General features: G+C 65.8%; 49 protein-coding genes (2 of these 49 only partly in view). 24 read left to right on the top strand and 25 right to left on the bottom strand.

Annotated features, from left to right (window positions below):
- A protein-coding gene (locus EST26_RS04610; RefSeq protein ID WP_291065707.1) for an indolepyruvate ferredoxin oxidoreductase family protein crosses the window boundary here: on the bottom strand, window positions 1-1833 show its 5' portion. 1749 nt of this gene lie to the left of the window's left edge; 1833 of the gene's 3582 nt are visible here — the first part of the coding sequence; its start codon is at window positions 1831-1833; its stop codon lies off the left edge, out of view.
- Window positions 1834-2249: 416 nt separating this feature from the next.
- Between EST26_RS04610 and EST26_RS04605 the strand changes: the two genes are divergently transcribed.
- The 6 genes from EST26_RS04605 (at window position 2250) to EST26_RS04580 (ending at window position 7821) form a co-directional block, all read left to right on the top strand.
- Window positions 2250-2855 carry a hypothetical protein gene (locus EST26_RS04605; RefSeq protein ID WP_291065706.1) on the top strand — a complete coding sequence of 202 codons (606 nt, stop codon included), beginning with the start codon at window positions 2250-2252 and terminating at the stop codon, window positions 2853-2855.
- A gap of 177 nt (window positions 2856-3032) precedes the next feature.
- Window positions 3033-3674: a hypothetical protein gene (locus EST26_RS04600; protein ID WP_291065705.1), complete on the top strand. Its 642-nt coding sequence runs from the start codon at window positions 3033-3035 to the stop codon at window positions 3672-3674.
- Entirely contained in the window at window positions 3671-4159 is a 489-nt protein-coding gene (locus EST26_RS04595) for a hypothetical protein (protein ID WP_291065704.1), read from the top strand. Before EST26_RS04600 ends, EST26_RS04595 begins: the two co-directional genes overlap by 4 nt.
- A 10-nt stretch (window positions 4160-4169) precedes the next feature.
- Window positions 4170-5000: a hypothetical protein gene (locus EST26_RS04590; protein WP_291065703.1), complete on the top strand. Its 831-nt coding sequence runs from the start codon at window positions 4170-4172 to the stop codon at window positions 4998-5000.
- Complete coding sequence (locus EST26_RS04585) at window positions 4997-7003, top strand: hypothetical protein (protein WP_291065702.1); 2007 nt, start codon at window positions 4997-4999, stop codon at window positions 7001-7003. The genes EST26_RS04590 and EST26_RS04585 overlap by 4 nt, the downstream gene beginning before the upstream one ends.
- A 335-nt stretch (window positions 7004-7338) precedes the next feature.
- On the top strand, window positions 7339-7821 hold the full coding sequence (locus EST26_RS04580) for a hypothetical protein (RefSeq protein WP_291065701.1): 483 nt from the start codon (window positions 7339-7341) through the stop codon (window positions 7819-7821).
- Window positions 7822-7845: 24 nt separating this feature from the next.
- On the opposite strand, the gene EST26_RS04575 is transcribed toward EST26_RS04580, so the two are convergent.
- From EST26_RS04575 to EST26_RS04560, 4 genes are all read right to left on the bottom strand, one after another.
- A complete protein-coding gene (locus tag EST26_RS04575; protein ID WP_291065700.1) occupies window positions 7846-9099 on the bottom strand; it encodes an MltA domain-containing protein in 1254 nt (417 codons plus the stop codon).
- Window positions 9096-9449 carry a hypothetical protein gene (locus tag EST26_RS04570; RefSeq protein ID WP_291065764.1) on the bottom strand — a complete coding sequence of 118 codons (354 nt, stop codon included), beginning with the start codon at window positions 9447-9449 and terminating at the stop codon, window positions 9096-9098. The genes EST26_RS04575 and EST26_RS04570 overlap by 4 nt, the downstream gene beginning before the upstream one ends.
- A 61-nt stretch (window positions 9450-9510) precedes the next feature.
- Window positions 9511-10317 (bottom strand): carbon-nitrogen hydrolase family protein, encoded by an 807-nt coding sequence (locus EST26_RS04565; protein ID WP_291065699.1) that lies wholly within the window; start codon window positions 10315-10317, stop codon window positions 9511-9513.
- Between the two features lie 26 nt (window positions 10318-10343).
- Window positions 10344-14501, bottom strand: coding sequence for a YhdP family protein (locus EST26_RS04560; RefSeq protein ID WP_291065698.1), 4158 nt, complete (start codon window positions 14499-14501; stop codon window positions 10344-10346).
- Window positions 14502-14710: 209 nt separating this feature from the next.
- Here EST26_RS04560 and glnE point away from each other — a divergent pair, with 209 nt between their 5' ends.
- Window positions 14711-17506, top strand: coding sequence for a bifunctional [glutamate--ammonia ligase]-adenylyl-L-tyrosine phosphorylase/[glutamate--ammonia-ligase] adenylyltransferase (gene glnE / locus EST26_RS04555; protein WP_291065697.1), 2796 nt, complete (start codon window positions 14711-14713; stop codon window positions 17504-17506).
- A complete protein-coding gene (locus EST26_RS04550; protein WP_291065696.1) occupies window positions 17503-18114 on the top strand; it encodes a rhomboid family intramembrane serine protease in 612 nt (203 codons plus the stop codon). The genes glnE and EST26_RS04550 overlap by 4 nt, the downstream gene beginning before the upstream one ends.
- A gap of 221 nt (window positions 18115-18335) precedes the next feature.
- Here the strand turns inward: EST26_RS04550 and EST26_RS04545 are convergent, their stop codons facing one another.
- Window positions 18336-18950, bottom strand: coding sequence for a glutathione S-transferase N-terminal domain-containing protein (locus tag EST26_RS04545; RefSeq protein ID WP_291065695.1), 615 nt, complete (start codon window positions 18948-18950; stop codon window positions 18336-18338).
- A gap of 158 nt (window positions 18951-19108) precedes the next feature.
- Here EST26_RS04545 and purB point away from each other — a divergent pair, with 158 nt between their 5' ends.
- Window positions 19109-20491, top strand: coding sequence for an adenylosuccinate lyase (gene purB, locus EST26_RS04540; RefSeq protein WP_291065694.1), 1383 nt, complete (start codon window positions 19109-19111; stop codon window positions 20489-20491).
- A gap of 243 nt (window positions 20492-20734) precedes the next feature.
- Complete coding sequence (locus EST26_RS04535) at window positions 20735-21502, top strand: MBL fold metallo-hydrolase (RefSeq protein WP_291065693.1); 768 nt, start codon at window positions 20735-20737, stop codon at window positions 21500-21502.
- A 30-nt stretch (window positions 21503-21532) separates the two neighbouring features.
- Here the strand turns inward: EST26_RS04535 and EST26_RS04530 are convergent, their stop codons facing one another.
- The 3 genes from EST26_RS04530 to EST26_RS04520 form a co-directional block, all read right to left on the bottom strand.
- Entirely contained in the window at window positions 21533-23752 is a 2220-nt protein-coding gene (locus tag EST26_RS04530; protein ID WP_291065692.1) for a malate synthase G, read from the bottom strand.
- Window positions 23753-23948: 196 nt separating this feature from the next.
- Window positions 23949-25367: a flagellar filament capping protein FliD gene (gene fliD, locus EST26_RS04525; RefSeq protein ID WP_291065691.1), complete on the bottom strand. Its 1419-nt coding sequence runs from the start codon at window positions 25365-25367 to the stop codon at window positions 23949-23951.
- Between the two features lie 52 nt (window positions 25368-25419).
- On the bottom strand, window positions 25420-26292 hold the full coding sequence (locus EST26_RS04520; protein ID WP_291065690.1) for a flagellin: 873 nt from the start codon (window positions 26290-26292) through the stop codon (window positions 25420-25422).
- Between the two features lie 471 nt (window positions 26293-26763).
- Here EST26_RS04520 and flhD point away from each other — a divergent pair, with 471 nt between their 5' ends.
- From flhD to EST26_RS04490, 6 genes are all read left to right on the top strand, one after another.
- Complete coding sequence (gene flhD, locus EST26_RS04515; RefSeq protein ID WP_291065689.1) at window positions 26764-27102, top strand: flagellar transcriptional regulator FlhD; 339 nt, start codon at window positions 26764-26766, stop codon at window positions 27100-27102.
- A gap of 99 nt (window positions 27103-27201) precedes the next feature.
- Window positions 27202-27741: a flagellar transcriptional regulator FlhC gene (flhC, locus tag EST26_RS04510; RefSeq protein WP_291065688.1), complete on the top strand. Its 540-nt coding sequence runs from the start codon at window positions 27202-27204 to the stop codon at window positions 27739-27741.
- A gap of 153 nt (window positions 27742-27894) precedes the next feature.
- Window positions 27895-28755 carry a flagellar motor stator protein MotA gene (gene motA, locus EST26_RS04505; RefSeq protein ID WP_291065687.1) on the top strand — a complete coding sequence of 287 codons (861 nt, stop codon included), beginning with the start codon at window positions 27895-27897 and terminating at the stop codon, window positions 28753-28755.
- A gap of 28 nt (window positions 28756-28783) precedes the next feature.
- Entirely contained in the window at window positions 28784-29764 is a 981-nt protein-coding gene (gene motB, locus EST26_RS04500; protein WP_291065686.1) for a flagellar motor protein MotB, read from the top strand.
- A gap of 42 nt (window positions 29765-29806) precedes the next feature.
- The gene (gene cheY, locus EST26_RS04495; protein WP_291065685.1) at window positions 29807-30193 is read left to right on the top strand and encodes a chemotaxis response regulator CheY; all 387 of its coding nucleotides are present in this window, start codon (window positions 29807-29809) and stop codon (window positions 30191-30193) included.
- A gap of 13 nt (window positions 30194-30206) precedes the next feature.
- Window positions 30207-30788: a protein phosphatase CheZ gene (locus EST26_RS04490; RefSeq protein ID WP_291065684.1), complete on the top strand. Its 582-nt coding sequence runs from the start codon at window positions 30207-30209 to the stop codon at window positions 30786-30788.
- 6 nt (window positions 30789-30794) lie between these two features.
- On the opposite strand, the gene EST26_RS04485 is transcribed toward EST26_RS04490, so the two are convergent.
- Complete coding sequence (locus tag EST26_RS04485) at window positions 30795-31706, bottom strand: hypothetical protein (RefSeq protein WP_291065683.1); 912 nt, start codon at window positions 31704-31706, stop codon at window positions 30795-30797.
- A 137-nt stretch (window positions 31707-31843) separates the two neighbouring features.
- On the opposite strand from EST26_RS04485, the gene EST26_RS04480 reads away from it, so the two are divergent.
- The 6 genes from EST26_RS04480 to EST26_RS04455 all read left to right on the top strand — a co-directional run bounded on the left by EST26_RS04480 (window position 31844) and on the right by EST26_RS04455 (window position 38829).
- Window positions 31844-33001 (top strand): flagellar type III secretion system protein FlhB, encoded by a 1158-nt coding sequence (locus tag EST26_RS04480; RefSeq protein ID WP_291065682.1) that lies wholly within the window; start codon window positions 31844-31846, stop codon window positions 32999-33001.
- Window positions 32998-35064 carry a flagellar biosynthesis protein FlhA gene (gene flhA / locus EST26_RS04475; protein WP_291065681.1) on the top strand — a complete coding sequence of 689 codons (2067 nt, stop codon included), beginning with the start codon at window positions 32998-33000 and terminating at the stop codon, window positions 35062-35064. The genes EST26_RS04480 and flhA overlap by 4 nt, the downstream gene beginning before the upstream one ends.
- Complete coding sequence (flhF, locus tag EST26_RS04470; RefSeq protein WP_291065680.1) at window positions 35061-36518, top strand: flagellar biosynthesis protein FlhF; 1458 nt, start codon at window positions 35061-35063, stop codon at window positions 36516-36518. The genes flhA and flhF overlap by 4 nt, the downstream gene beginning before the upstream one ends.
- Window positions 36511-37329 carry a hypothetical protein gene (locus EST26_RS04465; RefSeq protein ID WP_291065679.1) on the top strand — a complete coding sequence of 273 codons (819 nt, stop codon included), beginning with the start codon at window positions 36511-36513 and terminating at the stop codon, window positions 37327-37329. The genes flhF and EST26_RS04465 overlap by 8 nt, the downstream gene beginning before the upstream one ends.
- 5 nt (window positions 37330-37334) lie before the next feature.
- On the top strand, window positions 37335-38051 hold the full coding sequence (locus tag EST26_RS04460) for an RNA polymerase sigma factor FliA (RefSeq protein WP_291065678.1): 717 nt from the start codon (window positions 37335-37337) through the stop codon (window positions 38049-38051).
- A 442-nt stretch (window positions 38052-38493) separates the two neighbouring features.
- Window positions 38494-38829 (top strand): hypothetical protein, encoded by a 336-nt coding sequence (locus tag EST26_RS04455; protein ID WP_291065677.1) that lies wholly within the window; start codon window positions 38494-38496, stop codon window positions 38827-38829.
- 144 nt (window positions 38830-38973) lie between these two features.
- Here the strand turns inward: EST26_RS04455 and EST26_RS04450 are convergent, their stop codons facing one another.
- The 7 genes from EST26_RS04450 to ccsA form a co-directional block, all read right to left on the bottom strand.
- Window positions 38974-40008, bottom strand: a complete 1035-nt coding sequence (locus tag EST26_RS04450) for a ribonucleotide-diphosphate reductase subunit beta (RefSeq protein ID WP_291065759.1) — start codon at window positions 40006-40008, stop codon at window positions 38974-38976.
- Between the two features lie 198 nt (window positions 40009-40206).
- Window positions 40207-43059, bottom strand: a complete 2853-nt coding sequence (locus tag EST26_RS04445; protein WP_291065676.1) for a ribonucleoside-diphosphate reductase subunit alpha — start codon at window positions 43057-43059, stop codon at window positions 40207-40209.
- 264 nt (window positions 43060-43323) lie between these two features.
- On the bottom strand, window positions 43324-43941 hold the full coding sequence (gene ampD, locus EST26_RS04440) for a 1,6-anhydro-N-acetylmuramyl-L-alanine amidase AmpD (RefSeq protein ID WP_291065675.1): 618 nt from the start codon (window positions 43939-43941) through the stop codon (window positions 43324-43326).
- Entirely contained in the window at window positions 43925-45382 is a 1458-nt protein-coding gene (locus tag EST26_RS04435) for a sigma-54 dependent transcriptional regulator (RefSeq protein WP_291065674.1), read from the bottom strand. Before EST26_RS04435 ends, ampD begins: the two co-directional genes overlap by 17 nt.
- 8 nt (window positions 45383-45390) lie before the next feature.
- Window positions 45391-47103 (bottom strand): HAMP domain-containing sensor histidine kinase, encoded by a 1713-nt coding sequence (locus EST26_RS04430; protein ID WP_291065673.1) that lies wholly within the window; start codon window positions 47101-47103, stop codon window positions 45391-45393.
- The gene (locus EST26_RS04425; RefSeq protein ID WP_291065672.1) at window positions 47100-47354 is read right to left on the bottom strand and encodes a PP0621 family protein; all 255 of its coding nucleotides are present in this window, start codon (window positions 47352-47354) and stop codon (window positions 47100-47102) included. The genes EST26_RS04430 and EST26_RS04425 overlap by 4 nt, the downstream gene beginning before the upstream one ends.
- A gap of 12 nt (window positions 47355-47366) precedes the next feature.
- The gene (ccsA, locus tag EST26_RS04420) at window positions 47367-48164 is read right to left on the bottom strand and encodes a cytochrome c biogenesis protein CcsA (protein WP_291065671.1); all 798 of its coding nucleotides are present in this window, start codon (window positions 48162-48164) and stop codon (window positions 47367-47369) included.
- Between the two features lie 134 nt (window positions 48165-48298).
- Here ccsA and ffh point away from each other — a divergent pair, with 134 nt between their 5' ends.
- Window positions 48299-49675, top strand: a complete 1377-nt coding sequence (gene ffh, locus EST26_RS04415; protein ID WP_291065670.1) for a signal recognition particle protein — start codon at window positions 48299-48301, stop codon at window positions 49673-49675.
- Window positions 49676-49685: 10 nt separating this feature from the next.
- Window positions 49686-50315, top strand: a complete 630-nt coding sequence (locus EST26_RS04410) for a hypothetical protein (RefSeq protein ID WP_291065669.1) — start codon at window positions 49686-49688, stop codon at window positions 50313-50315.
- Between the two features lie 7 nt (window positions 50316-50322).
- On the opposite strand, the gene miaB is transcribed toward EST26_RS04410, so the two are convergent.
- The 8 genes from miaB to EST26_RS04370 all read right to left on the bottom strand — a co-directional run.
- Window positions 50323-51663: a tRNA (N6-isopentenyl adenosine(37)-C2)-methylthiotransferase MiaB gene (gene miaB / locus EST26_RS04405; RefSeq protein ID WP_291065668.1), complete on the bottom strand. Its 1341-nt coding sequence runs from the start codon at window positions 51661-51663 to the stop codon at window positions 50323-50325.
- A gap of 62 nt (window positions 51664-51725) precedes the next feature.
- Window positions 51726-52085: a hypothetical protein gene (locus tag EST26_RS04400; protein ID WP_291065667.1), complete on the bottom strand. Its 360-nt coding sequence runs from the start codon at window positions 52083-52085 to the stop codon at window positions 51726-51728.
- 91 nt (window positions 52086-52176) lie between these two features.
- Window positions 52177-53742 (bottom strand): ubiquinone biosynthesis regulatory protein kinase UbiB, encoded by a 1566-nt coding sequence (gene ubiB / locus EST26_RS04395; protein WP_291065666.1) that lies wholly within the window; start codon window positions 53740-53742, stop codon window positions 52177-52179.
- A gap of 2 nt (window positions 53743-53744) precedes the next feature.
- The gene (locus EST26_RS04390) at window positions 53745-54311 is read right to left on the bottom strand and encodes a hypothetical protein (RefSeq protein WP_291065665.1); all 567 of its coding nucleotides are present in this window, start codon (window positions 54309-54311) and stop codon (window positions 53745-53747) included.
- Between the two features lie 184 nt (window positions 54312-54495).
- Complete coding sequence (locus EST26_RS04385) at window positions 54496-55095, bottom strand: Tim44-like domain-containing protein (protein ID WP_291065664.1); 600 nt, start codon at window positions 55093-55095, stop codon at window positions 54496-54498.
- A gap of 46 nt (window positions 55096-55141) precedes the next feature.
- Window positions 55142-55873, bottom strand: coding sequence for a bifunctional demethylmenaquinone methyltransferase/2-methoxy-6-polyprenyl-1,4-benzoquinol methylase UbiE (gene ubiE, locus EST26_RS04380; RefSeq protein WP_291065663.1), 732 nt, complete (start codon window positions 55871-55873; stop codon window positions 55142-55144).
- Window positions 55874-55891: 18 nt separating this feature from the next.
- Window positions 55892-56305 carry a DUF971 domain-containing protein gene (locus tag EST26_RS04375; RefSeq protein WP_291065662.1) on the bottom strand — a complete coding sequence of 138 codons (414 nt, stop codon included), beginning with the start codon at window positions 56303-56305 and terminating at the stop codon, window positions 55892-55894.
- 27 nt (window positions 56306-56332) lie between these two features.
- On the bottom strand, window positions 56333-56673 hold the end of the coding sequence (locus EST26_RS04370; RefSeq protein ID WP_291065661.1) for an FAD/FMN-binding oxidoreductase. 3553 nt of this gene lie beyond the right edge of the window; only the last 341 of its 3894 coding nucleotides appear in the window; the start codon falls outside the window, past its right edge; the stop codon is at window positions 56333-56335.

Here is a 56673-nt window from a genome sequence, read left to right as displayed (position 1 = left end):
CGGCAGGCCGCTGGCGCCGGCGTACTTGTCCGGCTCGTCGGTGACGATGGTGATTTTCGCCGCCCCTTCGGCGCGCAGGCTGTGCGCGATTTGCTGCACACTGTGGCCTTCGGGTCGTTCGCCGAGCTGCTGGCCGCCGGTCATGGCGACCGCGTCGTTGTACAAAATCTTGTAGGTGATGTTGACGCCGGCGACGATGCTCTGGCGCAGCGCCAGCAAACCGCTGTGAAAGTAGGTGCCGTCGCCCAGGTTGGCGAACATGTGCTGTTCGCGGCTGAACGGCTGCTGCCCGACCCAGGGCACGCCCTCGCCGCCCATCTGGGTAAAGCCCACGGTGGCGCGGTCCATCCAGATCGCCATGTAATGGCAGCCGATGCCGGCCATGGCGCGCGAGCCCTCGGGCACGCGGGTGCTGGTGTTGTGCGGGCAGCCGGAGCAAAACCAGGGCTGGCGCTCGGCACCGGCGGCGCGCTCGCTCAGCAAGGTCTGCATCGAGCGCTCCTGCGCATCCAGAATGGCAAGCTGCGCGTCGATGCGCGCCTGCACATCGGCCGGCAGGCCCGCCTTGCGCAAGCGGCTGGCGATGGCACGCGCGATGAGGGCGGGCGAGAGGTCGGCGTTGGCGCGCAGCAAGGTGCGGGCGCTGGGGTTGGGCACGCTCCACTCGCCGCCGCTGCAGTCGCCTTCCATCTCGTCGAACTTGCCCAGCACGTTGGGCCGCACGTCGGCGCGCCAGTTGTACAGCTCCTCTTTCAACTGATATTCGATCACCTGGCGCTTTTCCTCCACCACCAGGATTTCACGCAAGCCGGTGGCGAACGCGCGCGTGGTCTGCGCCTCCAGCGGCCAGACCACCGCCACCTTGTGCAGGCGCAGCCCAATGCGGCCACAGGTGGCGTCGTCCAGCCCGAGGTCGAGCAAGGCCTGGCGCGTGTCGTTGAACGCCTTGCCGCTGGCGATGATGCCGAAGCGGTCTTGCGGCCCGGCGATGACGTTGTGGTTGAGCCGGTTGGCGCGCACATAGGCCAGCGCGGCGTACCACTTGAAATCAAACAGCCGCGCCTCTTGCTCGAGCGCGGCGTCGGGCCAGCGAATGTGCAGGCCGCCGGCAGGCAACTCGAAGTCGGGGCTGACGATCTGCACCCGCTGCGGATCGATCAGCACGCTGGCGCTGGATTCGACGATCTCCTGAATCGTTTTCATGCCGGCCCAGACGCCGCAAAAGCGGCTCATGGCGATGGCGTGTGCGCCCAGGTCCAGAATGTCTTGCACCGAGGCCGGAAAAAACACCGGCAGGCCGCAGGCCTTGAAGATGTGATCGCTTTGATGCGCCGCGGTCGAGCTCTTGGCCACGTGGTCGTCGCCCGCGACCGCGATCACGCCGCCCCAGGCGGTGGTGCCGGCCATATTGGCGTGCTTGAAGACGTCGGCGCAACGGTCCACGCCCGGCCCCTTGCCGTACCAGATGCCAAAGACGCCGTCAAACTTGTTGCTGCCCGGCGGCGCAAAGCCCAGTTGCTGGGTGCCCCAGAGCGCGGTGGCGGCCAATTCTTCGTTGACACCGGGCTGAAAAACGATGTTTTGCGCCTGCAAGAAAGGCGCGGCCTGTTGCAAGGCCAGGTCATAGCCGCCCAGCGGCGAACCGCGGTAACCGCTGATGAAACCGGCGGTGTTCTTGCCCTGCAGGGCGTCGCGCTGGCGCTGCAGCATCGGCAAGCGAACCAGCGCCTGCACGCCGCTCATGAAGGCGCGGCCGTGCTCGAGCCGGTATTTATCGTCCAGCGTGACCGCTTCCAGGGCGCGTCGGACGTGTTGCGGCAACGGGGCGTTCATTGTTTGTCTCCATGTGTGTTCATCCGCCTCGTGAGCGGTGCGCAATGGCGGCGTGGCCGGGTGGGCCACTGCCGATGCCAGTGTGCCACAGCGGCTCCGACTTGCATCTGCGCCGGCTTGGTGACCCTCGATCGCCGTCGGCACCGGCTGCAGGCCGACCCTGCTGCGCTGACCCGGTCGGATGAACGAAGCGGCAAAACCGGCCGAAACTTGAGGTCAACCCGCAACCTCCTGTCGCCCAGTCGATACCGCTCGGAAGACAAAGCGCTCAAATCGTACGAATTTGTCAATTTGCACCCACATCCGACTTGCCAGCCGAACGGGTTTTCCCTAGCATGGGGCCCTATCAAGGCGGCGCTCGTGTTTTGGATGGGCGTCGGCTGCGTTCGTTTTTCGGCCTCACTCCAAAGATCATCATGAAAAAATCGCTCATTCTCAAGTCGACCCTGATCGCCGCACTCGCGGCTCCGATGCTGGTCAGCGCCGAGTCGCAGTTGGTGGTCGGCGCCGGCAGCGCCACGGCCAGGCTCGACTTTCGCATCATCATTCCGCGCGTGCTGTTCCTGGGCGTGGGCACCGGCGCTGCAACGCTAGGCAACAACGCCACCATCGACATGGTGACCTTCGACTACAGCACCAACCCGGCGGCGCTGGGAACCGGCGCGGCTGCGGCCGTCATCACCGGCAACGTGGTGCCGGTGCGGGTGCTGGGCAACAACGGCCAAATCACGCTGAGCGCCTCTACCACCGGCGCCCTGGTCAACGTCGACACGCCGGCCTACACCATTCCCTGGTCTGAGATCAGCGCCACCAGCAGCCTGGCGCAGTTGCCCAGTCCGGTCATTCCGCTGACCGGGCCGGGCGCCGCCAGCAACGTCGTTCTGTCGTCGGGCACCAGAATCACCGACCGCAGCGCCAACTGGACCTTTGCTTTTGCCAACACGGCCCTGCTCCCGCCTGGCATCTACGGCGCGACCGCGGCCAACAACGGCCGCATCACCTACACCGCCGCCATGCCCTGAACCCGGTTGGGTGCCGAACGCTTGATGCTTCACCGGGCCCAGGCCACAGGATGCACCTGCTTCGACGCCGCTGGCTGGGCGAGCCGGACCGTCAAAGCGCGCCCCTCCCCCCGCGGCGGCGCGAAAGTCGCTCCAGCGCCAGCCGCCCGGCGCCCAACCCTCGTGCACCGCAACACCATGCGCGCTCCCAACCGCGTAAAGGCCCCTCGGCGCTTGTTGCCAACGCGCAGCGTCGCCGTGCTGCTGTTGTGCGGCGCGCAGCTCGGCGCCGCCTGGGCCTGGTCGATCGAGGTAAGCCCCGCGCCGCGCCGCGTTTTTCTGCACGTGGGCAACGGCAGCGCCTGGGCCAACAACCCCAGCATCAACCTGGTGCAGGTGAGCGTGAGCGCTGCGCAACTGCTCAGCGGCGCGGCCCTGCCCATGACCGGCAACAGCACGCAGGCCACCAGCTTGCTCGACAACTGGCTCACTTGCCCGACGCCAGCCAGCCAGGTGTTGATCGGCGCCTCGTACCGGCGCAGCAACCGCGGCGATGGACCGGCCAGCGCCACGCTGAGCGTGAACTCGCCGGCCTACCTGAGCACCCCGGGCGGCGACACGATACCGTTCTCGCAAATCAGTTGGACCGTTGCAGCGCCCGGCAGCCCGCGTCCCGACGTGATTCGGGCCGGGACCTTCAGCGGCGCCAGCCAGACCCTGGCCACGGTGCCGGCCAACCGGTATATTGAAAACTGCCACAGCTTTTTCTTTGCCAACAGCGCGCTGCGCGCCGCCGGCACTTATGGCGGCCGGGTCACCTACACCTTGAGCAGTCCATGAGTGCCGCTCAACCCGTGGGCACGGGCTGGCAGTTAAGGCAGGCGGGCTGCGGGCTCGCTTTGCTGCTGAGCGCCGCCCTGGCCCTGGCCAACCCGCACCGGCTCGACGACTCGCTCACCCACACCGTGCCGCCCCAGGTGCAGATGCAGTGGCGCAGCGCGGCCCACGGCGCGCCGCAAGCCGGCATGGAAGCCTGGCTGCACGTGAACGTGCACATCGACACGCGCGACTGGATCGGGCGCAGCGCTCGCATCTACCTGGTGCTGGCGCGTGACCAGCCCCTCTCCAGCATGGAGGCGGTCTGGACCACGCAGGGTCGTCTGCTGGCCGGGCGGCTGGTGGCGGGCGAACGCGCCCTGGTGTTTGCCGGCCCCATCACCAGCGCCGCGCTGCAAGACCAGTTGCAGTTGCGCCTGCGCTCCGAGGCCGATTGGCAAAGCCCGTCGCGGCGGCTGGATTTTCACTTTGAACTCGACGCCGATTAAAGCCCCGTCCATGGTCACTTTGAGCTTTCGCCGCACGTCCGCAGTGGCATCCGGCTGCATGGTTTGCCTGGGCCTGCTGCTGACGACTGGGTTCGCCGCGCTGGCACAGGCGCAGGGTTTTGGCGCCTTCATCACCCCGCCGCGCTTCGAGCTCGTGCTCAACGCCGGTCAGACCTCGCGCCAGGTGATGGAAATTCAGCACGTAGGCGCGCAAAGCGGACGTTTTCGCATCTACAGCAACGACTGGCGCTTCAATGACGACGAGTCGATCCATTTTCAGGACGAACTCGCCGCCGACAGTTGCCGCCCCTGGGTGGCGCTGGAGCGACGCGAGCTCAGCATCGCGCCCGGCGAGCGCTTTCGCTTTCGCTTCGAGATCACGGTGCCGCCTGGCACGCCGGCGCGTGAATGCCGCTTTGCCCTGATGGTCGAAGGCATGGAGCCGGTGCAGGTGCAGGGCGCGATCAGCTTTCCAGTGGGCGGACGCATCGCCGTCATCGTCTACGCGGCCATTGGCGGCGCCGAACCCAAGCTGAGCCTCAGCGCCAGCCGGGTGCAACTGGTCAACGGCCAGCCCGGCGCCGTGCTGGAGGTGCACAACAGCGGCAACGCACACGGCCGACTGGCCGGCTTCGTCAACGGCACCGACGCAAGCGGAGCCCGTTTTGAACTGGCCCCGGCCGACGCCCCGATTCTGCCCGGCCAAACGCGCCACATTGCCCTGCTGCCGTTGACGCAGGAAGGCCAGCCGACGGCCGAAATCCGGTTTCCACTGACGGTCAAAGGCCACCTGGAATGGGGCCGCCAGCGCCTGCCGCTCGACCTGACTTTCACGCCGTGAGGGCGCCGCGCCGCGGGTCGGGCGGCCTGCCGCTGCTCGCCCTCGCCCTCACGCTCGTTCAAGCGCCTGGCGTCTGGGCCCAGGCCGCCGCCGTGGCTGCCGATGCGGCGCCAGGCAGCGCCGCTGCAGCCTTCGAAGACCGCCTGATCGAAGGTTTGCCGCCCGAACCCGATCCGCAACTCGGGCCGGCGTTCGACCGCAGCGGCATGCCGCGCTTTTTGCGGCTGGAAACCCGGCTCGGCACGCAGCCGTTTGAACAGCGTCCGCGCGCCGGCGTCAGTTACGCCGTCTACGGCCTGCTGGAGACGCCCAACCACGGCAGCCTGTCGATCGATGGCCGCTACGCGCCGGACTTGCGCGACGGCACCCTCACGCTGCGCCAGCTCGGTCTGCCGCTGGCCGGCGGCTGGCGGGCGGACCATGCCATCGGCATCGTCCACCCGCCCAGCCCCGGCATCACGCGCCTGCCGACGCGCGTGCAACTGCCGACGACGGTCTTGCAAGGGCTCAGCGGCGAATGGGAAAACCTTGCCAGCGGCTGGCAATTGCAAGCCAGCAGCGGGCAGCCCGGGCGGCTCGAAGGCAGCCACGCCAGCGGCTGGCGGGCTGGGGCGGGCCGGCGCAGCGCGCTGGCGCTGCAGTGGCAACTGGGGCGCAGCACGGCCGCCGTTGCAGGCCCAGAACATCGGGGCTGGACGCTGGCGCTCAAGCACGAGGCCGCGCGCGGCGTAGCGGCGCTGGAGCAACCCGCGCTCGCGCGTGATCTCATCGACGCGGACTCGACCCTGATCGCCTTGCGGCACGAAACCCAGGACCAGCGCGTGCAGGGCCAGTTCGTGCGTACCCGAGCCGGCGACGTCGACGCCACACGCAGCGGCTTTTGGATCGACGCCGAATGGGACGCCGGAGCACGCCGGCACGGCCTGGGCCTGTACCGCCTGCAGCCGCAACTGAGCTGGGCCCAGAACCCCATGGTCAGCAATGTGATGGGCGCCTACGCGAGAACCCGCTGGCGCAGCCGCCAATGGTCGGCCGAAGCGTCGCTGGACTGGTTTCGCAGCCTGGACGCCCGCGCCAGCGCCGGCCTCTACGCCAGCACCCAGGCACGCTGGCGCCTGGACCGCCACAGCAGCCTGGGCGCCGGTTTTGCCCTGCGCCACTCCGAGCGCGACGCCTGGACCGGTTTTGGCGACTGGCGCTGGCGCAACGCCTGGGGCAACAGCGGCCTGCGACTCGAACTTACAGGCGGCGCGCAGCAGCGGGCCTCCCAGTTGCTGAGCTACGACCAGGAATGGCAGTTGCCCCAGGGCTTTGCACTTTCCAGCAGTCTGGGCCTGGGCCGCTACGAGGCATCCCGCGCCAGCGGCGAGCCGGCGCAGCATCTGTGGTCACTGGCGCTGTCGTTTACCGCCCCGCTCACCAGCCGCTCCGATTTGCGCGGCCACCTCAACACCGAGCACGACAACACCGGCAAGCGCCGCCACGGTCTGAACCTGGGGGCCAACTGGCGCATCGCTTCGCGCTGGAGCCTGGAAGGCACCCTCAACCACAGCAGCGGACGCAGCCGCGTGCGCACCCCGCTCGACCCGCTGGCACCCCCGCTGCCCGAACTCCCCCGCATTGCCGAGCGTTCGTTTCAAGTCATGCTGCGCTACCAGTTCCAGGCCGGCAGCCGCAGCGCCCCGCTGGGCGGCTTGCCGCTGGACGGTGGCGGCCGCATTCTGGGAACGGTGTATTTCGATGCCAACCGCAGCGGCACCCAGGAAGCCGGCGAAGCCGGCGTGCCCGACGTGCTGGTGTTGTTGGACAATCGCTTCACGGTTCGCACCGACGCCCAGGGCCGGTTCGAGTTTCCCTTCGTCGCCGCCGGACCCCGCCGCCTGACGGTGCGCAACGACACCCTGCCGCTGCCCTGGAACGTGGCAGACGATGGGCAGGCGCAGGTCGAGGTTTGGCTGCGTGGCACCAGCCAGATCAGCTTTGCGGTGCAGCGCAGCGACTGAGAATACAGACCCTGCCGATGCCAGAGCTGAAGAAGGTCTGCGCCATCTCGGGCTCACAGGCCTGAGCTTGTCGAAGGGCCTGCACTTGCGCTTCCTCCCCAGGCCACCGCTGTGTGAACCCTTCGACAAGCTCAGGGTGAACGGCTGGGTGGGCTCGCCACGCCAGAAACCACCACGCCAGAGACTGTCGCGCCAGAAAACGCCACACCAGAAGCCGTTCGCCCTGAGCTTGTCGAAGGGCCTGAAATGAAAAGCCCACAGCCTCTGGGCCGCTGGCCACAACCGCCGGTCAGCAAGCGGCTCAAGTGGCGCTGGGCCACACCGATGAAGCCGGTATGCCCAGGCGCCTGCGTTCCTCGCTTTGTTTGCTGGCCGCCTTGTGCCTGCTGCTGAACCCGGCCAGCGGGATCGGCGACAGCCGACTGGCGGCGCCGGGCCACAGCGCGCGTGCGGCGCTCGACTTTCGCATCATCATCCCCCCCATGATCGAACTGCTGGAAAACAGCCATCCGGGTCGAATCGACGTCAACGGCGCCGCTGTGCTGAGCGCCTGGCAGCAACTGACGGTGGCGTCGAACATGAAGCGTGGCTTTTGCCTGCACCTGAGCCTGAGCGCAGCCGAGGTGAGCGGCTGGCGGCTGCAATCGACGCCGGGCAACGGCATCACGATCACTCCGCTAGGCCAGGGCTATCGCCTGTGCAGCAGCCGCCCGGGCCGCTACACGCTGCGGCTGCTGCACCAGTTTGACATCACCGCGACCAACGGGGGGCCAGCGAGCCTGCGCTGGCCGGTGCAAACCGACCTGGTGGCACTGTGAGCCGTTCGAACCTTGCGCCAACGCTCAAGGCCGGGGCCACAACACCCACAGTTGCAGCGGCTGCTTGAGCGCTGCGGCCAGCGTGAAGGCCGGGTCGCTCCAACTGCCCCAGCCGGTGAAATAGTCGGCGCGCACGGCGCCGACGATGGCGCCTCCGGTGTCCTGCGCCAGCACCAGTTGTTGTAGGTTGAGCGTCGGGCCCTGGGTCGCCAGCCAGACCGGCGTGCCAAAGGGAATGCTGCGCGGATCGACCGCGATCGAGCGCCCCGGCGTCAGCGGCACGCCCTGCGCGCCGCGCGGGCCAAACTGGGCGTCGAAGTCGGACAGCGGCTCTTCGCGGAAAAACACCATGCGCGGATTGCTCCAGAGCATCTCTTGCAGCCGCTGCGGGTGCTGCGCTGCCCAGGACTTGATATCGGCCCACGAGGCCTGCCGGATGGCGCGCTGATCGAGCAGCCAGCGCCCCACGCTGCGATAGGGGTGGCCGTTGTGGCCGGCAAAAGCCAGCCGCACCAGGCGCACGCTGCCGTCGGGCTCGGTGATCTGTATCCGGCCCGAGCCCTGGATTTGCAGGATCAGGGCCTCGATCGGGTCTTGCATCCAGGCAATCTCCCGCCCGGCCAGCGCGTTCTGGGCGGCCGCCAAGGTGTCGATCTCCTCCCGGCTGAACCAGGTCGGGGCGGCACGCAAACCCGCTGGCGCAGCGAACAGCGGCACCTGATGGCTGGCGCTGCGCAGGCGGCTGGCCTGCATGATGGGTTCGTAATAACCGGTGAGCAGGCCACGCGCTTCGCTGCCGTCGGGCGCGGTCACGCGAAACGGCGCAAAGCGCCGCTCGATCCAGGCGTGGCGCTCGGCCTCGCTGGCCAGAGCGAGTTGCCGCAACTCGGCACACAGCAGCGCATGGCCCGGCGCCGGGCGCTCGCAGCCGCGCACCCAGGCGTTCCAGGCCGGCGCCAACTGGTCTTGCCCCCAGCCCGGCAGGTCGGCCCAGCGCACCGGCACCCAGCGGCTGGCCGGGCGTTGCAGCACCCCTGGCAACGCTGCCTCGTCGCTCGGCGGCAGCGCCAATGCCGGGGCTGCCGTCACGGGTGCGGGTGCGGGCGGCGCGATGCTGGCGCAAGCGCTCAGACTTCCTACAATCAACAGCGCCAGCCCGGTTCGCAGACCCGGCGCCCATGTTCTGGCCGCACGCAGCGGCCACACCCGATCCAGGAGAGCCTCGATGAGCTTGTTGTTGCTGCAGGCGCTGGGCGCCGGCTTGTTGCTGATATTCATCGTCTGGTGGACCATGTTTTCGGGCCGCAAAAAAGGCGAGTTGCCACAGGCGCTGGAGCGGGAAAAGCGCCGCGACCCAAGCGCAAGCCCCGCAGCAACGCCAACGGATGAGGACTGACGCTGCTCATGCCGGACATGCGCAGGTCGAGCAAGACGCAGCCCGGGCGCTGCGGCTCCTGATGCCAAGCATTGATCTCGGCCAAAAAGGTTTCACCACTGGCAAAACCCTCACAGAGCAAGCGCCGCGTGCGCAACAGCCAGGCCAGCGCATCACGCACGCCGGTGTCGTCGTCGACAACGAAAACGGTGGCTCCCGGGTGTTGGCTCATGGCGGTCGCAATCAGTCGCATGGCTTGCATGCCGTTGCGCGCCAGGGCGCGGCCAATTGCCGGCGCGGCGCGGCCAGCGGGTTCACAGGCGCCGGTGCTGCAAGGCCGGCAGCTGCTGGCGCACCTGGCGCAGGCGCGCCAGATCGAGTTCGGCCAGCACCACGCCAGCGCCGTCGGCCTGCAGCGCCAGCACCTCGCCCCAGGGGTCGATCACCATGCTGTGCCCCCAGGTGCGGCGGCCATTTTCGTGCCGTCCGCCCTGCGCGCTGGCCAGCACGTAGGCTTGATTTTCGATCGCGCGTGCGCGCAGCAACACCTCCCAGTGCGCCGATCCGGTGGTGTGGGTGAAGGCCGCCGGCACCAGCAGCAGATCGGCCGCCAGCAGGCGGTAGAGTTCGGGAAAGCGCAGGTCGTAGCAAACGCTTTGCCCGACGCGCCAGCGCTCACCGCTGCGACTGCGACAGTCAAACGCGACCGGGCTGGCACCCGCTTGCAACACGTCGGCTTCGTCGTAGCGTTCGGCGCCGTTATCGAAGCGAAACAGGTGCATCTTGTCATAGCGGCTGATCTGGTTTCCACGCGGGTTGTAGACCAGCGAAGCGTTGGCAGCGTGGGCCGGGTCATTGGTGGCCATGGGCAATGTTCCGCCGACGACCCAGAGCTCGAGCTCGCGCGCGGCATGGGCGAGAAAATCCTGCACCGCACCCAGACCCGGGGTCTCGGCCAGCAGCAGCTTGTCCTGGTCTTGCCGCCCCATGAAGCAAAAGTATTCGGGCAAAACGACCAGTTCGGCGCCGGCGCTGGCGGCCTGGCGCAGCAAGCGCAAAGCCTCACTGAGGTTGTGCTCCAGGCTGCTGCCCGAGACCATCTGAATTGCTGCCACTCTCATGTTTTCTTGCTCCTGAAGACCGCAGCTTACTGCAGCGTCGGCGTCGGCGCTTGCGCCTCGTCGTGCGCGGGTGCGCGCCGCTCGGTGCGCTCGACCTTGGGGTCGGCCCAACTGCCGCTGATGTGAAAATGCTGCGTGGCCGCGCTTTGCAGCGGCTGGCGCAGCAAAAACTGGGCCAGAAAACTGCCCAGGCCGACCGCCGGATTGATGGCGGTGGCAATCAGCGAGGCGGTGCCGGCGTTGATTTCGGGCACCACCACCACCCTGAGGTCTTGCTGTTCGCGCGCCAGATCGGCGCTGCCTTCCATCAACACGGCGGCGTTGACGCCCTTCATTTGCAGGTTGTTGGTCCAGAGCACGCCGCGCTCGACGCGCGCGTCGCCGCGCACGAAGTCAAAGGCAAAGCCTTCGGAAAACACGTCACGAAAGTCGAGCGCCAGCCGTCTGGGCAGCGACTGCAGGCTGAGCACGCTGAGCAACTTGGCCGCGCCGGGGTCGACCTGCAAAAACTGGCCGCGCTCGATGTCGGCGCGCAACTGGCCCGACAAGCTGGCGTAATCGAGCGCCAGCGGCGAGCCCAGCCAGCTCAGGCTGCCTTCGATGCGGCCTTTACCCCCGCGCACCAGACCGGCGTGGCCGAAACGTTCGAGCAAGCGACCCGAATCGTCGATCTCCAGGCGCAACTGCAGCGCCGTGCGCCGCGCAGCGGCGGCCCAGTTGCCGCTGGCGCTGAGCCGGGCCTCGGGCAGGCTGACTTGCAGCCGGGTCAGGTGCCATTCACCGGGGCGCGCCAGCGCGCCCCGGTTGACCGCCTGCACCTCGACGCGGCCCAGGTGGCGACCAGCCAACGACAAGGCGTCGACCACGATGTCCAGCGCGGGCACGCGGTCGGGCTTGTGCTGCAACAGTTGTTCGACTTCGCGCACCGCAGTCGGCTCCAGTTGCAAGTGCGTCAGTCGGGCGAAGACGCTGCCGGCGGTCTGCGCGCCGCCTTGATGGTATTCGATATAGCCGCTGAACTCGTCGGCGGCAAGATTGGCGCGCCACTGTGTGCCCGCGCGCGAACCACCGGCCACGACGCGGTGAAAACTGCGCCCGGCCAGCGTAAGGCGCTCGGCGCGCAGCGCCAGCACGCTCGGCAGGTAGTCCAGGCTGGCGCTGAGCGCCGCCGCCACCGGGGGTGACGGCGAAACGGGACTGCGCGCGTCGGCCCCAGTCACCGCAGTGAACGCGCGCGCCCAGGCGTCGACGTCGATCTGATCGAATTGCATGCTGGCCGCCACGCCTTGGGCCGGCATGGGCAGGGCTGCGCCGCTGGCCAGACCAAGCGCCACGCTGCCACGCAAGACGCGCGGCTCGGCGCTGCTGATGTCGCGCTCAAAGTCCAGCCGCGCCAGCGGCGCCAGCGGCGTGCCCAGCTCGAGCAGCAGCCGGTCGGTGTGTGCCCGTGCGTCCAGCACCGACAAAACGGTGTTCTCAAACCGCAGCGGCAAGTAGGCGGCGGCGCTTTTGTTCAGCGGCGCCGGCAGCCCGATCGCCATACCCTGCAAATTGCTGCTGACCAGCAGTTCCGGCACGCCGGCGCGAAAGCGCAGTTGGGCGCTGTAGGCGCTGCTGCCGCTGGCGTGCCGGAACAGGCGCGAGACATAACCCAGCCCGGCGTCGCGCAGCCCTTCGGCACTGGCCGTTCCCTGGCCACGGAACTCGATCTGTGACTGACCGTTGGCCTCAGGCTGCATGCCGCCTTCGAAGCGCAGCACGCCCCCGTACAGCCGGGCCTGGGCCTGGGTCACAGTAAAGCCGGTCTCGCTGAAGGCGACGCTGGCGCTGCTGCGTGCGAGCAGCGGTGTGTCGGGGCTGAACTGCACGTCGTTGTCGCTCAGGCGCAGCGTACCGCTGACACGGCTGGCCGCACTGTCGAAAATCGGCACCTGCAGACGGAACTGCCCGCTGAGCGCCCCGCTGATGCGCGCCTGCGCCAGCGCCCGCTGGGTCATTTGGTTGAGTGGCGAATGCTGCACAAATGCCAGCACTTCGTGCGCCGGCCCCTGCAACTGGGCATGGGCCACCAGCACCGATTGGTACAAATCGTCAATGGTCACGCCGGCCTGATGCAGCCGCACGTTCGGCGCCCCTTGCACGCCGGCTTGCAGACCGCTGATCTTGAGCGCGCTGCGGTCGAGCAAAAATTCGGCGCTGGCGCCGCGCAGCGCAGGCCAGGGCAAGTCACCGGGCGACTGCAGATGCGGCGGCACATAGTCCAGTTCGACGCCGTGCAACAGCGCGCCGATGCGGAATTCGCCCGCCGCCTGGCGGCTGGCCGGGCTGTGAAACGGCATATCGTACAGATCGCCCCGGATGCGAAAGTCGACCCGGCTGGCGCTGCCGGCGCGCACCGCTTCGCGCACGTAGCGCCGCGCATCGGGCAGCACGGACAGCGGCAGGTAGCGGTGCACCCGGGTGGCGTCGGCGCGCGTGAGCCGAGCGCTCAGATCGAGCACACCCGGAAAGCGCGACCGCGCCGGGCTGCGCGCCGCATCGCTGGTGTGCCAGCGCGCCTGCGCCGTGCCTTCGAGGTCGGCGTTGGCGGCTTGCAAGCGCTCGAGCTCGACCTCGATATGCTCGCCCTGCACGCGCCAGCGGACGGCGGCACTCAGCTGCTGCAGCGCAATGCGGGGGTCTTCAAACACGTCGGGCAACTCGATGACGCCATTTTCGATACTCAACTGCGCCTGGCCGCCGGCCTGGTTGAAATCGAACTCGAGCGTGGCCCCGCTGATGCCGGGCCGCCCTGGCAGCGCATAGTTGCCGTAGGGCGACAGGCGGCCGCTGGGGCGGCCCTGCAGCGACAGGCCGACCACCCGCCCCTGGGCCTGGTAGCGGCTCAATGGCTTGGCAGCCGATGCCGCGTCGGCGCCGCCGCCCTGCCAGCGCGCGTTCAAGCCCTCGACCCGTCCGGCTGGCGCCAGACTGGCCAGCAGCTCCTGGTCTGCGCTGTCCAGCGGCAGGTGGCGCGCCAATGCGCTGAGTGTGGCCAGCTCGAGCCGGTCGGCGCTCAGACTGACTGCCTCTGCTCGCCCGGGGCGCGCTGCGCTGCGCTCCAGCCGCCAGCGCGCCGCCGGCCAGAGCAGACCCTCACGGGTGCGAAAGCGCAGGTCTTCGCTGGCCAATATCAGACCCGCCGAATTCCACTGCGCTTGCAGGCGGCCGTCGAGCTGCGCCAGCGCCAGCGCCGGCCGCTGCGGCTGCAGTTGCGCATGCACATCGCGCAGCGCCAAGTCGGTGGTGACGGATTCGATTTTTCCCTGCCGCAGCCCGGCCCAGGCGCGCAGCGCGCCGCGGCCGCTGTGCAGGCGCAAGCCGGCAACGGAGCCATCGAACGCCGCGCGCCAGGGCAGCAGATCGAGCTGCGGAAAATCGGCGTACAGCTCGCCGTCCCAGCTCTGCCAGATCGGCTGCTCGGCCGCGCCGGCGCGCCAGCCAGCCAGCCAGGGCTGGCGAAAATGGCCGCGCAGACTAAAGCGCTGGCCCCATTCGGGCGGCGGCGTGGCGTCCAGGCGAATCTGATGCGCGCGCACGCCGTTGCGCGCCACCAGCTCCAGCCCCTGCAGCACCAGCGGCGGCTGCGCACGCAGCTCGTCGGTCCAGCGCAGCGTGCCGCCCCGAATGACGAATTCCGATTGCGAGAAAAACCAGTCGAGCGCCGCATCGTCACCCGGCCCCAGCAGGTCAAGTCCGGCCACCTTGATGCGGCCCTGCGCGTCGCGCCGCACATCGAGCACCGGCTGCTCGATCACCACCTGCTCGAAACCCAGCCGCCACAAAGAGCCAACCGAGAGTGCGGCGTGCACCAGCGGCAGGTGCAGCACCTGACGACCCTGCTCGTCGAGCAGCCGCACGTCGCGCAGTTCGAGCGCCGGCATGAAAGCCGGCAACCAGCCGCTGCCGGAATCGGCGCGCACCTCACCCAGACGCACGGCAAGCCCGAGCGAGGCGCTGGCCCAGCGTTCGATCAGCGGACGCGCCTCGCCGATACGGGGCACAATGACCCCATGCAATGCGACCCAGCTCAGCGCAAACAGGCTCCAGGCAGCGAACACGATCCACAGCACCCACCGGGTTGCCACGGCCAGGGTCTTGATGCCTGGCGTGGCTGGGACGACGTGGGTCGGGTTCTGAATCATATGCACCGCAAATTATGACGGCCAGTCAGCACACAGGTTCCGCGGCAGAGGCTGCCGTTTTGTCAACAAATGTCAGTCCTGCGGGCTGCGCCGCTGCGCCGCTGACGAAGCAAACGGGCATGACTTTGAAAGCCACCCCGGCAAATGAAAGTCCTGCCCGTTCTCCCTCACCCCCAACCCCTCTCCCGCACGCGGGAGAGGGGAGCGAAGTGAGTCGCGGCCCGACTTTCACGTCAAACGGTTTGGCGAACTACTCGCGCTTCGTGCAGCGCGTGCGTCGGCGCTACCCGCAAGAACTGGCCTGCTTGGCGGCCGGCGCACCGGTCAAGGCCAGCATGCAAGACGGCCTGCAAAAGCTGCGCGCGCGCGGTCTGGCGCTGCCGGCGGCGCTGCGGGTGTTGCGCCAACTGGTGCTCGAGCGGCTGGTGGTGCTGGACTGCGAACAAGGCGCGCCGCTGGCCCTTGTCACGCGTGCCGTCACCGAACTGGCCGAGCTGGCGCTCGACCTGGCCTGCACGCTGGCGTTCACCGATCTCGACGCGCTGCACGGCGCACCGATGGCCGAGTCGGCGCCGTCTGGCCGCGTCAAGCCAGCGACCGCTGCGCCCAGCATGCCCGGGCGCGCCCAACTCTGGGTGGTCGGCATGGGCAAACTGGGCGCGCGCGAGCTCAACGTCTCGAGCGACATCGACCTGATCTACGTCTACGACGCCGACGGTGAAACGCAAGGCAACGCCGAAGGCCGCAACCGCATCAGCAACCACGAATACTTCGCCAAGGCGGTCAAGCACATTTACGCCACGGTGGGCGAAAGTACCGAGCACGGCAATGTGTTCCGGGTTGACCTGGCGCTGCGCCCGAACGGCAACTCGGGCCCGAGCGCGATCTCGCTGGACGCGCTGGAAGAATATTTTCTGGTGCAGGGCCGCGAATGGGAACGCTTTGCCTGGCTGAAAAGCCGCGTCGTCGCGCCGGCTGTGTGCGTCCAGAACAAGAGCGCCACGCCGCTGCGCGATGTGACACTGCCGTTCGTCTACCGCAAATACCTGGACTACAACGTGTTCGAGGCCTTGCGTGTGCTGCACCGTCAGATACGCGAGCACGCAGCCAAGCGGGCTGCGGGCCACCCCGGCCGCGCCAACGACGTCAAACTCTCGCGTGGCGGCATCCGAGAAATCGAATTCACCGTGCAACTGCTGCAAGTCGTGCGCGGTGGCCCGTTTCCCGAGTTGCGCAAGCGCCCGACGCTCGGTGCGCTCGAGCGCTTGCGCAATGCCAGCCTGATGCCAGCCGCCGCCGCTGCTGCGCTGGCGCAGGCGTACGACTTTTTGCGCCGGGTCGAGCACCGCATTCAGTACCTGGACGACTTGCAGACCCACGTCCTGCCCACGCGCGACGATGACCTGGCCTGGCTGGCCGCCAGCATGGGCTGCGCCGACGTGGGTGAATTCTTGCGCACGCTCGACGCCCAGCGCGAGCTGGTGGCACAGGAATTCGACACCTTGCTCGGTGGCCCGGCGCAGGGCGGCTGCAACGGCAAAAACTGCAACGGCAAGAATGGCGCCACCGCTGCCAGCCCGGCCGCCAGCCCGGATCTGTCGCTTGTATTGGCGCTGCTGCCGCCGGCGCTGGCCGCCCGCGTCGGCCCTTGGTGCGAGCAGCCGCGCGTGCTGGCGCTGCGCGAACAAGCGCGCGCGCGCCTGCTGCGGCTGCTCGAACGCACCGGTGCCTGGGTCAAAGAGGGCCGCGTGAGCGAAACCGCCGCGCTGCGCCTGATCGACTGGATCGAGCCGCTGCTGCGCCGCGAAAGCTACCTGGCGCTGCTGCAGGAACGCCCCTCGGTGCACGAGCGGCTGCTGCGCTTGCTCGGCGCAGCCAAGTGGCCGGCGCGCTACCTGCTCCAGCACCCAGGCGTGATCGACGAACTGGCCAGCACGCAACTGCTGACCGAGCGCTTCAACCCGGCCGCCTTCGAAGCCGAACTGCAAGCCCGGCTGCAGGCGCTGCACGCCAACGGCGAGGACGACGACGAAGCGCTGCTCAACTTGCTGCGCCGCGCGCACCACGCCGAGGTGTTTCGCACCCTGGCGCGCGACGTCGAAGGCCTGCTGACGATCGAGCAAGTGGCCGACGACCTCTCGGCGCTGGCCGACGCGGTGCTGCGCGTGAGCGCGCGCTGGTGCTGGGCGCGACTGAAAAACCGCCACCGCGACGAACCCGCCTTTGCGATCGTCGGCTACGGCAAGCTCGGCGGCAAGGAGCTGGGCTATGGCAGCGACCTCGATATCGTGTTCGTTTATGAAGACGCGCACGACAACGCGCCCGAAATCTACGCCGCCCTGGTGCGCAAGCTGATCAACTGGCTGACAGTGAAAACCAGCGAAGGCGATTTGTACGAAATCGACACCGCCCTGCGGCCCAATGGCAACTCGGGTCTGCTCGTGACCCGCTTCACCGCTTACGCCAATTACCAGCAGCAGCGCGGCAGCAACACCGCCTGGACCTGGGAGCACCAGGCCATGACGCGGGCCCGCCACGTGCTGGGCAACCCCGAGCTGGCGGCACGCTTTGAAGCCGTGCGCGAAGCCGTCATCTGCGCCGAGCGCGACGCGCCCTCGCTGGCGGTCGAAATCGTGGCGATGCGCGACAAACTGCGTGCGGCGCGGCCGGTACCGGCGCAGGTGTTCGACCTCAAACACAGTCCGGGCGGCATGGTCGACGTGGAATTCGCGGTGCAATACCTGGTGCTGGCGCACGCCCGCGCACACCCCGAACTGCGCGCCAACAGCGGCAACATCGACCTGCTGCTGCGCGCCGAACGCGCCGGCCTGCTCTCACCCGGCACGGGGGATGCGGCCGCTCGCGCCTACCGAGCGCTGCGCCAGTTGCAGCACCGCGCGCGTCTCGACGAAGCCCCGACCCAGGTCGACCCGGCCCTGGTGCGCACGCACGCGCAGGCGGTGCGTCGACTCTGGCAGCAGGTGCTGGGCGCGCATACGCCATGAAGGGCTGGCACGGCTGGCTGGCGCTGTGCCTGTTGCACGCCGGTGCCAGCCTGCTGGTCTGGTTTCTGGGCGCTGGCGCAGCCGACGCCCTGAGCTGGCGCGCCGACGACTGGACGCGCCAGCCCTGGACGCTCTGGAGCAGCGCCTGGGTGCACCTCAGCGCCAGCCACCTGATCGGCAACCTGATGTCGCTCGGCGCGCTGGCCGCGTTCGGCTGGCTGGCTCGTCCCTGCGGCCCCAGCAGCCTGGCCTGGCTGCTGGCTTGGCCGCTGACGCAGGCATCGCTGCTGCTGTGGCCGCAGATCGATTACGCGGTCGGACTCTCGGGCCTGCTGCACGCCGCTGTAGCGGTGCTGGGGCTGCAACTGCTGTGCCAGCGCCAGGCGCTGGCGCAGCGCTGGGGCCTGCTGCTGGCACTGGGCCTGCTGCTCAAGCTCGCGCTCGAGCGCGGCTGGACCTATCCGCTGGCGTGGCTGGCCGACGGCGACATGACCGTGGTGCGAGCCGCCCATCTGAGCGGTGCATTCTGGGGCGGCGCACTGATTGTGCTCGGCCAGGCGCTGCGCTGGTGCCAGGCCAAGGCCTCAGGCGCGCCGGTTGCGCAATGAATTGGAACTTTTCGCACCGACCTGCACTCCGATGCCCAGCGCCGCGTGAAAAGCTTCGGTGGGATGTATCGACCGATGCTGGCGCGCCCGTTTTTCACTGCGAAGCCGCTCGGGCGTGTGCCTGAATGCAATCCCGGGACGAAAAAACTCCTCCTCCCCCTTTGATTCGTCTCGGGGCGCTTCGCGGTTTTTTTTCACCTCCGCAGCCCGGCCAGGGCTGCTCAGCCCGGCGGGCTGTCGATGAAACTCTGGCGCAACGCCAGCTTGTCGCTCAAGCGGTCCAGATTCGGGTGCGCTGCGCGCCAGTCGGTCGCCGGGAAGCGAAAGTCTAAATAAGCCAGCGCACAGCCGACCGCCACGTCCGACAAACTCAGGTGGATGCCGGAGCAAAACGGCTTGTCACCCAAGCCCCGACTCATGGCCGCCAAAGCGGCGTCGACTTTATTCAGTTGTCTATCGATCCAGGCCGGACAGCGCTGCGCCGGGCTGCGTCCCGCCCAGGTCGATTCCAGCCGCGCCAAAATTGCGGCATCCATCAGACCGTCGGCCAAGGCCTCCCAGGTCTTGACTTCGGCGCGTTCACGGCCCTGCGTCGGGATCAACTTGCCCACCGGCGAGAGCGTGTCCAGGTATTCGACGATCACGCGCGAGTCAAACACCACATCACCGCCTTCCATCACCAGGCACGGCACCATGCCCAGCGGGTTGAATTCGCCTATGTGGGTGTCGCTGGCCCAAACATCCTCTTGCACGAATTGGTAGTCGAGCTTTTTTTCGGCCAGCACGATGCGGACCTTGCGCACGAACGGGCTGGTGAGCGATCCGAAGAGTTTCATGGTGTGAGTTTGGGTGACGGCTGGAGGGCGTCATTTTATCCAGCAAGGCATTTCAACATGCTGACGGCGAGTACCCGCGCGTCATAGTCCGCCTTCGGCCCACACGGGCGCCCTACAATCCCGGCATGTGCCCGACCCCAGCTCCCACCCCTCCCAGCATGCCCCCCCTGTCTGCGAGCAATGCCTTATCACCGCTGGACGGTCGCTACGCCGCGCGACTCGCCAGCCTGCGCCCACTCATGAGCGAGCAAGGCTATATGCAACGCCGGGTGCAGGTCGAGGTGGCCTGGTTCATCGCCCTGTCCGACGCCGGTTTTGACGAATTTCGGCCGCTCTCTCCCGGCGCACGCACCTATTTGCTGGGCCTGGTGAAAAACTTCTGCGAAGCCGACGCGCTGGCGATCAAGGCGATCGAGAAAGTCACCAACCACGACGTGAAGGCGGTCGAGTACTGGATCAAATCCAAATTCGAGGCCCGCCCCGAGTTGGAAAAAGCAGCCGAATTCGTGCACTTCGCCTGCACCAGCGAAGACATCAACAACACCAGCCACGCGCTGCAACTCAAGAGCGGGCGCGACGCGGTGCTGCTGCCAGCGCTGGACCAAATCATGAGTCGGCTGCGCGCAATGGCGCAGCAGCACGCAGCGGTACCCATGCTCAGCCGCACCCACGGCCAGACCGCCAGCCCGACCACGGTGGGCAAGGAGCTTGCCAACGTGCTGATACGGCTGGCTGCAGCGCGCGAAAAAATCGCCGCCATCAAGCTGATGGGCAAAATGAACGGTGCGGTGGGCAACTACAACGCGCACCTGAGCGCCTGGCCCGACTTCGACTGGGAAGCCTTCAGCCGCCGCGTGGTCGAATCTCCTGAACCGTTCGGCCTGGGCCTGACCTTCCAACCCTACAGCATCCAGATCGAGCCGCACGATTACATGGCCGAGCTGTTCGACGCGGTGGCGCGCGCCAACACCATTTTGATCGACCTCGCGCGTGACATCTGGGGCTACGTCAGCCTGGGCTATTTCAAGCAAGGCCTCAAAGCGGGCGAAATCGGCTCCAGCACCATGCCGCACAAAGTCAACCCGATCGACTTCGAAAACGCCGAGGGCAATCTGGGGCTGGCCAACGCGCTGCTGCGCCATCTGTCGGAGAAGTTGCCCATTTCGCGCTGGCAGCGCGACCTGTCCGACTCGACCGTGCTGCGCAATATGGGCGTGGCGCTGGGCTACGCGGTGCTGGCCTACCATGCGCTGGGTGTCGGTCTGGGCAAGCTCGAACTCAACCGCGCGGCGCTGGCGGCCGACCTGGACGCGTCCTGGGAGGTGCTGGCCGAGCCCATTCAGACCGTCATGCGCCGCCATGGCGTGGCTGGCGCCTATGAAAAACTCAAAGACATCACGCGCGGCCAGACCGTCACCCCAGAGGCCTTGCACGCGCTGATTCGCAGCCTGGAGATTCCCCCAGCAGAAAAAGAGCGCTTGCTGGCGCTGACGCCGCACAACTACCTGGGCAAGGCCGCCGAACTGGCGCTGCGGGCCTGAACCCGCTGGCGGCCGCCGACGCAGCCGGCCGCGGCCGTTGCCGGGCCTGTTTGTTGCCTCATTTCGTCTGCCAAGCGCTGCTGGCGCCAGGCCTGGCGGCAAATCCGGGATAATTCGCGCACCAACATCCGCGCAGCGATCAAAAAGACCCGACGCCAGGATTGCCATTTCACGCGCTGCCTGCGCCCGCAAGCGGTCTGGCGCGCGCAGGCAGCTCAGGGCGACAAGCTCAAAACACACACCATGGCGATCGAACTCTACAACCAAGATGGCCATGTGTGCCTGATGTTTGCCCACCTCTGTGACGACGACGGCGAGGCGGTGCAGGCGAACCAGTTTCTGGTGATCCACGGCGACACCGGCGTCATCATCGACCCGGGCGGCAACAACGCCTACAACGAAATGCTGTTGACCGTGGGACGGTTTTTTCCGCCGTACAAGCTGTCAAAAATCCTGGCCTCGCACGCCGACCCCGACATCATCGCCGCGCTCGACCGCTGGATGACCAGCACCCAGGCCACGCTCTACATCTCGACGCTGTGGGAGCGCTTTGCGCCGTATTTTTGCAAGCCCGGCAAAACCGTAGGCCGCATCGTCGGCATTCCCGACCCTGGCATGCGCATCCCGCTCGGCAGCAGCGAACTGCTGGCGCTGCCGGCGCACTTCATGCACTCCGAGGGCAATTTCCAATTCTGGGACCCGGTCAGCCGCATCCTGTTCTCGGGCGACCTGGGCGTGTCGATCGGCAGCTCGGCCGACGCCAGCAAACCGATCACTTCGCTGGCCGCCCACATCCCCAAAATGGCGGCCTTTCACCGCCGCTACATGGTGTCGAACAAGGTGCTGCGCCTGTGGGCCCAGATGGTGCGCGAACTGCCGATCCATATGATCGTGCCGCAGCACGGCGCGCCGATGGCGGGCGCGGCCGTGGCTGAGTTCATTCAGTGGATCGGCACCGTCGACTGCGGCATCGACCACCTGACGCAAGCCAACTACCGGCTGCCGGTCTGAGCTTGGCGCCCGCCGGCCGATCGCAGCCGATCAGGCCGCCGCCTTGACCCGCAAACGCCAGGCGTGCAGCAGCGGCTCGGTGTAGCCGTTGGGCTGCTCCAGGCCCTTGAAGACCAGTTCGCAGGCGGCCTGATAAGCCATGCTGCGCTCGAAGTTGCCGGCCATGTTGCGGTACAAGGGGTCGGCGGCGTTCTGGCCGTCGACCACTGCGGCCATGCGCTCGAAGGTGGCGCGCACCTGCTGCGCGCTGACCACGCCGTGCAGCAGCCAGTTGGCGATGTGCTGACTCGAGATGCGCAGCGTGGCGCGGTCCTCCATCAGGCCGACGTTGTGAATATCGGGCACCTTGGAGCAGCCCACGCCCTGGTCGACCCAGCGCACCACGTAGCCCAGAATGCCCTGCACGTTGTTGTCGAGTTCTTGCTGTTTTTCGGCTGCGCTCCAGTTCGGCGGCACGGCGACCGGAATCGTCAGCAAGCCGTGGAGCAAGGCGTCGCGCTCCGTGGCCAGGTCGATTTTTTCCAGCTCTTGCTGCACCTCGGACACCAGCACCTGGTGGTAGTGCAGCGCGTGCAGCGTCGCGCCGGTCGGGCTGGGCACCCAGGCGGTATTGGCGCCGGCCTTGGGATGGGCAATTTTTTGCTTCAGCATCTCGGCCATCAGGTCCGGCATGGCCCACATGCCCTTGCCGATCTGGGCGCGCCCGCGCAGGCCGCAGGCCAGCCCGACCAGCACGTTGTTGCGCTCGTAGGCCCCAATCCAGGCGCTGGCTTTCATGTCGCCTTTGCGCAGCATCGCTCCGGCCTGCATGGCGCTGTGTATTTCGTCGCCGGTGCGGTCGAGAAAACCGGTGTTGATGAAGGCCAGCCGGCTGCTGGCGGCTGCGATACAGGCCTTGAGGTTGACGCTGGTGCGGCGCTCTTCGTCCATGATGCCGAGCTTGACCGTGCTCGGCGCCAGACCGAGCAACTGCTCGACGCGGCCAAACAACTCGACCGCAAACGCCACTTCGGCCGGGCCGTGCATCTTGGGCTTGACAATGTAGACTGAGCCTTTGCGGGAATTGCGGATCGCGTCTTGCGGGCCGCGCTGCAGGTCGTGCAGCGCAATGGTGGTGCTGAGCACGGCGTCCAGTATGCCTTCGGGGATTTCCTGCCCCTGCGCGCCCCACAGAATGGCCGGGTTGCTCATCAGGTGGCCGACGTTGCGCAAGAACAACAGCGAGCGGCCGTGCAGGCGCACGCCCGGCTGGCCGTTCGGCGCGCTGTACTGGCGGTCGGGGTTGAGGCTGCGGGTGAAGCTGCGGCCTCCTTTGTCTATCGTTTCGGTCAGCGTGCCCTGCAAAATCTCGAGCCAGTTGCGGTACGCCAGCAATTTGTCTTGCGCGTCCACCGCCGCCACCGAGTCCTCCAAGTCCAGAATAGTCGACAGTGCGGCTTCGAGCACCAGATCGCTGACGCCGGCGGCGTCGCTGGCACCAATCGGCGTGGCGCGATCGATTTGAATTTCCAGGTGCAAGCCGTTGTGCTTGAGCAGAATGGCACTTGGTGCATCGGCCGGTCCTTGATAGCCCACCAACTGCGCCGGGTTGGCCAGCTTGCTGCTGCCGGGCTCGCCCGCGTCGTTCAAGCCGACCACCAGCTCACCGGCGCCGTTCACCGCGTAGCGGGTGCTGTGAAGGTGCGAGCCGCTTTGCAGCGGCGCGCAGCGGTCGAGCACCTGACGCGCGTATGCGACTACTTGCGCGCCGCGCCTGGGGTTGTAACCCCCTTGCGGGCCGGCTTTTTCGCAACCATCGGTCTCGGCAATCACGTCGGTGCCGTACAGCGCGTCGTACAGGCTGCCCCAGCGCGCGTTGGCGGCGTTGAGCGCGTAGCGCGCGTTCAAAATCGGCACCACCAACTGCGGCCCGGCCTGCAGCGCCAGCTCGTCGTCCACGCCTTCGGTGCTGATGCGCGCCTGCGCCGGCTCAGGCACCAAGTAGCCGATCTGCAGCAGAAAAGCGCGATAAGCCGCCGTATCTTGAATCGGGCCGGGGTGCGTCTGATGCCAGCGGTCGAGCTCAGCCTGCAGGCGGTCACGCTCGGCCAGCAGGGCGGCATTTTTCGGCGCCAGATCGGCCACCAGCGCGTCAAAGCCGCGCCAAAAGACGTCGCTGTCGACGGCGGTGCCGGGCAACACACGGGTGTTGACGAAGTCAAACAGTTCGCTATCGACCTGCAAGCTGTGAATTGGGGTGCGTGACGTCATGGTGTTCCTGTAGGTATGCAAGAGCCGCAGCGGGCCGATCGCTTGCGCTGATTCAGCCCTATTAGGTGCCAGTAAAACGTTTGATTTTATAAAAAACGTTTTATCCATGACTTTGCTCATGCAATTCGAGCCAATGACCGACTTCGATGCCGCAGCGCGCACATGCGGGCACTGGCGCAAAGACGCGGCTGCTGCGTCAACCGGTGCTGCGGTTCCACAGCGTGATTTGCTGCGTCACAAAGGCGTTCAGGCTGTTGAGTCTGCCGACCTGCGCGTCCATGGCGTTGTACTGCGCCAGCAGGCGCAGCTCCACTCGCTGGGCGCGCTCGTTGACCCGGTCTTGCTCGCGCCCGTTGCGGCTGATCGACTGCTGAATGCCCGCCTTTTTGGTGCTGACCATGCCGTCGGCGGCGATCAGGCCGTCAGCGAATGCGTCGACCTTCAAACCAAAGCCGCGCGCGCCGGGGTCGCTGCTGGAGAGAGTGAACAAGGCGCGCACGCCCTGAAAATTCGATAGCGCGGCATTGAGCCGGTCGTCCCTGATTTGCAGCGCACCGCCGGTCTGCATTTCGATACCGATGTCGCTCAGGCGCGCAAACGGGCTGCTGGCGCTGACCGAGCGCAGCATGCCGCGCAAGGCGTTTTGCAAGCCAATGGCGGTGGCGTCGCCCTGCAGCGGACCAGCCGTTCGGCTGCCGGCGTCGAAGCGGGTTGCCGTCGTCAAGCTGGTGTTGAGCGTGTTGTAAGCAGCCACGAAGGCCTCGATGTTTTTCCGCGCCGCCGCCAAGTCGGTGCTGACCCTGAGCTCCACCGGTTCGGCCGTGACCTGCGCGAGCTCGATCGTCAGTCCATCGAGCGCATCGTTCAGGCGGTTGCTGGCCGAGGTGATGGCCACGCCGTTGACCGTGGCGCGCGCGTCTTGTCCGGCCTGGGTCAGCGTCTGGCCGGCCGGGTTGGCGGCGTCAAAGGCCAGCCGCGACAGGCCGCTGGCGTCGCCATGGGTGCCGTCGGCGTCGTTCGCGGTGATGCGAAAACCGTTCGCCTCGCCGCTGGCGCTCGAACGCAGCAGCAGCCGCTCGCCGGCAGCGTCGCGCAACACGCTGGCGCTCACGCCTGTGGCGGCGGCGTTGATTTTGCTGGCCACGCTTGCCAGCGTGTCCAGGGGATCGATCGTCAGGCTCACCGGCGCAGCGCTGCCGGGCGTGAAGGCGTTGCCGCTCCAGCGGCCCAGTTGCAGCGTCAGCGCCCCCGCACCTACCGTGCTGGCGCTGGCCAGCGCGACCGATGTGGTCGATTGCGAGCGCGCCAGTTGCTGCACCGTCAGGGTGAGCGAGGTGACGGGCGCACCCGCAGCCGCGCTCACGCCCACCGCCGCCGGGTTGGACGAGCTGGCGCTGACGGCGTTCCAGCCGTCTGGCCGGGCCAGCCGGGCCGCCGCGTCGCCCAGCGCCGAAACCTGCGACTGTATGCTGCCAAAGGTGGAAAGCCGGGTCTGCAGCGAGGCGGCCTGGGTTTGCAACTGCCGCAACGGCGCCCTCTCCAGCGCCACCAGTTGCGTGACGATGCCTTTGACGTCGAGCCCGCTGCCGATGCCGGGTGCTGAAATGGTCGCCATGGGCGCTCCTCAACAAAATGAACGGACCGCACGCAAGCGGCCTGCGCCCGACTCAGCGCAGCAGCGACAGCACGCCCTGCGGCAACTGGTTGGCCTGCGCGATCATGGCGGTGCCGGCTTGCTGCAGGATCTGACCGCGCGAGAGGCTGGCGGTTTCCTTGGCAAAGTCGGCGTCCATGATGCGCCCACGCGAGGCAGCCTGGTTCTCCGACGCCACCTGCAGGTTGGAGATCACCGATTCAAAGCGGTTTTGCACCGCACCGAAGTTCGAGCGGGCGCTGGTGACGGCGTCGATGGCCACGTCCAGCGCATCCATCGCCGCGCGCGCGCTGGCGCCGGTGATGGCGGTCACTGGCGGTGTGCCAGAGGTCGCGCCCAGCGAGGCCGTCGGGCCCTGGGTGGCGGCGGTCATGGCGGTGGCGATGTTGGTCGTGGTGACGGTGATCTGGTTGTCGCCCGCGCTTTCGGCACCCACCTGGAACGTGAAAGCGCCCGCCGTGCCGCCCGTTGCAGTGAGCAGCTTTTGGTTGTTGAATTCGGTGCTGGAGATCACGCGCGCATTTTCCACCGCCAGGGCCTGGAATTCGGTATTGAGCGCGGCGCGGTCGCTCGCGCCGTTGGTGTCGTTGGCGGCCTGCACCGCCAGCTCACGCATGCGCTGCAGGTTGTTGCCGATGCTGCCGAGCGCGCTCTCGGCGGTCTGCGCCAGCGAGATGCCGTCGTTGGCGTTGCGAATCGCCACGTTCATGCCCTTGACCTGCGCGTTCATGCGCTCGGCAATCGCCAGGCCGGCGGCGTCGTCTTTGGCGCTGTTCACACGCAGACCCGACGAGAGGCGCTGCATGGAAGTGGCCAACGAGCCCTGCGAAGCGCTCAGGTTGCGCTGGGCGTTGAGGGACATCACGTTGGTGTTGATGGTGCTCATGTTTAACTCCTAAAAAATGGAAACAAAACAATCGGGCATCGCTGCCGATCTCAACGCCAGCCTTGCGGCCGGCCGCCATGACCGGTGGCTGGTGGCGCGTCGGCTCGGCCCCGGGGCCGCTGACCGTCTCACCGCTTTGCTTGCCGGACGACGAACCTTTCTAGAAGCTCGTTGAGCTCAATTTCGGTGGCCCCGGCGTATTCTTTAGCGCTGCAGCGCGAACCGTGGCCCGAATAAGGCCGATTTGTCGGGTTCAGTTCCGCCCATCGAGGCCGGCCACGCCAGAAGACCATCGGTGATTGAAAACCAAGGATGTACGCCAATGCCCGACATGCGCAGGCGCCACACCTGACAGAGCAAACCGCCATTCGCTGATTCAAGAATTTTTCACCATCGACACAATCCTTCACATCGGGTCAGCGAATGTCTGCACACACCCGCCCCCAAGCGTCTGTATTCAAGGAGAATTTCATGGACAGCGAACAAGTTTTGGCCGAAATCCGCGAAGCCAACCTGAGTTACCTGATGCTGGCGCAAAACCTGATTCGCAAGGATCGCGCGCAGGCGCTGTATCGGCTCGGCATCTCGGAGGAAGCGGCTGAACTGCTGGGCATGCTCACGAGCGCACAGTTGCTCAAAATAGCTGCCAGCAACATGTTGCTGTGCCGTTTCCGGGTCGACGACGATCTGGTCTGGAACCTGCTGACCAGCCACAACGTGAAGAAGGTCGACAACGCCACCACCACGCAACTGCACGCAAGCATTTTGCTGGCCGGGCGCTTTACGGATTCGATGGCGACCGTCCGCTGAGCGGCACCACCCATACCCCAACGCCTCAGCCCTGAGCCAGCACAGCCGTTTGCTCGGCTCTTTGCCTGTGCCAGCCCTTGTTCCTGCCTGGAGTCCGTCATGGCCAGCACAAAAAGCATTCTCAAAGAGGCGCGCGAAATCGAACGTGCCGTGGCGCTGATCCGGCTCGGCGCCCGGCTGCAGGTGCTGGAGTACGAAACCAGCCTGTCCTACGAGCGCCTGCTGCGGCTGTACAAGGAGGTGGCGGGCAAGAGCCCGTCCAAGGGTCAACTGCCCTTTTCCACCGACTGGTTCCTGACCTGGCAGCCCAACGTGCACGCGTCCTTGTTTCTGAACATTCACGAATACCTGGCCAAATCGAGCGTGCTGGAGGAAATCGACACCGTCATCAAGGCATTTGACCTGTACCGCGAGCAGATGCAGGCCAGCGCGATCGAGCCGCTGCTGTCGATCACACGGGCCTGGCGTCTGGTCAAGTTCGTCGACAACGGCATGCTGACGCTGACCTCATGCTCTTGCTGCGGCGGCCACTTCGTCACCGAGCCGTATGAGAATGCGCGCCACTTTGTCTGCGGCCTGTGCCAACCGCCGGCGCGCGCCGGCAAGGGCAGCGCTGGCGGTGGACTGCGCCTGCACTGAAAGAGCAGGCTCAAACACCGAAATAGGCCCGCTTGCGGGCCTATTTCGCTTTCATGTCCCGCCTCAATTCAACCTAGAGTTGGCCGATAGCTAAGGCAGTCAACCGGCTTGCGCGCGCAGCGTGCGGTTCGGCCAGTCATCGGGGTCGAGAACATGTTTGTCATCATTGGTTACCTGATTGCGCTGGGCTGCGTCTTTGGCGGCTTTATGCTCGCTGGCGGCAATATGGCGCCGATCCTGAAGGTGCTGCATGTAGAGTTGATGATCATCGGCGGTGGCGCCCTGGGCGCTTTCATCGTGTGCAACCAGCCCAAGGTACTCAAGGCCACTTTGCAAGCTTTGCCGAGTGCGTTCAAGGGCTCCAAGTACACCAAGGGGCGCTATCTGGAGCTGTTGGCCTTGCAGTACGATATTTTGCAAAAGGCGCGCAAGGAAGGCTTGATGGCGATCGAACAAGACGTGGAAAACCCGGATCAATCGGCGCTGTTCAAGAAGTACCCCACCATTGCCGCCGACCACCACGTGGTCGAGTTCATCACCGACTACCTGCGTATGATGGTCTCGGGCAACCTCAACGCGCACGAAATCGAGTCGCTGATGGACAGCGAAATTGAAACCCATCACCACGAAAAACATGCGCCGGTGGCGGCCATCGCACGGCTGGCTGCCGGCTTGCCGGCCTTTGGCATCGTGGCCGCCGTGCTGGGCGTGATCAAGACCATGAGCTCGGTCGGCCAACCCCCGGCGGTGCTGGGCGGCATGATCGGCGCTGCCTTGGTCGGCACCTTTCTGGGCATTTTCCTGGCCTACGCAATTGCCGACCCGCTGGCCGGCGTGCTGGAGCAAAAGGTCGATGAGAGCAGCAAAGAATTGCAGTGCATCAAGACCACCTTGCTGGCCAGCATGCAAGGTTATGCGCCGACCACGGCGATCGAGTTCGGCCGCAAGGTGTTGATCTCGACCGAACGACCCACATTCACCGAGCTGGAAAGTCACGTCAAAGGCAAGAAGTAACCGGTTCACCCAGCGCAGGAGCAGCACCATGGCAGGCGAAGGCAAGAAACTCCAGCCCATCATCATCAAGCGGATCAAAAAGAGCGGGCACGCCGCCCACGGCGGCGCCTGGAAGATTGCCTACGCCGACTTCGTGACCGCCATGATGGCGTTCTTTTTGCTTATGTGGCTGCTGGGCTCGACCGCCAAGGGCGAGCTCGAAGGCATTGCCAGCTATTTCAGCACCCCGATCCAGGTCGCCCTGATGGGCGGCGCCGGCACCGGCAACAGCGATAGCATTCTGCCCGGCGGCGGACGTGACCTGAGCAAGGCCAGCGGTCAGGTCGACGGCGGCGACGCCGAACGCGCAGCCAAGATGATGGGTGCGCAAATGGCGCGTGCCACGCAGGCGCGCGTCGATGCGCAGCGCATCGACGCGCTGCAGCGCGAAATTGATGCACTGATCGCCGGCAACCCGCTGTTGGCTGAATACCGCTCGCAGATCCAACTCAACCAGACCACAGACGGGTTGCACATCCAGATCGTCGATCAGCACCAACGCCCCATGTTCGAGACCGGCGGCATCACGGTCCAGCCCCATATGCGCAGCATTCTGCGCGCCATAGGCGCGGCCCTGGTCGACGTGGAAAACCGCATTGCGCTGGCCGGCCACACCGACGCCACGCCGTTCGTCGGCGGCTACCGCGGCTACAGCAACTGGGAGCTCTCGGCCGACCGGGCCAATGCCTCGCGGCGTGAACTGGTCGCCGGCGGCTTGCCCGATGACCGGCTGCTGCGGGTCGAAGGGCTGGCTGCCAGCCAGTTGCTGGTACCCGAGCGGCCCACCGACCCGATCAACCGGCGCATCAGCCTGGTGATTTTGACGCACGAGGCCGAGCTTCGCATGCAACTGGCCAAGACACCGGTGGCGGCGCCGCCTGGCATCGCTGGCGTCGTGCCACCCATCGCCGCACCTGTGCCTGGCTTGCCGCCACAGTTGGTTCAGCCCCGGGCAGAATCGGTACGCTGACCGCATGGAACCTGATTTGTTTTCCCCCCACAAGACGCCGCCATGGCCAGCCCGATGAAATTCCTGATCGTTGATGACTTCTCCACCATGCGTCGCATCGTGCGCAACCTGCTCAAGGAACTGGGTCACGCCGATGCCGATGAAGCCGAAGACGGCGTGGTGGCCATGAACAAGCTGCGCGCCGGTGGCTTTGGCTTCGTCGTCACTGACATCAACATGCCGAACCTGAACGGCTTCGAGTTGCTGACAGAGATCAAGAAAGACGAAAAACTCAAACATCTGCCGGTGCTGATGGTGACGGCCGAGGCGCGCAAGGAAGACATCGTGATGGCTGCCAAGGGCGGTGCGGCGGGCTACATCGTCAAACCCTTTACCAAGGCCACGCTGGAAGAAAAGCTGGCCCACATCTTCAAAAAACTCGGTTTGTGAAAAGACCTGCCACATGATCCACGAGCACCCCAACGGCGCCAGCAGCACCGCCATGTTCCAGCAACTCGGCGCCATCACGCGCCAGTTGCACGACGCGCTGAAAGAACTCGGCTACGCCGACCGGCTCAAGGGCACGCTAGACCAATTGCCCGACGCGCAAAGCCGCCTGTCCTACATTGCGCGCCTGACGGGTGATGCAGCCGAAAAGGTGTTGAACCGGGTCGAGGCGGCCAAGACCGAGCAAGGCCAGGTGTTCGAGCTGGCGCGGCAACTGGCGCAGCAACATCCGGCGCTGGCAGCGCCATTGAACCAGATCGCCGTCCGCAGCCAGTCCACCGACGCGCATCTGACCGAGATCATGCTGGCGCAAGATTTTCACGACCTCACCGGCCAGGTGATAGACCGGGTGGCCAAGCTCGCCAGCACGATTGAAGAGCAATTGCTGGCCTTGCTGCTGCAGTCAGCGTCGGCCGGCCAGGCCGGGCCAGGCAGCACCACCGAGCTGGGCGGACCGGTGCACAGGCCCGAAGGCCGAGGCGACGTGGTGAGCGACCAAAAACAGGTCGACGAGTTGCTGGCCAGCCTGGGTTTTTAATGAAAATCAGCGCCAAACGTCGTCGCGCGCCCGGGTCATGAGCGCCAGCGCGAGTTCGTTGACCAGCCGCGCCAGGCTGCGCTCCAGGCCCATGGACATGTGACGGAATTCGATCCCAAGCTGCATCAGTTCAAATTTTTCGGCGCTGGCTACCGCCGGCAGCTTGAATGGTTGAAATTTTGTCGCCCCACCCGCCACGTTCCTGTCCTTGATTTCATCCATCAGGTGATTCAGACTGGGCGGGGCGCTGCGGACGTGCCGAACAATCATTTGCGCTTCGTAGCTGGTGACGGCGCCGTCTGCGTCGCTGCTGAACACACCGGGTGAAAAATGGCGGCCCAGCGGCACCTCGTCGACCAGCGTGCGCAGCAGCACCGAGACGCCACCACAACTGACATCGAGCACGCGCAGATTTTGCAGGTGCTTGTGTTCGGGCGAGAGTGATACCCTGATTTTGTAAGAGCCGGGCACCGGGACGCGAAAGCTGTCCCGGCGTTGCAACCTGAAAAGCCGCCGCGGCAAGCTGGTGATAAGGGCGCTGTCGCGGCCTTGCTGGGACATTCTGGTGCCGATCACCTCGGCTTCGAAAGTGAGCATGACGCCGTGCAACTTGACCGAGCCCCGGAGCAGGTGGCCGCGCGCAACCGGCGGCGCCGCCATCGGCAGGTCGAATTCCATCGTGTCGGCGTCCTGATCGAGTTCGAATACGTTGGAACTGAAGGACTGCACCAACTGAGGCTGGGTCGATTCGTCCGGATTCAGCACCACCAGACTGGCAGATTGCCGCTGCTGCGCAATCTGCCAAAACAGCTCAAATATCTCGGGCCTCGACGTCAGTTCGTAGCTGCTGTCACCCAAGTTCCCGCCAATGAGCGCGCTGGTCAGGCTGCTGTCGGGGCTGGACGGGACGGATCTCATGCCTTGATTTTAGGCTTTTCAAGCCGCCCAGGCGCTCCTCAAAGCGCGCTAAAACCGGGTCGCAACAGGCCTTATCGCGCTTTCTCCTTGCATGCAGGCTTTCAAAATCGGGCTCATCCCCCCGATCCGTCAACACCATGGAAGACTCCAGTCAGGACAAGAACCTACCGGCGACCGAGCAGCGCCTGAAAAAGGCGCGCGACGACGGTCAGGTGGCGCACTCCAAGGACTTGTCCAACCTGGCGGTGCTCGGCGGCGGCTCCCTGTTGCTGCTGGCGCTGCTGCCGCTGGGCTACCACCTGATGCACGACATGCTGCGCCGCCAGTTTCACTTTGACCACCATGCCTTGCTGCAGCCCGAACTGGCGCCGCAGCGGCTGGTGGATGCCACCCTGCAGGGTCTGCTGCTGGTGCTGCCCCTGGGGCTGGCGTTGCTGCTGCTCGAGGTGCTCACGCTGGTGGCCAGCGGCAGCTCGGCGCTGAGCAGCAAACCCATCACGCCCGATATTTCTCGCATCAGCCCGCTGGCTGGCTTTGGCCGCTTGTTTTCGATGCAGCAAATGGCCGAAACCTTCAAGCTGCTGGTGCTGAGCCTGATCATCGGCGTCATCGCCTGGCAGTTTCTGGCCCGCCATTTGCACGCCTTTGGCACACTGCTGCTGCATCCGCTGGAGGCCGCACTCGGTCAACTGGGCGACTGGATTTTGACCGGCGTCGGGCTGCTGGTGGCGGTGCTGTTGCTGTTTGCCGTGATCGACCTGCCGTTGCAGAAATTCTTGCACGGCCGTCGCCTGCGCATGTCGATCGATGAAGTGCGGCGCGAATTCAAGGAAGCCGAAGGCGACCCGCTCATCAACGCCCAGCGGCGCGCACGCCAGCGCCAACTGGCTCAGCGCAACAGCGTGGCTGCCGTGCCCAAGGCCGACCTGGTGATCATGAACCCGACCCATTACGCGGTGGCCATTCGCTACGACGACGCCAGCATGGCCGCGCCGCGCGTGGTGGCCAAGGGGGCTGACCTGATCGCGCTGGCGATCCGCGACCTCGCACGCGCCAGCGAGGTACCGGTGTTGCAAGCGCCGATGCTGGCGCGCGCGCTCTACGCGCACGCTGAAATCAACCAGGAAATCCCTTCGGCCCTGTACACCGCGGTGGCGCAGGTGCTGGCCTACGTGTACCAGGTGCAAGCCGCACTCAAGGGCCAGGGCGTGATGCCGGCTCAGGCGCCGACACCGCAGGTGCCGCCCGAGCTCGATCCGCACTTCAAGGCGCAGCCGAAGGAGTCTGCGCCTTGAAGCAGTTGCAGCAATGGCTGGCGCGCAACGCAGGCTGGGCCGGCGGGCTGGCCGCGCCCATGCTGGTGGTGGTGGTGCTGTCGATGATGGTGCTGCCGCTGCCGCCCTGGCTGCTCGACATTTTCTTCACCCTCAACATCACGCTGGCGGTGGCGGTGATGCTGGTGGCTTCCTACATGAAGCGGCCGCTGGACTTCTCGGTCTTTCCGGCCGTGTTGCTGATCACCACCTTGCTGCGTCTGTCGCTCAACGTCGCCTCCACCCGCATCGTGTTGCTCGAAGGCCACACCGGCCCGGGTGCGGCCGGCGCGGTGATCGAGGCCTTTGGCAGTTTTTTGATCGGCGGCAATTTCGCCGTCGGTCTGATCGTGTTCCTAATTCTGGTGGTGATCAATTTCATCGTCGTCACCAAAGGCGCCGAGCGCATTGCCGAGGTGTCGGCGCGCTTCACGCTGGACGCCATGCCAGGCAAGCAAATGGCGGTTGACGCCGACCTCAACGCCGGCCTGATCGACGAAAAAGAAGCCAAGCGCCGGCGCGCCGAAGTGGGCGAGGAAGCCGAATTTTTCGGCGCCATGGACGGTGCGGCCAAGTTCGTGCGCGGCGACGCCATTGCCGCCATTCTGATTTTGCTCATCACCATCATCGGCGGCTTCGCGGTCGGGATGATGCAGCACGGCCTGTCGGCCGGCGAGGCCGCCAACAGCTATATTTTGCTGGCTGTCGGCGACGCCTTGGTGGCGCAGATTCCGGCCATGCTGATCTCGATTGCGGCCGCCATGGTGGTCTCGCGCGTGGGCAAGGAGGAAGACCTGGGCGCGCAGGTCTCGAACCAGTTGTTCGTCTCCTCGCGCGTGATGTTCATCACCGCCGGCGTGCTGTTGTTGCTGGGGGTGATTCCTGGTATGCCGAACCTGGTGTTCCTGGGCTTTGCCACTGCCGTTGCGACGCTGGGTGCCTGGCGGCTGCATGAAGAGCGCCGACCCAAGCCCGGGCCGACCGCGCCGCCTGCTGCCAGCGATGGCGAAGCCAGTTGGGACGACTTGCAGCCGGTTGACCTGCTCGGCCTGGAGTTGGGCTACCGGCTGCTGGCCATGGTCGACAAGGGCCGCCAGGGCGACTTGCTGGCGCGCATCAAAGGCGTGCGCAAGAAGTTCGCGCAGGAAGTCGGGTTTTTGCCGCCGGCGGTGCACGTGCGCGACAACCTGGAGCTGCGCCCGAGCGGCTACCGCATCACGCTGCGCGGCGTGGTGGTGGGCGATGGCGAGGTGTTTCCCGGCATGTTCCTGGCGATCGACCCGGGTGGCATTGGCACGCCACTGATAGGCACCCCCACCACCGACCCGGCGTTCGGCCTGCCGGCGCACTGGATCGAGGACAAGCAGCGAGAAAACGCGCAGATGGCCGGTTTTACCGTGGTTGATTCCGAGACCGTGCTGGCCACGCATCTTTCACACTTGATGCAAGTCCAGGCGGCCAAATTGTTGAGCCGAACCGAGACCCAGGATCTGGTTGACCACGTCACCCGCCTGGCCCCGAAACTGATCGAAGAAGTCGTGCCGAAAATGATTTCCGTCGCTGCGTTCCAAAAAGTCCTGCAATTGCTGCTGGAAGAGTCGGTGCACGTGCGCGACATTCGCACCATCATCGAGTCGATCGCCGAGCACGCCAGCGCCACCACCGAGCCGATCGAGCTGGCGCGGCGCGTGCGCATGGCGCTGGCACCGGCGATCGTGCAGCAGATCTACGGTGCCGTCAAAGAACTCGAGGTGATCGCCATCGAACCCGGCCTGGAGCGGCTGCTGATGCAGGCACTGGCGGCGGGCGGCGGCGGTGTGCTCGACCCCGGCGTGGCCGAAATGCTCAGCAAGTCGGCGACCGAAATCGCCAACCGCCAGGAGGAAAAAGGCGTACCGGCCTGCCTGCTGGTGCCGGACGCGATTCGCAACGCCATGGCGCGCTTGCTGCGCCGCGCCGCGCCGCGCTTGCAGGTGCTTGCGCACAGTGAAATACCGGATACGCACCTGATCCGCATCGGCCCGATTCTTGGAGAGCTTGCATGAAAATCCAGCGTTTCAGTGCCCCCAGTTCGCGCGAAGCGCTGGCCAAGGCGCGTCATGCCTTTGGCGACAGCGCCGTCATTCTCTCGACCCGCAGCACCGACGATGGCTTCGAGGTGATGGCCGCCGCCGAGGAAAGCCTGGCTGCGCTGACGCCACCCAGCGCTGCAGGCAGGCAAAGCCCGCGTGCCGCTGCGCCACTGGCAACCGCAGGCGACACGGTGGATGAGGACACCCAGACCCTGGCCATGAGCACGCTGTCGTTTCAGGAGTACGTGCGCGAACGCATGCTGCGCAAACGCCGTGAGAGTGCCAGCGACGCCAGCGGGCAGATGCCGCAAACGTCACAGATGCCGACACCGCGCGCCGAACCTGTTCTGTTGCCGCAACGACATGCCCCGGTGGTGGCTGCAGCAGCCCAAGCGCCTGCGACGCTGCGCAGCACCCACATCAGGCCCGAGAGCGGCCAGGCCGATGCGGCGACACCGGTGCGCGGCATCGACCTGAACCAGCGCGCCGTCGCGCTGGAGCTCTGTGCCCTGAAGGACATGATAGAGGAGCGCTTCAACACACTGACCTGGCTCGGCGCGTCCAAGCAAAACCCGGTTCAGGCCAATCTGATGCTCAAACTCATACGCGCCGGCTACTCGCCCAGCATATCGCGCGCCGTGCTGGAGCGCCTGCCGGCTAACAGCGGCGCGCCCGAGGCGGTGCACTGGGTGATAGACGTCATCACCCGCAACCTCAAGGTCGCCGCCACCGATGCCGGTTTGTGCGACGAAGGCGGCGTGCTCGCGCTCATCGGCGCCACCGGGGTAGGCAAAACCACCACCGCAGCCAAAATTGCAGCCCAGTGCGTCAAGCGCTTCGGTGCCGCCAGCGTGGGCATCATCACGCTCGATACGCAGCGCGCCGCGGGTTACGAGCAACTGCGCGCCTACGGCCGGATGCTGGGCGTGGTCGCGCATCAGGCACACGATCACGCTGCCCTGAAGGACTTGCTCACCTTGCTGGCCAACAAACGCCTGGTGCTGATCGACACCCCCGGCCTGGGCCAGCGGGATCAGCGCATCCCAGACCTGCTCGACCTGCTGGCGCTGCCAAAGCTAAAAAAATGCCTGCTGCTCAACGCCGGCGCGCACGGCGATACACTCGACGAAGTGCTCACGGCCTTCAAGCCCAGCACGCTGCATGGTGTGGTGTTGTCCAAGGTTGACGAGGCGGTCAAGCTCGGTCCGGTGCTCGACGTGCTGATCCGCCACCAAGTCACGCTGCGCGGCGTCTCCAATGGACAGGGCGTGCCCGAGGACTGGCAAGCGCCCGATGCAGCCGCATGGGTTCGAATGTCGCTGGGCAGCGCGGGCAAATCGGCTTTTGATCCGCTGCCCACCGACATGGGGCTTTACTTTGCGCATTCGTCAACCCGCCATATCGACCTGGGGGCCGCGCATGTTTGACATCCAGTTCAACCCACTCGCTGACCGGCACGACGGCGCAGCAGCCGAACACGGCACGCGCTTGATGCCGCTGGCCTGTCCGGCCCATCCGCAGCACGCCTACGAGCTGCTTTGCACCCTGGCCGCGCAGCTCACCGCGCTGGGCCAGCGCGTGGTCATCATAGACGCCAGCGCCACCGAGCCGCCCGCGCCGGATCGGGACGGCGGGGGTCCGATCGGTCTGCTGTCGGCGCTGCAAGACCCGTCCATCAGCGGGCTGGGCCGGGCCGCCCATGGCGCCGACTGGCTGGTCATGCCGGGTGCGCTGGGCCTGCATGCCCTGCAGCAAACCGCCCAACTCGCCGGCGCGTCGACGGCGCTGGCGCGGCTGCTTGCGCCCTTTGCCAGCGGCAGCCTGGTGCTGCTGTTTGCACCCGCCTTCGCGCTCACGCAACTGCTATCGGGCCTCTCAGCCCGCGCCCTGGTGCCCGTGCTGAACCAGCCGCAATCCAGCATCGACGCCTATGGCACGCTCAAACTGCTGCACGCAGCCGGCCTGATACCGGTGCTGGCGCCGCTGGAGCTGAGCACGCCCGAGCTGCCCCAGGTGCCGCTGTCGCAGGTGCTCACCCGCGTGAGCGCATGTGCGCAACGCCATCTCGGCCTGCGGCTGCACACCTGGCCGCTTCAGACCTGGGGTCTGCAGGTGCTGCAAGCGGCGCTGGTCTGGCCGCCACACCCGCCGCACACAGCACAGACACCGCCTTGGAACCCGGCTGCCGCGGCGCGGGGTACAAACCGCGCTGGCGTTGCACCCGGCTACTGGAGTTGATTGCGATGTACACCGCCAAAGGCAAGCTGCAGCGAGACGACCAGTTGCGCCAATACACGCCCTTGGTGCGTCGCTTGGCGCACCACATGATCGCCAAGCTGCCGCCGAGCGTCGAGCTCGATGATCTGATCCAGGTCGGCATGATGGGTCTGACCGAAGCGATTGCGCGCTTTGAGCCCGCGCAGGGGGTGCAATTCGAGACCTTTGCCAGCCAGCGCATCCGCGGCGCCATGATCGACGAGCTGCGCGGCGGCGACTGGATGTCGCGCGGCTCGCGCAAGAGTCAAAAAGAGATCGAGCAGGCGCTGCACCGCCTGCAGCAAAAGCTGCAGCGCACGCCGCTGGAGTCGGAGATTGCGCAGGAGCTGGGTCTGTCGCTGACCGACTACCAGAGCCTGCTGGCCAAGGTGCGCGGCACCCAGTTGGTGTACCTGGAAGACCTCAGCGGCCACGGGGAAGACGACGACGGTTTTCTGGAGCGCCACCAGGGTAACAGCGAGGCCGAGCCCAGTGCCGTGCTGCAAGATCAGCGCATGCGCAGCGCGCTGGTGGCCGCCATCGGGCTGCTGCCCGAGCGCGAGCAGCAGATCATGAGCATGTATTACGAACACGACATGAACCTGAAGGAAATTGCCGCCGTGCTCGGCGTCACCGAGTCGCGCATTTGCCAGTTGCACAGCCAGTCGATCGCCCGGCTGCGCGCCCGGCTGCGCGAACACTGAGAACTTATCGCAGCACACGACACCGCAAGAAACACCCGATCACTTATCCAGCGTCAGCCGCGTTACGGGCCGCGGGTGCGTGTTTCCACTCACGTCCTGCAAAACATCGCGCAAGGATTGCGCACCGCACCCGGCTGCACCCGATCCACGCCCCGGCCCGGCAACGGCTCCAGCTCAGCGCCCACGGCGCAAGCCATGGGTTTGTCAGTCGAAACAACGCAACCCGCGCTGCGGCATCCGCCGCCGACCCAAGCCGAATGGACAATCTCGGTTCAACCTAGAAACCGCAGTTGGACCTGCCGGAGTGGGCCGATGCGGGCGCGTCTGGGTAGGCGCGACAACGCGGCAGGCTACTGCCTGCAAGGCGGAGCAACGCCCCCAGGCGCGGCTGCGGCGGCTCAATCCGGCAGGTAGCGCTGTCACCCAGAAGGTGCGTCTGCGCGTGGGTACAAAAGTGAGTGTCCATGCGGCATTCCAAGCGGAAATCAGCGGTCAACTGCGGTTTTTAGGTTTATGTGTTCAAGGCTTTTTCGACGTCGGAAACGGCCAGGCTGCATGCGGATTGAGCGTGGTGTGCGCCGCTTCGGCCGCTGCGGCGGGTGTCTTTTTCGCGGGTGCCGTTTTCTTCACCGCCGCCGCAGCGGTGTTGGGCACGGTTGCAGCGGCTTTCTTGGTGGGCGCGGCCGGTGCAGCCGTTGATTTTTTCGCAGTTGCCATGGTGTTCTCCTGGTTCACGTTGCATGGGACACTTCAACCGGTGCTGGTGCCGGCGAAGTGATTCAAGGCCGGGGCTCGGATGGCTGAGCGCCACGCATTCGACTCCGACGAGTTGAATTCGGTGTAAAAACCAAACCTCGAAAAATGCCGCATTGAAGAAATGGTTTTGAATGCAAAACGAGGCATTGCGGCAGCAAGCACAAGCTCAGTCCCAGGACAATGAGCCGCCGGTCTGGTATTCGATCACGCGGGTTTCGAAGAAATTACGTTCCTTTTTCAGGTCGATCATCTCGCTCATCCAGGGAAACGGGTTTTCTTCGTGGCCAAACATGGGCTCCAGACCAATTTGCGTCGCGCGCCGGTTGGCAATGAAGCGCAGATAGCCCTTGAACATGGAAGCGTTCATGCCCAGCACGCCGCGCGGCATGGTGTCTTCGGCGTAGCGGTATTCCAGTTCGACCGCCTGAATGAACAGCGCCTTGATCTCGGCCTTGAATTCGGCGGTCCACAGCAGCGGATTTTCGAGTTTGATGGCGTTGATCAGGTCGATGCCGAAATTGCAGTGCATCGATTCGTCGCGCAGGATGTACTGGTACTGTTCGGCGGCTCCAGTCATTTTGTTCTGCCGCCCCAGCGCCAGAATCTGCGTGAAGCCGACGTAGAAGAACAGGCCTTCCATCAGGCAGGCGAAGACGATCAGGCTTTTCAGCAGCGTCTGGTCGTTCTCGGGCGAGCCGGTGTTGAAGTGCGGGTCCATGATCGCCTCGATGAAGGGGATCAGGAACTCGTCCTTGTCGCGGATCGACTGGATTTCGTTGTAGGCGTTGAAAATCTCGGATTCGTCCAGCCCGAGCGACTCGACGATGTACTGGTAGGCGTGGGTGTGGATGGCTTCCTCAAACGCCTGGCGCAGCAGGAACTGGCGGCACTCGGGTGCGGTGATGTGGCGGTAGGTGCCGAGCACGATGTTGTTGGCCGCCAGCGAATCGGCGGTGGTGAAAAAACCCAGGTTGCGTTTGACGATGCGGCGCTCGTCTTCGCTCAGGCCATTCGGATCTTTCCAGAGCGCGATGTCGCGGCTCATGTTGACTTCTTGCGGCATCCAGTGGTTGGCGCAGCTGGCGAGGTATTTTTCCCAGGCCCATTTGTACTTGAACGGCACCAGTTGATTGACGTCGGTCTTGCCGTTGATGATGCGCTTGTCGGCCGCGTTGACGCGCTGTACGCTGGCGGCCGGCATCAGGGGGCTGATCGCTGGCTTGCTGGCGGGTGTGGCGGGTTCGTCCCAGGTCAACATGGTCGGTCCAATGCGGTGAATTATCGAGGAGGCCGCACCACTGGCAAAGTAAAGCCTGCCAGGGATGCGAGGGGGTGGCGTTGGCTGTTGCGGTCTTGCATCACAAGCGGGGTTTGCCCCGGGGTGCCAACGGCCTGGGCTTTACTGGCAGGCTTCGCAGCCGGGGTCGTTGATGGCGCAAAATTTCACGTCGCTGGCCACGGGGGTGGCCTCGCTGCCATGCACCGAAACCGCGTTCAACTGGCCGGTGCGGCCGGTTGATTTTTCCGCCTGCGTGGCCGAAGTGGTGCGCAGGTAGTAGGTGGTTTTGAGCCCGCGCAGCCAAGCCAGCTTGTAGGTCTCGTCGAGTTTCTTGCCCGAGGCACCGGCCATGTAGATGTTGAGGCTTTGCGCCTGGTCGATCCACTTCTGGCGCCGTGCGGCGGCTTCCACCAGCCACAGCGGTTCAATTTCGAACGCGGTGGCGTAGAGTGCTCTAATGTCTTGCGGCACGCGGTCGAGCGCGCGCAGCGAGCCGTCAAAGTGTTTCAGGTCCATCACCATCACGTCGTCCCACAGGCCAAGGCGCTTTAAGTCGCGCACCAAGTAGCCGTTGATGATGGTGAATTCGCCCGATAGGTTGGACTTGACCGACAGGTTGCCAAAGCAGGGTTCGATCGAGGCGTCGACGCCGACGATGTTGGAGATGGTGGCGGTGGGCGCAATCGCCACGCAGTTGGAATTGCGCATGCCGTCGGCAGCGATTTTCCGTCGCAGGGCGTCCCAGTCTAGCGTGCTGCTGCGCTCCAGATCGACGTAGCCGCCGCGCGCCTGGCTCAGCAGTTCCAGCGTGTCTAGCGGCAGCACGCCCTGGTCCCAGAGCGAACCTTTGAAGCTGCTGTAGCGGCCGCGCTCGCGGGCAAGTTCGGTGCTGGCCCAGTAGGCGTGGTAGCAGATCGCTTCCATCGAGCGGTCGGCGAACTCCACTGCCGCCTGGCTGGCGTAGGGAATGCGCAACTCGTAGAGCGCGTCTTGAAAGCCCATCAGGCCCAGGCCCACCGGGCGGTGGCGCAGGTTGGCGTCGCGTGCCTTTTTGACCGCGTAGTAGTTGATGTCGATCACGTTGTCGAGCATGCGCATCGCGGTGGCAATGGTTTGTTGCAGCTTGTCGTGGTCGAGCGCGCCGTTCCTGATGTGTTTTTGCAGGTTGATCGAGCCCAGGTTGCAGACCGCGGTTTCGCTGTCGCTGGTGTTGAGCGTGATCTCGGTGCACAGGTTAGAGCTGTGCACCACGCCGACGTGTTGCTGCGGGCTGCGCACGTTGCAGGCGTCTTTGAAGGTGATCCAGGGGTGGCCGGTCTCGAACAGCATAGACAGCATCTTGCGCCACAGGTCGCTGGCCGGCACTTTGCGGTAGGGCCTGATCTCGCCGCGCGCGGCCTTGGCTTCGTAGGCCACATAGGCTTGTTCAAAGTCGGCGCCGAATTTGTCGTGCAGGTCGGGCACGTCGTTGGGCGAGAACAGGCTCCAGTCGCCTTTTTCCAGCACGCGCTTCATGAACAGGTCGGGAATCCAGTTCGCCGTGTTCATGTCGTGCGTGCGGCGCCGGTCGTCGCCGGTGTTTTTGCGCAGCTCCAGGAATTCTTCGATGTCCAGGTGCCAGGTTTCCAGGTAGGCGCAGACCGCGCCCTTGCGTTTGCCGCCCTGATTGACGGCCACCGCGGTGTCGTTGACCACCTTGAGAAAGGGCACCACGCCTTGCGATTCGCCGTTGGTGCCCTTGATGTGCGCGCCCAGCGCGCGTACCCGCGTCCAGTCGTTGCCCAGGCCGCCGGCGAATTTCGATAGCAACGCGTTTTCTTTGATCGACTCGTAAATCCCGTCCAGGTCGTCGGGCACGGTGCTCAGGTAGCAGCTCGAGAGCTGCGAGCGGCGCGTGCCGCTGTTGAACAGCGTGGGCGTGCTGGACATGAAGTCGAACGAAGACAGCAGCTCGTAGAACTCGATCGCACGCGCTTCGCGGTCGATCTCACCCAGCGCCAGGCCCATGGCCACGCGCATGAAGAAAGACTGCGGCAGTTCGATGCGGGTCTTGCGCAGGTGCAAAAAATAGCGGTCATACAGGGTTTGCAGGCCCAGGTAATCGAACTGCAGGTCGCGCTCGGGCTTGAGTGCCGCGCCCAGGCGCGTCAGGTCGAATTGCAGCAGTCTTGCATCGAGCAGCTCGTGCTCCACCCCTTTTTTGATCAACAGCGGAAAGTGTTCGGCGTAGCGCGCGCCCAGCTCGGCCGCGCTCACTTCCTCGCCCAGCACCTCGCGCGCGATGGTGTGCAGCAGCAGGCGCGCGGTGGCAAAGCTGTAATCGGGGTCGCGCTCGATTTGCGTACGTGCGGCCAAAATGGCGGCCTTGTAGACCTCCTCGATCGGCACGCCATCGTACAGGTTGCGCTTGGTCTCGGCCAGGATGGGAGCGGCCAAGACGTCCGGGCTCAGGCCGGCGCAGGCGGCTTCGATCAGGTGCTGCAGCCGCTGCAGATCCAGCGGCACGCGTTCGCCAGCGTCGATCACGTGCAGTGGTGCGGCGGGCGCAGGCGTTTGCCGCTGGCCCTGGGCGGCGCGCTCTTGCGCGCGGCGTTCGCGGTACAGCACGTAGGCACGCGCGACTTCGTGCTGGCCACCGCGCATCAGGCCCAGTTCCACCTGGTCTTGCACGTCTTCGATGTGGAAGGTGCCGCCGCCTGGGCGTGAGCGCAGCAGGGCACGCACCACGGTCTGGGTCAGCGTGTCGACCGTCTCGCGCACGCTGGCCGATGCCGCGCCCTGGGTGCCGTGCACGGCCAAAAAAGCCTTCATCAGCGCCACCGCTATTTTGCTCGGCTCAAAGGGCACCACCGCGCCGTTGCGGCGGATGATTTGATAGTGGGAGAACTCGGAACTGGCCGCTGCGGCTGGCATGGCGTGGGTGCTCGCGCGCAGGGCGGTGTTGGACGATGGGTTGGAGGGGGCGGTCAGCATGCTTGTTTGGGTGTGGTGGGGTGCGCGGCCACCGCATGGGGCAGCGGGCGGGCAGGAGCCGAAGCGGTGCAAAGGCAGAGAATACGGGTGAAAGCTGCTGGGGCAGGGCGCTGGAGGGCGCCATCGACGCGGTTCTGACGTTTGTGAGTTGACGACAACGACACTATATATGGTGTGCCGCCCTATATCAAGCCACTACCGGTAGTGTTTGAGAAAAAAAATTCTGCCGCAAGGAAAAGCTGGACCAGAAGCCTGGCGCAGGACTTAGCCTGAACCTGCGCTGGTGCCGGGTGCAACGCATTCACTCGGCCAGCCCAGCAGGCGCTGCAACAGCGGCCAGTCGAATCCGGCGCCCGGGTCGTGTTTGCGCCCAGGGGCGATGTGTTCGTGGCCGACGACGTGCGCGATCGGGTAGCGCTGGCGCAGGCTGTTGCACAGGTGGGCCAGGCGGGCGTACTGGGCCGACTCGAAGCGATCGCCCTCCAGTCCCTCGAGTTCGATGCCGATCGAGTGGTCGTTGCACTGCTCGCGGCCGCGCCAGCTCGATGCGCCGGCGTGCCAGGCGCGGGCATCGGCGTCGACGAACTGCAGCAGCGCGCCGTCGCGCCGAATGAAAAAATGTGCCGATACCCTCAGGCCGCGCAGGTGCTCGAAATAAGGGTGGGCCAGCCAGTCGAGCCGGTGGGCAAAAAATTGTTCGACCTGGTCGCCGCCGTATTCACCGGGCGGCAAGCTGATGGCGTGGACGACGATCAGATCGACGTCGGTCTGTGCCGGGCGTGGGCCGAAATGGGATGACTCGCAGCGCCGGGCCGCGCGCAGCCAGCCGCCGCTCCAGTCGGTCGTGGCGTTGCCCGGGAACGGCTCAGACGCCATGCTCATCCTCCGAGCTGGCCTGCGCGGGAACGACAATGCCGAGCCGTTGGATGCGGTAGCGCATCTGGCGCAGGTTCAGCCCCAGCCGGGCCGCTGCCGCGGTGCGGTTGAAATCGGCCTCTTGCAAGGCTTTTTGCAGCACCTGACGCTCTTGCTCGTCCAGATAGGCTTGCAGGTCGGACGGCACCCCGACGTCGCTGTGGGCGGGCGCACTCGCAGGCGACGCGGCGCCGGCCGACACCGGCGCAGCGTCGTCAAAATCGGCCAGATCCAGTGTGCGGCCGTCGCTGAGCGCCAGTGCGCGCTGCAGCAGGTTTTCGAGTTCGCGCACATTGCCCGGCAGCTCGCGCGCCGCCAGCCAGGCCAGCGCCTGCGCCGCCAGCTCGGGCGCGTGCTGACCCGATTCGGCGCAGAGGCGTTGCAGCAGCGCGCGCGCCAGCGCGGGCAGGTCTTCGCGCCGCTCGCGCAGCGCCGGGGTGCGCAGCTCGATCACGTTCAGGCGGTAAAACAGGTCTTGCCGAAATTCGCCGCGCTGGACCATGGCTGCCAGATCGCGGTGGGTGGCGCTGATCAAGCGCACGTCCAGCGCTTCTTCCTGCGTGCTGCCCAGGGGGCGCACGCGGCGCTCTTGAATCACGCGCAGCAACTTGGCCTGCATGGGCAGCGGCAGGTCGCCAATTTCGTCCAGCAGCAGGCTGCCGCCCTGGGCGGCCTGGAAATAGCCGTTGCGGTCTTGCGTGGCGCCGGTATAAGCACCTTTGCGCACGCCAAAAAATTCGGCCTCGATCAGGTGCTCGGGTATGGCGCCGCAATTGACCGCTACCAGCGCGCCGCTGGCGCGGTGGCTGCACGCATGCACCGCGCGCGCCACCAGTTCCTTGCCGGTGCCCGATTCGCCCACGATCAGCACCGGCGCCATGCTGGCGGCAACCTTGATGATCCGGTTTTTGATTTGCAGCACGCTCGGCGCCGATCCGACCAGGCGCTCCAGCGCCGACTGCGCCGCACCTCTTGCTGCGTCCTGCGAGCGGGACGTGCGCAGCGCGCTTTGACCCGGCTCACAAGCGGTTTGCCGTGGCCGGCTTTGCAGGGCTGCAGCGACGGTGGCGCGCAACTGCTTGAGGTCAACCGGTTTGGTCAGGTAGTCAAAGGCACCCAATTTCAACGATTGGACCGCATTCTCAGCCGAACCGTAGGCGGTGATGACGATGCTTTTCTCTGCTCGCTGCGCCTGGTTGAGTTCGTCCAGCAGCGCCAGACCCAGACCGTCAGGCAGCCGCATATCGGTGATCAGCACGTCAAAGCATTGCTGCGCCAGCAGGTTGCGCGCTTGCGCCAGATCGCGCGCACACACCACCGCATAGCCCTCGCGCAGCAAGCACAGTTCGTACAGGGTGCACAGGTCGGGCTCGTCGTCCACCACAAGCAAGCGGGGGCTGGTAGGCATGGGCTGGCTCAAGACGTGACAGGTCCGGGCGGGTGAGGCGGCGCGGCGGCGGGCATGAGCAGGTAAAACTCGTTGCCCGGACCTTGCTCAAGGCGCAGGCGTTGGTAGGCGATCTGTGCGCCGTAGCGCTGGCACAGTTCGCGGCAAATATACAAGCCCATTCCGCTGGCGCGGCTGTCCGTGGAGAAAAAAGGTTCAAATAAATGACGCAGCACGCCTGCCTCCAGCGGCGCGCCGTCGCTCCAGACCGACAGGCGCACCTGGGCGCTGCCGCTGGGCTGGCTGCTCAGACGAATCGACGCCGGTGCGCCGCTGCAGTGGCGCCGTGCGTTGTCGAGCAGGTTGACCAGCAACCGGCGCAGATGCTCGTGGTCGAACCCGATCCGCAGTCTGGGGGCACGGGTGTGCAGGCTTAAGATGGCGCCGACCTGGTGTTGCTGGCTCCATTCCCGACTGATCTGGTGCAGCGCCGCATCGAGCGGTAATACCAGCGCTGCCGGATCGGCGGCACCGGATTGAACACGCACGACGTTGAGGATGTCGTCGACGATGCGCGCGAGCCGCTGCACGTTTTGATCGATCATGTGCGTCAGGCGTTTTTGAGTCGCTTGGCTGGCATCCTCCTCCAGCAAGGCGTTGGCCTGCGCAATGGCCGACAGTGGGTTGCGAATCTCATGCGCCACGGCAGCCGACAAGCGGCCCATGGCGGCTAGCTTTTCGGTGCGCAGGCGCGCTTCGACCTCGCGCAGGTCCTCCAGAAACAGCACGCACAGACCGGCCTCGGATTCGTCCGGGACGCTGGTCAGGCGGCTGCGCACGCGCAGTCGGTGGGTGTGGTTTTCGTCCATGGCAAGGTTGAGCTCGGACGTCTGCGGCTGGCCGAGCACGAAGGTTTTATTCACCAACATCGCCAAGTCGGCCCACTCAGCGCGGGCCGATAACCGTGCTCGTGCCTGCTGCGGGTGGGGCAGGTGCATCAGCATGGCTTGTGCGGCCGGGTTGGAGTTGCGCACCACGGCATGGGAATCGACCACCAGCACACCCTCGCTCAGATTTTCGATCACCAGCGCATTGACTTGGGCCTGCGCACGGGCAGAGGATTGGCTGCTTTGCGTCAGCGCTTCCTGGCGCGCCAGCCGCACGGCGAGTTGCTGCGCCAGCAGCGCAATCAGAAAGAAGCCGGTGCCGGTCAGGGCGGCTTGCAAAAAACGGGCGGAGGAGACTTCATTGAAAAAAAACGCACCGAGCGCCGCCTCGGCGAGCAAGAGCAGCGTGACGCAGGCAGCCGTCGTCAAGGCCAGGGTGAGCGAGCCCAGCAGGGCGGCCAGCAGCACTGGCAGAGCGAACAAGGGCGTATAGCTGATGCCGCCGTACTGGAGGTGCTGCAGACAGGCAAACACCAGCACGTCGATGCCAATCGTCAGCAGCCACTGGGGGTGCAGCGGCGGGCTGTTGGGGATGGGATGCAGCCACAACAGCACCGCCAGCGCCGCACCCAGGTGCAGCACGCTGATGAGCAGCAGCCAGCTCGGCCCTGCGGTGTGGGTGGCCAGCACGAACAATTGCAGCGCCAGCAACACGCTGGCAATGAACAGACGGGCGCGCATGAAGGTGCGCCACAGGCGCACAAAACCAAGCGCCTGTTGTTTGCCTACGGCGCTGCTGTGGTCCTGCGCCGAAAACCACGAGGGAGCAAACTGCGAGGGGGTCTCGCGGCTCACCGCGCTTCATCCCCGTGCTGTTGGCGGTGCTCGGGGCAGCAATAAGCGCCCTGTCGGCCGAGCACGGCCTCGCTGTGGGGCAAATGTGTGCCGCAGTGCAGACAAGCCAGCATCGGCGCCGGCTGGCGCAGCGCCTGCGTCTGGGCTGCGCCCGCGCGCTCGCGCTCCAGGCGCCGGTTCACACGCTGCTTGCGCCAAATCCAGAACGCCACCAGCAGCAGCAACAAAACCAGCAGGTATTTCAAGGTCATGGGGCGGCTCCTTCAGACGCGCAGCAGCACTTCGAGCACAAAGCGCGAACCCGCATAGCCCAGCAGCAACAAGCCCGCCCCCGCGTACAGCATGCGCGCAGCCACGTGGCCGCGCCAGCCAAGCCGCCAGCGGCCCCACAGCAGCAGCGCAAGGGTGAGCCAGGAAAGCGCGGTGAAAGCGGTTTTGTGACTCCACATCCAGTCGCGAACGAAGTCCTGTGAAATCCACCAGCCAGCCAGCAAGGTGGCGCTGAGCAGGACAAAACCGGCCGTCAGCAAACGAAACGTCAGCCGCTCCAGCGTCAGCAAGGGCAAGGCGGTATCGGGCAATGCACCCTGGCGCATCGATGTTTCGGCGCGCTGCATCAACCAGGCGTGCAGCACGGCGGCCGCCACCAAGCCGTATGAGGCAATGCCCAGCGCCCAGTGCAGCGGCAGCCAGATCGAATGCACGGCCGGGTAGCGCTGGCCGGGGAACGCCAGCGCCAGCAGCAGCGCCACGGCACCCAGCGCCGCCAGCGTCCAGCGTGCCTGCAATTGCGGGTAGAGCCGGCTCTCCAGCGCGTAGACCGTCAGCACCAGCCAGGCGGTGAAAGAGAGCGCGGGTGCAAAGCCAAAGCGCGCCGGTTGCTCGAACAGGGTGAGCAGCAGCACCAGCAGGTGCAGCAACCAGGCCGAGGCCAGCACGGCGCGGATTTGTCCGCTGCTCATGCGCGGGTGCGCCCAAGCCAGCACGGCGTAGGCCAGCGCGGCCACCGCAGTGAGCAAGGTGACGTGCGGGGTGGTCGCAAGAGCGGGCAGCAGATTCATCGGATTGACAGGGCGCGCAGCGGAAAAATGGGGCGCGGCTAGAATGGGAAGCACAGTTTAACGGCCCTGCCTGCCCGGCGCCCATGCCTGGTCAGGCGTGTTGTCGCCGCCCCCATTCCTTACCCAAGCGCAACATGGCCTCAGCCCTCTCCGACCGACTCTCACGCCTTGTCAAGGAAATGCGCGGCCAGGCCCGCATCACCGAGAGCAACGTGGCCGATATGCTGCGCGAGGTGCGCATGGCCCTGCTGGAGGCCGACGTGGCGCTGCCGGTGGTGCGCGACTTCATAGCCCGGGTGAAAGAAAAGGCGCTCGGCCAAGAGGTGCTGGGTTCGCTCACGCCGGGGCAGGCGCTGGTCGGCATAGTCAACCGCGAACTTGCCCTTACCATGGGCGACGGCGTAGCCGATATCAATCTGGCGGCGCAGCCACCGGCCGTCATTCTGATGGCTGGCCTGCAAGGTGCGGGCAAGACCACCAGCACCGCCAAGCTGGCCAGGCACTTGATCGACAAGCGCAAGAAAAAGGTGCTGACGGTCTCCGCTGACGTCTACCGTGCGGCCGCCATCGAGCAGCTCAAGACCGTGACGGCGCAGGCCGGCGCTCACTGGTTCCCCAGTACACCCGAGCAAAAACCGCTGGAGATCGCGCGCGCGGCCATCGACCACGCACGCAAGCACCACTTTGACGTGCTGTTGGTCGATACCGCCGGACGGCTGGCGATCGACGCCGCGCTGATGCGCGAAATTCAAGACTTGCACACGGCGCTCAACCCGGTCGAGACGCTGTTCGTGGTCGATGCCATGCAGGGGCAGGACGCGGTCAACACCGCGCGCGCTTTCAAAGAGGCGCTGCCGCTGACCGGCATCGTCCTGACCAAGCTCGACGGCGACGCGCGCGGTGGCGCTGCATTGTCGGTGCGCCAGGTCACGGGCGTACCAATCAAGTTTGCCGGTGTCTCTGAAAAAATCGACGGCCTGGAGGTGTTCGACGCCGAGCGCCACGCCGGACGCATCCTGGGCATGGGCGACATTCTGGCGCTGGTCGAACAAGTCACGGCCGGGGTCGACCTGGCGGCGGCGCAAAAGCTGGCCGCCAAGGTCAAGGGCGGTGGCGCATTCAACCTGAACGACTTTCTCGATCAGATCCGCCAGATGAAGCAAATGGGCGGCCTCTCCAGCCTGATGGACAAGCTGCCCAGCGCCATGACGGCCCATGCCGGTGCAGTCGATCTGGGCCGCGCCGAAAAAGACATCAAACGCAAAGAGGGCATCATTTGTAGCATGACGCTGAAAGAGCGCAGCCGGCCCGAACTGATCAAGGCCACGCGCAAGCGCCGCATTGCTGCGGGTGCCGGCGTGCAGGTGCAAGAGGTCAACCGCCTGCTCAAGGAGTTTGAGCAGATGCAGGAAATGATGAAGAAGATGAAGGGCGGCGGCATGATGAAGATGCTCAAGCGCATGGGCGGCATGGGCGGCATGAAGGGCATGCCCAAACTGCCCGGCATGTGAGCCGCAGGCCATGGCCGCTGCGTCGCTGCTCGAAGCCCTGCTCGGCTTGATCCTGCTGGTGCTGGCACTGGCGCTGCAGCCCTGGCGCATGCTGGCTGGCCCCTTGCTCACGCCCACGCTGGCGGCGCTGGCCTTGCTGCCCTGGCTGTGGCTGCTGCCGCAGCACCTGCCGCCGGGTTTGCCGGTGCAATTTTCCGGCGCCTGTCTGCTGCTGCTGATGCTGGGCTGGCCGCTGGCGGTGCTGGTGTTGGCCATCGTGGCGCTGACGGTCTGGCTGCTGGGGCAGGCCGACGCCGCCGCTGTGCTCTCGCAATGGGTCTGGCTGGGGCTGGTGCCGGCCACGCTGGCGCTGGCGCTGGGCGCGGCCATGCGGCGCTGGTTGCCGCCCAACCCGTTCATCTACACCCTGGGCCGCGGCTTTCTCGGCACCGCACTGGCGGTGTTTCTGGCTGGCGTTGCGTACGAATTGATGTACCGCCTGGTCGGCGGGGTGGCGCTGGAGCAGGCGCTGGTGGCGCGCTGGCTGATGGCCTGGGGCGACGCCTTCATCACGGGCATGCTGGTGGCGATTTTCGTTGCCTTCGCGCCGCAGTGGTTGGCCACCTGGTCCGACGAGCGCTATTTGAAATCACCCCCGTGAGGCAAGCTCAAGCCAGCAGCTCGCCGCGCAAGGTGTGTGCCGTCGCCTGGGTGACGCGCAGGTCCAGCAGTTGACCAAGCAGGTTTGACGGGTTGGCCGGGGCGGCAAAATTCAGCACCCGGTTGCATTCGGTGCGCCCCATCAGCTCGGGCGCAGCGGGGGTGGATTTGCGCGACGGCCCCTCGACCAATATGCGCTGCACCGTGCCCAGGCGGCAAGCGCTGATGCGCGCGACGTTGGCCTCGAGCAGCGCTTGCAGCCGTTGCAGCCGCTCGAGCTTGACGGCGTGTGGTGTCTCGTCGCTCAGTTGGGCGGCCGGCGTGCCGGGACGCGCACTGTAGATGAAGCTAAAGCTGATGTCGAAATTCAGGTCTTCGACCAGCCGCAGCAGCTTTTGAAAGTCATCCTCGGTTTCGCCCGGAAAGCCGACGATGAAGTCACTGCTCAGGCTCAGATCGGGTCGGATCGCGCGCAGCTTGCGCACCGTGCTTTTGTATTCCAAGGCGGTGTAGCCGCGCTTCATGGCCGTCAGGATGCGGTCCGCGCCGTGCTGCACCGGCAGGTGCACGTGGTTGACCAGTTGCGCAATCTGGCCATAGGCCTGAATCAGGCGCGGCGTGAACTCGTTCGGGTGGCTGGTCGTGTAGCGAATGCGCGCGATGCCGGGAATCGCGGCCACGTACTCCAGCAGCAGGGCAAAGTCGGCCCACTCGCCGCTTTGGCCCATAGGGCCGCGGTAGGCGTTGACGTTTTGGCCCAGCAAATTGACTTCGCGCACGCCTTGCTCGGCCAGTCCGGCCACTTCCACCAGCACGTCGTCGAACGGGCGGCTGACCTCTTCGCCGCGCGTGTACGGCACCACGCAATAGCTGCAGTATTTGGAGCAGCCCTCCATGATCGAGACAAAGGCCGACGCGCCCTCGACGCGCGCCGGCGGCAGGTGGTCGAATTTCTCGATCTCTGGAAAGCTCACGTCGACCTGTGCCTGCGCCTGCGCCTGGCGCAGGCGCAGCAGCTCGGGCAGGCGGTGCAAGGTCTGCGGGCCGAACACCACGTCAACAAACGGCGCGCGTTTGATGATTTCGGCCCCTTCCTGGCTGGCCACGCAGCCGCCCACGCCAATCAGAACGCCTTTTTTCTTCAGGTGCCGCACCCGGCCCAGGTCGGAAAACACTTTTTCCTGCGCTTTTTCGCGCACCGAACAGGTGTTGAACAAGATCAGGTCGGCCTGCTCGACGTCGCTGGTTTGCTCGTAGCCCTGCGCGGCGCTCAAGACGTCGGCCATCTTGCCCGAGTCGTACTCGTTCATCTGGCAGCCAAAGGTTTTGATGAATACTTTTTTGCTCATGAAAAAAACCGCTCCTCAGCGCTGGGTCACCCGCAGGGTTCAGCCCTGGGTGGCCGCTGGTTTCAGGGGTGTGCGCGCTGCGGCGGCCATTCGGCCTCGGTCGGGCTGAGAATCCAGACCCGGTGCACCAGGCCCAGGTTGTCGCGCAGGTATTTCACCGGCAGTTGCTGGCCCACCAGCGAGCCCGAGAGCACTTGCAGCTGGCGCGGGTCGTGAATGCGCGCGCCGGGCGAGAGTCGGTCGGGTTTGCCGTTCAGGGTGATTTCGGGCGGCTGCAGCACCACCAGCTCGGCACGCAGCGCCTGCTCGGGAAACGGGCGGGCGGGCGCTTGCGCGGCCGCCGACGCAGCCAGCACCAGCGCAGCGCCGGCCAGCAGGGCACGGCGCGGTGTGCGCTGCGCGGTGATCAGACAGCGGTTCATGGTGTAAATCCAGAGGCTGGTGGGGGGGTGGCAGCCGCGCCAGGCTCCCGGGGCCGGATTGTCGCATGCAGTGCGGCTGTGCTTGCTGCATTCACCACAGCCGCACCCGCAGCAGCACTTGCATGGCCAGCAGGCCGAGCAGAAAACCCAGCCCGCCGTAGATGATGGCCTGCAGCAGCCGGTTGGTGCGGCGCTGCTCGTTCAGCAGGTGTTTGAGCTCGTGGCGCAGATCGTGCGGTTTGTGTTGCAAATAATCGCGCAGCAGCCGCGGCAGCGCGGGCAGCAGCTTGGCGTAGTGCGGCGCCTCGGCCTTGAGCTGCTGCAGCAGCTTCTTGGGGCCGATTTGCTCGACCATCCACTTTTCCAGGAACGGCTTGGCGGTGTCCCACAGATCGAGTTCCGGGTCCAGTTCGCGCCCCAGGCCCTCTACGTTGAGCAGGGTTTTTTGCAGCAAGACCAGTTGCGGCTGGAGTTCCACCTGAAAGCGGCGCGAGGTTTGGAACAGCCGCATCAGCACCAGGCCGAGCGAGATTTCTTTCAGTGGCCGATCGAAGTAGGGCTCGCAGACCGAGCGGATGGCAGATTCCAGCTCGTCGATGCGCGTCTGTGGTGGCGCCCAGCCCGACTCGACGTGCAACTCGGCCACGCGCTTGTAGTCACGCCGAAAGAAAGCGGTGAAATTTTGCGCCAGGTATTCCTTGTCGACTTCGGTCAGGGTGCCGACGATGCCGAAATCGAGCGAGATGAATCGTCCGAAGCTGTCCGGCTCGACGCTGACTTGGATATTGCCCGGGTGCATGTCGGCATGAAAAAAACCGTCGCGAAACACCTGCGTGAAAAAGAGCGTCACGCCCTCGCGCGCCAGCTTGGGGATGTCGACGCCGCGCGCGCGCAGCTCGTCGACCTGGTTGATCGGCAGGCCGCGCATGCGCTCCATCACCATCACGTCGGCGTGGCAGTAGTCCCAGAACATCTCCGGAATCAGCACCAGGTCCAGCCCTTGCATGTTGCGGCGCAACTGGGCCGCGTTGGCGGCCTCGCGCATCAAGTCGAGCTCGTCGCGCAGGTATTTGTCGAACTCGGCCGCCACCTCGCGCGGCTTGAGGCGCTTGCCTTCGCTCGACAGCGCCTCCACCCAGGCCGCCAGCATTCGAATCAGACCCAGGTCTTTGTCGATCACTTGCAGCATCTGGGGCCGCAGCACCTTGACCGCCACTTCGCGCCCGCCTTGGCGGCCGTCGCGCAAAGTGGCAAAGTGCACCTGGGCGATCGACGCGCTGGCCACCGGGGTCAGATCGAAGTGGCTGAACACCGAAGCGAGCGGTTTGCCGAAGGCGCGCTCGATGCAGGCGACTGCCACCGATCCCGGAAACGGCGGCACGCGGTCTTGCAGCCGCGCCAGTTCGTCGGCGATGTCGGTCGGCAGCAGGTCGCGCCGGGTCGAGAGCACCTGACCAAACTTGACGAAAATCGGCCCCAGCCGCTCCAGCGCCTCACGCAGGCGTTGGCCGCGCGGCGCGCTCAGGTCGCGGCCGAAGGAAACGATGCGCCGCAGCAGACGAATGCTCGGGTGCTCAAAGCCAGACAGCACCAGTTCGTCCAGGCCGTGGCGCAGCAGCACCCAAACGATGAAGACGCCGCGCAGCAAGCGACCCATGTTTAGGTGCCGCTGTTGCCAGCGTCGGGGGTGCGCGCCGTTGGGTCGTTGGCTGTGGGTGCAGCCGGTCGCACACCGGGCGGCAGACGGGCGGCGAATACCTTGACGGCCTGCGCGGCGGCGCGCGCCAAGCGCGCCAGTGTGTGGGCCGGCGCGTCACCAATCAAGCGCGCCAGGTCTTCTTCCGGGTCCCAGCGCACGTTGTCAATCAGCCAGGCCAGATCGGCCGCCAGTTGCACGTCACCTTGCACCTCGACTGCTGGCTTGTCACCGGCCAGCAGCCGCTGCGCCAGCGCCAGCGGCGAGGTCTGCACCAGCATGACCTTGAGTTCTGGCTGTTGCTCGGGCCCGGCGCGTTCGAGCAAACCGGCCGCACTGGCGGCAAAAACAAAATGAAAATCACCCCACTGCAGCAACACCGGTTTGCCTTGTTGTCGGCGCAGCCGCTCTTGCGCGACCGGCTCTTGCTGCAGCACATGATTGAGAAACAGCAGCACACGGTTTTGCAGCTCAGCGACCACCCATGCGGGTGGGCGGATCGAACTCAGCAGCGACTGCAGAAAGTTCATGGGCGAGCCGCCTGCCGAGGGCTCGGACGAAAAAAGAGGTGGGGCGTGTTTCATGGCTCCCGATTCTGACGGATAAACACGGGTTGTTCACCGTCTGCGGTCCAACTTGGGCAAAACCTGTCCTGCGTTGCCGCAAACACCACACAGGAGTTGCCGCGCCGCCGGCGCGCGCGCGCCGGGCGGCTCAGTCCAGCGCTTGCACGTCTGCGACCAGCCAGATGGCGCTGGGGCTGTGCGGGCGGCTGATGCTCCAGATTTCGCGAAACGGATTCGGGCCGATCGCTGCGTCTTCGCGCAGCAAACCAGAAAACTCCACGCTGGCCAGGTAGTGGCCACCCAGGTTTTCGACACCGAGCAACTGTGCATCGAGCAACACAACGTCGGTCGGACCCCTGGCCCCAGTGCGGGCAGTCGCGCGATCGGTCAGACGGGTCTGAATCTGCTCGAACATGGCCTCGGTCAGCAGAGCGCGCAGGCAGGCTGTGTCGGCGCGGTCCCAGGCGTGTTGCAGCGCGACGAAATGGGTTTTGCAAGCGGCCAGAAAAGGGGCGGCATCAAACTCGGGTGGCAGGGTCCACGCGGGTCGCTCGGTGGCCGGGGTGCCCAGCATGTCGGCCTGCGCTTCCCAGGGTCGGGCCGAAGCGTCGTTGCCGACGTTTTCCGGGCTGTAGCCGCGCGGTGTGGCGGGGTCGAGCTCAGACTGGCCCGCCCCGCGCGCGGCGCCCCGCGCGGGGCGGGCACCGCTGCGCCGGCGCGCCACGCCAGCGATCAGCAAGCGCCACAAGCGGCTCTTCAGCATCGCGGTCGGCCCCCGAAGGCATGTTGCGTGCTCAGCATTTGATACCCAGGTGCAGCGCCACCACGCCGGCGCTGAGGTTGTGCACGTCCACATGGCCAAAACCGGCCGCCTTCATCATCTGGCGCAAGCTTTCTTGATCCGGGTGCATGCGGATTGACTCGGCCAGGTAGCGGTAGCTGTCGGCGTCGTTGACGATCAGCTTGCCCAGCCGGGGCAGCACCTGGAACGAATACCAGTCGTAGGCTTTTTCCAATGGCGGGACGACGCGGGAAAACTCCAGCACCAGCAGCTTGCCGCCCGGTTTGAGAACGCGCTGCATCTCGGCCAGCGCGCGCTCTTTGTGCGTCATGTTGCGCAGGCCGAAGGCGACCGATACGAAATCAAAGGAATCGCTGGCAAACGGCAACTGCTCGGCGTCGCACGCCAGCGTGGGCAGCAGCACGCCGTGTTCGAGCAGCCGGTCGCGGCCGGTGCGCAACATGGTTTCGTTGACGTCGGTATGCACCACGCAGCCGCCGGGGCCGATTTTTTTGGCGAAAGCAAGCGCCAAGTCACCGGTGCCGCCGGCGAGGTCGAGCACGTGTGCGCCAGCCTGCGGATTCGCCACGCTCAGCGTGTAGCGCTTCCAGAGCCGGTGCAGACCGGCCGACATGAGGTCGTTCATCAGGTCGTAGCGTGGTGCGACTGCGTCGAACACGCCGCGCACGCGCTGCGCCTTCTCGCGCTCGTCAACCGTTTTGAAACCGAAGTGTGTGCTGCCCATGAGCCCGATGGTAAAGCCTCAATGGCCAGCGCAGGCGTGGCCCGACTTCGAAGGCATGGCGGCGTCGCGGTCTGCGCCCGCTGCCTGCAGCCGACTGTTGTAATCGGCCCACAACTGGCTTTGCTGCGAGCCCAGAAAGTGCAGATAGTCCCAGGAAAAAATGCCGCTGCTGTGGCCGTCGGAAAAGGTCGGTTGCAGCGCGTAGTTGCCCACCGGCTCCAGCGCCACGATGCCGACCTCGCGCTTGCCGGTTTGCAGCACCTGCTGCCCAGGGCCATGGCCTTGCACTTCGGCCGACGGCGAGTAGACCCGCAGCAGCTCAAACGGAAGCTGAAATTCGCTGCCGTCGGAATAAGCAATCTGCAGCACGCGCGACTGCTGGTGCAGCGTGATTGCTTGCGGTGTCGGGGTGTTTTTGTCGAGTCCGGCCATGACTGTCTCCTGTTGCGTTGCTTGTGATCAGACCAATACCCGTTCGATGCCGCCCTGGTTGGCACGGGCCACGTACTCGGGCAGCCAGTCCTTGCCCAGAATCTGGTTGGCCATCTCGACCACGATGTAGTCGGCTTCGAGCAAGCCGTTGTTCAGGTCGTCGCCATAGCGCGTCAGGCCCTGCAGGCAGCTCGGGCACGAGGTCAGCACTTTGATGTTGTCCTTCGCGCCCACGGTACCGGCGGCGCGCAGTTGGGCCTCACCCTTCTTGATCTCTTCTTCCTTGCGAAAACGCACCTGGGTCGAGATGTCGGGCCGGGTCACGCCCAGCGTGCCGCTCTCGCCGCAGCAGCGCTTGCTCTCCACCA

The organism is Hydrogenophaga sp. (assembly GCF_014773545.1).
In the GTDB taxonomy this organism is placed as follows: Bacteria; Pseudomonadota; Gammaproteobacteria; order Burkholderiales; family Burkholderiaceae_C; genus Hydrogenophaga.
The sequence above is the reverse complement of the archived record's forward strand: the minus strand, read 5'-3'. Positions and strand labels throughout refer to the sequence as shown.

What these genes read in the sequence shown, in the direction of transcription:
- EST26_RS04605 (WP_291065706.1), top strand. Translation starts at nt 2,250, where the DNA reads ATGAAAAAATCGCTCATTCTCAAGTCGACCCTGATCGCCGCACTCGCG.
- EST26_RS04600 (WP_291065705.1), top strand. Translation starts at nt 3,033, where the DNA reads ATGCGCGCTCCCAACCGCGTAAAGGCCCCTCGGCGCTTGTTGCCAACG.
- EST26_RS04595 (WP_291065704.1), top strand. Translation starts at nt 3,671, where the DNA reads ATGAGTGCCGCTCAACCCGTGGGCACGGGCTGGCAGTTAAGGCAGGCG.
- EST26_RS04590 (WP_291065703.1), top strand. Translation starts at nt 4,170, where the DNA reads ATGGTCACTTTGAGCTTTCGCCGCACGTCCGCAGTGGCATCCGGCTGC.
- EST26_RS04580 (WP_291065701.1), top strand. Translation starts at nt 7,339, where the DNA reads ATGCCCAGGCGCCTGCGTTCCTCGCTTTGTTTGCTGGCCGCCTTGTGC.
- EST26_RS04575 (WP_291065700.1), bottom strand. Translation starts at nt 9,099, where the DNA reads ATGAATATCAGCAACAAGCCGGCGCCCAGCGCCTGCAGCAACAACAAG.
- EST26_RS04570 (WP_291065764.1), bottom strand. Translation starts at nt 9,449, where the DNA reads ATGCGACTGATTGCGACCGCCATGAGCCAACACCCGGGAGCCACCGTT.
- EST26_RS04565 (WP_291065699.1), bottom strand. Translation starts at nt 10,317, where the DNA reads ATGAGAGTGGCAGCAATTCAGATGGTCTCGGGCAGCAGCCTGGAGCAC.
- EST26_RS04560 (WP_291065698.1), bottom strand. Translation starts at nt 14,501, where the DNA reads ATGATTCAGAACCCGACCCACGTCGTCCCAGCCACGCCAGGCATCAAG.
- EST26_RS04550 (WP_291065696.1), top strand. Translation starts at nt 17,503, where the DNA reads ATGAAGGGCTGGCACGGCTGGCTGGCGCTGTGCCTGTTGCACGCCGGT.
- EST26_RS04545 (WP_291065695.1), bottom strand. Translation starts at nt 18,950, where the DNA reads ATGAAACTCTTCGGATCGCTCACCAGCCCGTTCGTGCGCAAGGTCCGC.
- purB (WP_291065694.1), top strand. Translation starts at nt 19,109, where the DNA reads ATGCCCCCCCTGTCTGCGAGCAATGCCTTATCACCGCTGGACGGTCGC.
- EST26_RS04535 (WP_291065693.1), top strand. Translation starts at nt 20,735, where the DNA reads ATGGCGATCGAACTCTACAACCAAGATGGCCATGTGTGCCTGATGTTT.
- EST26_RS04530 (WP_291065692.1), bottom strand. Translation starts at nt 23,752, where the DNA reads ATGACGTCACGCACCCCAATTCACAGCTTGCAGGTCGATAGCGAACTG.
- fliD (WP_291065691.1), bottom strand. Translation starts at nt 25,367, where the DNA reads ATGGCGACCATTTCAGCACCCGGCATCGGCAGCGGGCTCGACGTCAAA.
- EST26_RS04520 (WP_291065690.1), bottom strand. Translation starts at nt 26,292, where the DNA reads ATGAGCACCATCAACACCAACGTGATGTCCCTCAACGCCCAGCGCAAC.
- flhD (WP_291065689.1), top strand. Translation starts at nt 26,764, where the DNA reads ATGGACAGCGAACAAGTTTTGGCCGAAATCCGCGAAGCCAACCTGAGT.
- flhC (WP_291065688.1), top strand. Translation starts at nt 27,202, where the DNA reads ATGGCCAGCACAAAAAGCATTCTCAAAGAGGCGCGCGAAATCGAACGT.
- motA (WP_291065687.1), top strand. Translation starts at nt 27,895, where the DNA reads ATGTTTGTCATCATTGGTTACCTGATTGCGCTGGGCTGCGTCTTTGGC.
- motB (WP_291065686.1), top strand. Translation starts at nt 28,784, where the DNA reads ATGGCAGGCGAAGGCAAGAAACTCCAGCCCATCATCATCAAGCGGATC.
- cheY (WP_291065685.1), top strand. Translation starts at nt 29,807, where the DNA reads ATGGCCAGCCCGATGAAATTCCTGATCGTTGATGACTTCTCCACCATG.
- EST26_RS04490 (WP_291065684.1), top strand. Translation starts at nt 30,207, where the DNA reads ATGATCCACGAGCACCCCAACGGCGCCAGCAGCACCGCCATGTTCCAG.
- EST26_RS04485 (WP_291065683.1), bottom strand. Translation starts at nt 31,706, where the DNA reads ATGAGATCCGTCCCGTCCAGCCCCGACAGCAGCCTGACCAGCGCGCTC.
- EST26_RS04480 (WP_291065682.1), top strand. Translation starts at nt 31,844, where the DNA reads ATGGAAGACTCCAGTCAGGACAAGAACCTACCGGCGACCGAGCAGCGC.
- flhF (WP_291065680.1), top strand. Translation starts at nt 35,061, where the DNA reads ATGAAAATCCAGCGTTTCAGTGCCCCCAGTTCGCGCGAAGCGCTGGCC.
- EST26_RS04465 (WP_291065679.1), top strand. Translation starts at nt 36,511, where the DNA reads ATGTTTGACATCCAGTTCAACCCACTCGCTGACCGGCACGACGGCGCA.
- EST26_RS04460 (WP_291065678.1), top strand. Translation starts at nt 37,335, where the DNA reads ATGTACACCGCCAAAGGCAAGCTGCAGCGAGACGACCAGTTGCGCCAA.
- EST26_RS04450 (WP_291065759.1), bottom strand. Translation starts at nt 40,008, where the DNA reads ATGCCGGCCGCCAGCGTACAGCGCGTCAACGCGGCCGACAAGCGCATC.
- EST26_RS04445 (WP_291065676.1), bottom strand. Translation starts at nt 43,059, where the DNA reads ATGCTGACCGCCCCCTCCAACCCATCGTCCAACACCGCCCTGCGCGCG.
- ampD (WP_291065675.1), bottom strand. Translation starts at nt 43,941, where the DNA reads ATGAGCATGGCGTCTGAGCCGTTCCCGGGCAACGCCACGACCGACTGG.
- EST26_RS04435 (WP_291065674.1), bottom strand. Translation starts at nt 45,382, where the DNA reads ATGCCTACCAGCCCCCGCTTGCTTGTGGTGGACGACGAGCCCGACCTG.
- EST26_RS04425 (WP_291065672.1), bottom strand. Translation starts at nt 47,354, where the DNA reads ATGACCTTGAAATACCTGCTGGTTTTGTTGCTGCTGCTGGTGGCGTTC.
- ccsA (WP_291065671.1), bottom strand. Translation starts at nt 48,164, where the DNA reads ATGAATCTGCTGCCCGCTCTTGCGACCACCCCGCACGTCACCTTGCTC.
- ffh (WP_291065670.1), top strand. Translation starts at nt 48,299, where the DNA reads ATGGCCTCAGCCCTCTCCGACCGACTCTCACGCCTTGTCAAGGAAATG.
- EST26_RS04410 (WP_291065669.1), top strand. Translation starts at nt 49,686, where the DNA reads ATGGCCGCTGCGTCGCTGCTCGAAGCCCTGCTCGGCTTGATCCTGCTG.
- miaB (WP_291065668.1), bottom strand. Translation starts at nt 51,663, where the DNA reads ATGAGCAAAAAAGTATTCATCAAAACCTTTGGCTGCCAGATGAACGAG.
- EST26_RS04400 (WP_291065667.1), bottom strand. Translation starts at nt 52,085, where the DNA reads ATGAACCGCTGTCTGATCACCGCGCAGCGCACACCGCGCCGTGCCCTG.
- ubiB (WP_291065666.1), bottom strand. Translation starts at nt 53,742, where the DNA reads ATGGGTCGCTTGCTGCGCGGCGTCTTCATCGTTTGGGTGCTGCTGCGC.
- EST26_RS04390 (WP_291065665.1), bottom strand. Translation starts at nt 54,311, where the DNA reads ATGAACTTTCTGCAGTCGCTGCTGAGTTCGATCCGCCCACCCGCATGG.
- ubiE (WP_291065663.1), bottom strand. Translation starts at nt 55,873, where the DNA reads ATGGGCAGCACACACTTCGGTTTCAAAACGGTTGACGAGCGCGAGAAG.
- EST26_RS04375 (WP_291065662.1), bottom strand. Translation starts at nt 56,305, where the DNA reads ATGGCCGGACTCGACAAAAACACCCCGACACCGCAAGCAATCACGCTG.